Here is a 47865-nt window from a genome sequence, read left to right as displayed (position 1 = left end):
CTTACAGCGCCGATGGTACTGCAGGGGGGACCCTGTGGGAGAGTAGGACACCGCCGAACTCCTTTTAGAGCTCTGGCTCTTGGGCACGCAGCCCAAGAGCCAGAGCTTTTTTGCGTTGAGGTAAGGTCGGGAGGCATCGTAGGCACGTTTCCTCAGGAGGCCCCCGGGTGGAGGTCCAGGAGACCCGCGTTCAGACGGACCGGGTGCTCACCATCCCGAACATCCTCAGCATGGCGCGGCTCGTCGGCGTGCCGCTGTTCCTGTGGCTGATCCTCAGGCCCGAGTTCGGCGGCCCCAAGAGCGACGGCTGGGCCCTGCTGGTGCTGGCGCTGAGCGGCGTCAGCGACTACCTGGACGGCAAGCTCGCCCGGCGGTGGAACCAGATCAGCAGCCTCGGCCGGCTTCTCGACCCCGCCGCCGACCGCCTGTACGTGCTTTCCACTCTGGTGGGCCTCACCTGGCGGGAGATTCTGCCGGTGTGGCTGACGGCGCTGCTGCTGGCGCGGGAATTGATGCTCCTGCTCGCGGTGGGCGTGCTCAGGCGTCACGGCTACCCGCCACCCCAGGTGAACTTCCTCGGCAAGGCGGCCACGTTCAACCTGATGTACGCGTTCCCGCTGCTCCTGCTCAGTGACGGCAGCGGTTGGATCTCGTCACTCGCCGCTGTTTTCGGATGGGCGTTCGCCGGATGGGGTACAACGCTGTATTGGTGGGCAGGAGTCCTCTACGTGGTACAAGTCCGCCGCCTGGTCCGTGCGGACGCCATGGCCGACTGAGCTCGCCGATTCGGGCAGCCGCGGGGGCTCCGATGGCCCGCTGCCGAAAAGTGCGGGAGAATCTGGACGGGTAAGTCGGCTAGATCGTCATCTCTTGGAGGAGGACGCTTCCGACATGAAGGCCGTCGTGATGGCCGGAGGCGAGGGCACGCGCCTTCGTCCAATGACCTCGAGCATGCCCAAGCCGCTCCTGCCGGTGGCCAACCGGCCGATCATGGAGCACGTTCTGCGGCTGCTCAAAAAGCATGGGCTGAATGAGACCGTCGTCACAGTCCAGTTCCTGGCCTCGCTGGTCAAGAACTACTTCGGCGACGGCGAGGAGCTCGGAATGGAGCTCACCTATGCCAATGAGGAGAAGCCACTGGGTACCGCCGGAAGCGTCAAGAACGCCGAGGAGGCGTTGAAGGACGATGCCTTCCTTGTCATTTCCGGCGATGCCCTCACCGACTTCGACCTCACCGAGCTGATCAACTTCCACAAGGAAAAGGGCGCGTTGGTGACCGTGTGTCTCACGCGCGTGCCCAATCCGCTGGAATTCGGCATCACCATCGTCGACGAGGAAGGCAAGGTCGAGCGCTTCCTGGAGAAGCCGACCTGGGGTCAGGTCTTCTCCGACACGGTGAACACCGGCATTTACGTGATGGAGCCCGAGGTCTTCGACTACGTAGAGGCCGATGTGCCGGTCGACTGGTCCGGCGACGTCTTCCCGCAGCTGATGAAGGACGGCAAGCCGATCTACGGCTATGTCGCCGAGGGCTACTGGGAGGACGTCGGCACTCACGAAAGCTATGTGAAGGCCCAGGCGGACGTCCTCGAGGGCAAGGTCGACGTCGACATCGACGGCTTCGAGATCTCGCCGGGAGTCTGGGTCGCCGAAGGCGCCGAGGTGCACCCGGAGGCCGAGCTGCGCGGGCCTCTCTACATCGGCGACTACGCCAAGGTGGAGGCCGGCGCCGAAATCCGCGAGCACACCGTCGTGGGCTCCAACGTCGTCGTCAAGAGCGGCGCCTTCCTGCACAAGGCCGTCGTGCACGACAACGTGTACATCGGGCAGCACAGCAACCTGCGGGGCTGCGTGGTCGGCAAGAACACCGACATCATGCGCGCGGCCAGGATCGAGGACGGCGCGGTCATCGGCGACGAGTGCCTGATCGGTGAGGAATCGATCGTTCAGGGCAACGTCCGCGTCTACCCGTTCAAGACCATCGAGGCCGGCGCCTTCGTCAACACCTCGGTCATCTGGGAGTCGCGCGGCCAGGCGCACCTGTTCGGCGCTCGCGGGGTCTCGGGCATCCTGAACGTGGAGATCACCCCGGAGCTCGCCGTGCGGCTGGCCGGCGCGTACGCCACCACGCTGAAAAAGGGCTCCACGGTCACCACGGCGCGCGACCACTCCCGCGGCGCCCGTGCGCTCAAGCGGGCGGTGATCTCCGCGCTCCAGGCCAGTGCCATCGACGTCCGCGATCTGGAGAACGTGCCGCTGCCGGTGGCCCGCCAGCAGACCGCGCGGGGCAGCGCCGGCGGCATCATGATCCGGACCACCCCCGGAGTGCCGGACTCGGTCGACATCATGTTCTTCGACAGCCAGGGCGCGGATCTCTCCCAGGGCAGCCAGCGCAAGCTGGACCGCGTCTTCGCCCGCCAGGAGTACCGGCGCGCGTTCCCGGGCGAGATCGGTGACCTGTACTTCCCCTCCAGTGTCTTCGACTCGTACACCGGTTCGCTGCTGCGGAACGTGGACACGACCGGGATCGCCGAGTCGGGTCTGAAGGTCGTCGTGGACGCCTCCAACGGCAGCGCGGGGCTGGTCCTGCCCAGCCTGCTGGGCAAGCTCGGTGTCGACTCGCTGACGATCAACCCCGGTCTCGACGAGTCGCGGCCGACGGAGAGCGTCGAGATGAGGCGTTCGGGCCTGGTCCGCCTCGGTGAGATCGTGGCGTCGTCCGGTGCCGCCTTCGGTGTGCGGTTCGACCCGGTGGGCGAGCGGCTGTCGCTCGTCGACGAGAAGGGCCGGATCATCGAGGACGACCGGGCGCTGCTGGTCATGCTGGACCTGGTCGCCGCCGAGCGGCGCAGCGGCCGGGTGGCGCTTCCGGTGACCACCACGCGTATCGCCGAGCAGGTGGCCGCGTACCACGGCACGCAGGTCGAGTGGACGACGACCTCTCCCGACGACCTGACGCGGGTCGGGGGCGAGGAGGGCACGATCTTCGGTGGCGACGGCAAGGGCGGCTTCATCGTCCCGGAGTTCAGCAGTGTCTACGACGGCACGGCCGCGTTCGTACGGCTCATCGGTCTCGTGGCGCGCACCCAGCTCACGCTGAGCCAGATCGACGCCCGTATTCCGCGAGCGCACGTCCTCAAGCGGGATCTGGCCACTCCGTGGGCCGTCAAGGGCCTGGTGATGCGCCGGGTCGTGGAGGAGGCCGGCGACCGGTTCGTGGACACCACGGACGGCGTACGGGTCGTGGAGGCGGACGGGCGCTGGGTGATGGTGCTGCCCGACCCGGCCGAGGCCGTCACCCATCTGTGGGCCGAGGGCCCCGACGACGCCTCCGCGCAGGCGCTGCTGGACGAGTGGTCCGCGGTGGTGGACAGCGCCGGCCGGTAGGCACGGTTCACCCGGATTCGGCGGTGTCCGAACGTAAAACGGACAGCACGCACGCGTGCCGGACAAGTGTCCCCAAGGGGGCCTGTCCGGCACGCCGGTGGGGCCGTTCGGAGGTCTCGGCGGCGACGTGCGACGATGTGCGGCATGCCGCAGCAACCCCCCATTCGGAGCATCCCCGCGCGGCCCTCCCGTCCGGACGCGTCCATGTCGCTGATCACCAACGTCATGGACCACAGCCTCGACGACGGCTACGCCGAGGCCGCGGCGCGCAAGAGGGCCGCGGGCGAGAGCGGCATGCCCAGGACCCTCAAGGCCCGGCTGGGGCTGGCGGTCGGGCTGGTGCTGGCGGCCCTTGTGGTGACCGTGGGGGCCGCCCAGGCGCGCGTGGCGGCGCCGGTCGTCGCCAAGGAGCGGCAGGAGCTGATCGACCGCATCGACCGTGAGACGGCCGCGGCGGACACGCTCGAAGGAAATGTCGACAAACTGCGCGGCGATGTGAGTGCCCGGCAGCGTGAGGCGCTCCGGCACAGTGGCGGCAACGCACAGGCCGACCTCGTGGGGATCCTGGCGGGCGCCACTGACGTGCACGGCCCCGGGGTGAAGCTCGTCGTGGACGACGCCAAGGAAGCCACCACGGGCGGGAGCGGCAACCCGCGCGAGACCTCCGGTTTCTCCGACACCGGGCGGGTGCGCGACCGGGACATGCAGCGCGTCGTCAACGGGCTGTGGCAGTCCGGGGCCGAGGCCGTCTCCATCAACGGGCAGCGGCTGACCGCCCTGTCCGCGATCAGGGCCGCCGGTGACGCGATACTGGTCGACAACAAACCGCTGGTGCCGCCGTACACGGTGCTCGCGGTGGGGGACGGGAAACGGCTGAGCACCGGCTTCCAGAACAGCCCGGACGGGCTGTATCTGCATGCCCTCCAGGACAACTACGGCATCCGGACCGCCATCTCCGTGGAGAGCGACATCCGGCTGCCCGCCGCACCGAGTGTGATCGTACGTACAGCACAGCCGAGCACTGAGAAGGGCACATCGTGATCGCCGTACTGGGCCTCGTCGTGGGAGTCGTGGCCGGCCTGTTGGTCCGGCCCGAGGTTCCGGCGGTCGTCGAGCCATATCTGCCCATCGCCGTCGTGGCGGCGCTGGACGCCGTCTTCGGAGGCCTGCGGGCCATGCTCGACGGCATCTTCGACGACAAGGTCTTCGTGGTGTCGTTCCTGTCCAACGTGGTCGTCGCCGCGCTGATCGTGTTCCTCGGCGACAAGCTGGGCGTGGGCGCGCAGCTGTCCACCGGGGTGGTGGTCGTCCTCGGTATCCGCATCTTCTCCAACGCCGCGGCGATCCGGCGGCACGTGTTCCGGGCGTGAGTGCGATGAGCGAGCGGGACGACCAGCCCGAGAACAGGCCGAACTCCGCCACTCCGGAGCGCGGCGCCGAGGCGAGCACCCCGGAGCCTGCCCAGGGACCGCGGGCCGACGCGCCCAAGGCCCAGCCGGGAGGTGACCGGCGGGACGACTACGGGCCGGAGGGCGAGCAGCCCACGCTGCGGCGCGACGGTGAGCGCTCTGGGCCCCGGACCGACGGCGACAGCCCCGGGTCCCGGACCGACGGGGAGCGCCCCGGACGCCGAACCGACGGTGAGCGCTCCGAGTTCCGACCGGATGCTGCGCGCGCGGGGTTCCGGCAGGGCAGCAATGTTCCCGAGCCCGGGCCGCACGCTGCGACCCCGGAGCGTGCGGCCGGTGCGGGCGGCACTGAGTCCCGGCTTCGACCGGGCGCCCCGGGGTCGCGGCCGGGGGCCGACGCGCCCGAGGCGCAGGCGCGCCCGGGTGGTGGTCGGCGGCCCGGCTACAGGCCGGAGGGCGACCGGCCGGTGCCACGGCCCGACGCCGAACGTCAGACACCGCCCCGGCCGGGTGCCGGGCACCCGGACTTCCGGCAGGGCAGTGACGTACCCGGGCCGCGTCCCGGTGACGGGCGTCCGCAGTTCCGTGACAGCGGGGGCTTGTCCGAGCGCCGACCGGGTGTCGAGCATCCCCAGTTTCGGCAGGACAGGGGCGGTCCGGCGCCTCGGCCGGGGGCCGGAGCTCCCGAGTTCCGGCAGGACAGGGGCGGTTCCGAGCCCGGGCCGGGTGCCGGGCGCCCGGAGTTCCGGCGGGGTGCGGACGTGCCCGAGCCCCGGCCTGCGCGTCCGGAGTTCCGCGAGGGCGGTCGACCGGGGGTGGGGCGTCCCGAGTTCCGGCAGGGGACGGACGTGCCCGCGCCTCGGCCGAGTGGCGAGCGCCCCGAGTTCCGCCCCGAGTTCCGACCTGGGGCGGAGCAGGGCACCTTCCGTCCCCAGGGCGCGTACCGTGGCCAGGGTCCTGAGACCGGGCGGCCCGGCGTCGAGCAGGGGGAGCTCCGGGAGGGGCGGGGTGAGTACCGGCTGCGGGAGGAGTTGCCGGCGGAAGTACCCGTTCCCGTGGGGGAGTCCGGGGGCGGTCCGGAGGGCGGCGAGCCCGTGCTCACCGGGCGGCAGCGGCTCGCCGAGGGGTTGTGGCCGCCGCGGATAACCCGGGCCCAACTCATCGTCGCCGTGCTGCTGTTCGGCCTCGGGTTCGGCCTCGCGGTGCAGGTCGCCTCCAACAGCGACAACGACAGCGCGCTGCGCGGCGCCCGCCAGGAGGATCTTGTTCGCATCCTCGATGAACTCGACAACCGTACGCAGCGTCTTGAGGACGAGAAGCAGGGTCTCGAGAAGCAGCGCCAGGAGCTGGAGAACAGCTCGGACCAGGCCGAGGAGGCCCGCAAGCAGACCGTCGAGAAGGAACGGCAACTCGGCATTCTGGCGGGCACCGTGGCCGCGCAGGGACCCGGCATCACGATGACGATCGAGGACACGAAGGGGACGGTCCAGTCGGACATGCTGCTCGACGCGATACAGGAGCTGCGCGCGGCCGGTGCGGAGGCGATCCAGGTCAACGGCGTGCGTGTGGTCGCCGGCACGTATCTGACGGACTCCGGCAAGAGTGTGGAAGTCGACGGGAACAAGATCAGCGCGCCCTATCGTTTCCGGGTCATCGGCAAGCCGCAGGATCTCGAACCGGCGCTCAACATCCCGGGAGGCGTGGTGCAGACCCTCGAGAAGGAGCAGGCCACCGTGACCGTGGAGCGGTCGGACAAGATCGTTGTCGACGCCTTGCGGGCGGCGAAGCGGCCTGACTACGCTCGGTCGTCCTCCCAGTGAACCGGGGGTGCATGGCGGTAGTCCGGCAGGGGCATGAGGTTGCGGGGGGTCGGCGCACCGATTGGGTGGTGCGTGATGGAAACTGTTTGGTGGATACGGACGTTGTGAGGATGTCCGGGTCGACCGGTGTATGCAGTCAGGGTTCGTCCTGCCCCACGGGCGGGTCTGTTTCGGTCAAGGGGAATCGCCCGTGAAGTTGTTTGCGAAGTTGTTCGGCAAGAGCGCGCGAGAGGGTGGCGACAACGCGACCGCCCGCCATCGCGCACAGCCCGACGCGGAAGGTCAGCGCCCGCTGTTCCGGGACCAGGTCGCCGGTCAGGGGGGCGACCTTTCCGGTGGTCAGGGCGCGCCGTCTGTTGACCCTGCCCAGTCGGGCGGCATAGGTTTCGGCCAACCGTCAACCTCAGGTACGGGTGGAGGGTTTGCCACCGGCCCGTACGCGTCCAATGCCCCGGCGGGGCAGCCGCGGCAGGAGGATCCGTCCATGTCGGCCCTGGTGTGTACGAGGTGCGGTAACCGCAACGCGGAGAACAGCCGCTTCTGCTCCAACTGCGGTGCGCCGCTGCGCGCCGGCGCGGTGCCGGAGCGCCCCTCGGAGACGACGTCCACGATCTCCATCTCCGGACTGGAGGCCTACGACGCGGAGGCCACTGGCCAGACGCCGATGCTGTCCCCGGAGGCGCAGGCCGCCGTCGACGCGCTGCCGCTGGGCTCCGCCCTGCTGGTGGTGCGCCGCGGACCGAACTCGGGCAGCCGCTTCCTGCTGGACGGCGAGCTGACCACGGCCGGGCGCCACCCGCAGAGCGACATCTTCCTGGACGACGTGACGGTCTCCCGGCGCCATGTGGAGTTCCGCCGCAGCCCGGACGGTTCCTTCACGGTGGCCGACGTCGGCAGCCTCAACGGCACCTACGTCAACCGCGAGCGGATCGACCAGGTCGCGCTGTCCAACGGCGACGAGGTGCAGATCGGCAAGTACCGGCTGGTCTTCTACTCGAGCCGGCAGGGCATCTGACCCGTCCCGACCCCTTCCAGACTCCGTACCGGGAGACACCCAGGGAAGGTCCATGCTTCATACACCGAGCGGCGGTGCCGGGCGCGGCGCCGCCGCCGCGGACAGTGGGCTGATGAGCATCGGCACGGTGCTGAACGCGCTGCGCGACGAGTTCCCCGAGGTCACCATCTCCAAGATCCGTTTCCTGGAGTCGGAGGGGCTCGTCGAGCCGCGGCGGACGCCCTCGGGGTACCGGAAGTTCAGCCCGCAGGACGTCGAGCGCCTCGCCCGCATCCTGCGCATGCAGCGTGACCACTATCTGCCGCTGAAGGTGATCCGTGAGCACCTGGACGCGGTGGAGCGCGGTGAGACGGTGCAACTGCCGGTGCTGGGCAGGCAGCGGGACGGCGAGGCGGCGGCCGCGCCGGCCGAGGCGCCCACGGCCGCCCGGATCGGGCGGGGCGATCTGCTGGCCGCGGCCGGCATGGACGAGCGGACCCTCCAGGAGTGGGAGTCCTACGGGCTGCTCACTCCACTGGCCGACGGCGCCTACGACGCCGAGGCGATCACGGTGGCCTCGCTCGTCGCCGAGCTCGGCCGCTTCGGCATCGAGCCCCGGCATCTGCGGGTGATGAAGGCGGCCGCCGACCGCGAGGCCGGACTCGTCGACCAGGTCGTCGCCCCGCTGAGGCGGCACCGCAACCCGCAGACCAGAGCGCACGCGGAGGAACGCACGAAGGAGCTGGCGGCGCTCACGGTGCGGCTGCACGCGGCCCTGGTGCAGACGGCGCTCGGTGTGCGCCTGCCCTGAGCCGAGAGCCGACAGCTGAGAGCCGACAGCCGGCAGCAGCCGGTGGCCAGGGCCGTGGGCCGGGCCCGGTCGCTGTCGGCGCGGTGGGGGCCGGGACGGGGGCCGGATTGGGACGTCGATTCCGGCCCGACTACCCAAACGTCCCGGGCACGGCCTAGGGTTGCTGTGTGAACGAGCTCGATGTCGTAGGTGTCCGGGTCGAGATGCCCTCCAACCAACCGATCGTGCTCCTGCGTGAAGTGGGGGGCGACCGCTACCTCCCGATCTGGATCGGGCCGGGTGAGGCGACGGCGATCGCCTTCGCCCAGCAGGGCATGGCTCCCGCGCGACCGCTGACCCACGACCTGTTCAAGGACGTGCTGGAGGCGGTCGGCCAGGAGCTCACGGAAGTACGCATCACGGACCTGCGTGAGGGCGTCTTCTATGCCGAGCTGGTCTTCGCCAGCGGTGTCGAGGTCAGCGCGCGGCCCTCCGACGCCATAGCGCTGGCGCTGCGCACCGGGACGCCGATCTACGGCAGCGACACGGTGCTCGACGACGCGGGCATCGCGATCCCGGACGAGCAGGAGGACGAGGTGGAGAAGTTCCGCGAGTTCCTCGACCAGATCTCGCCGGAGGACTTCGGCAGCAGCAGCCAGTGACGCGCCGCCACGAGGGCATTCGGCTAGCCTTTCCCCGCCAAGGGGCACGGGAAACCACTCTTAGGGTGATTATCACTCGGCGTGCCGAGTGTGGCGATCGTTGACGCACCCCTGGTGACTGCCTACCGTCGAGGAGGCAGGTCAAGGACGGAGGTCGGCGTGAGAAGCAGCGGCGACGGTACGGCTGGGGGTGCCCCCGGACGCGGTATCGGGGGAGGCGGTCCGTACGTCACTCCGGGCTCCCGCCTTCGCGCGAGCGGCGGCCATCCCCACCATGGCGACGCGCCCGACCACGCTCCGCAGCGACCTACGGCCGTGCCCAGCGGTGGAGGGACGGCGCCCATGGCGTCCGAGGAGATCGGCTACCGCGGCCCCACGGCCTGCGCGGCTGCCGGCATCACCTACCGGCAGCTGGACTACTGGGCCCGTACCGGCCTCGTCGAGCCGAGCGTGCGGCCCGCCCACGGTTCCGGCACCCAGCGCCTCTACAGCTTCCGCGACGTGGTCGTCCTGAAGATCGTCAAGCGGTTCCTGGACACCGGCGTGTCGCTGCAGAACATCCGTACGGCGGTGCGGCACCTGCGGGAGCAGGGGTTCACCGACCTGGAGCGCATGACGCTGATGAGCGACGGCGCCACGGTCTACGAGTGCACCTCTCCCGACGAGGTCCACGCGCTGCTCCAGGGCGGCCAGGGCATCTTCGGCATCGCCGTCGGCGTGGTGTGGCGGGACGTCGAGAGCGCCCTGTCCCAGCTCCACGGCGAACGCCTCGACACGGGAGAGACCCTGGTGGGCCACAACCCGGGCGACGAGCTCGCCCGACGGCGCAACAGGGCGGTCTGAGCCCGCCCGGCAGGGCCGGGAGCGCTCGTCCCTAGGGCCGGCGGGACCGGTCCCCGGCGGCGGCCGGCGCCACTTCCAGCATCGGCCGGTACCGGATCCTGCTTGCGGCGGTGGCCGCGCGTCCCCGAATCCGGGAGGTCGGCCGGGCACGCCCTCCGGCGACGGCCGGGAGCCGCTCCCCGTGGCCCGGGGCGGGCCGACCCCACTCCCGGCGGTGGCCGGGACTGCTCCCGGTGGTGGCCCGGCCGGGCCGGGCTCGGGGGCAGGCGGTCTGTTACGCCCGCCCGGGGCCGGTCGGGTGTCCCGGCTCTGTAGCTGTGCCGGGTGGCCGGGCGATGGGGTGGTGGGGCCGCGAGAGCGCATTGTCAGTGGTGTGGTGCAGCATCGGAGGTGTGAGAACCGCGCCCACGATCCTGCATCTCGACATGGATGCCTTCTTCGCCTCGGCGGAGCAGGCGTCCAAGCCGAGCCTGCGCGGGAAGGCCGTCGTGGTGGGCGGGCTCGGACCGCGCGGTGTGGTGGCGACCGCGTCCTACGAGGCCAGGGTGTTCGGGGTGCACTCGGCCATGCCGATGGCCCAGGCGCGGCGGCTCGCGCCCAACGCCGCGTACCTGGTGCCGCGCTTCGCCTTCTACCGGTCCATCAGCGAGCAGGTGATGGAGCTGCTGCGGACGCTGTCGCCGCTGGTGGAGCCGCTCAGCCTCGACGAGGCGTTCGTGGACCTGGAGGCCCGTGGAGCGGCCTGGGACGCCGATTCCGCCCGGCGGACGGGAATCCAGCTGCGCGCGGACATCAGGGCCGTCACGGGGCTCACGGGGTCGGTGGGGCTGGCCGCCTCCAAGATGCTCGCCAAGATCGCCTCCGAGCAGGCCAAGCCGGACGGGCTCGTGCTCATCGAGCCCGGCACGGAGCGGGCCCTGCTCGGCCCGCTGTCGGTGCGGACCCTGCCGGGGGTCGGCCCGGCGACGGGCGACCACCTGCGCAGGGCCGGGATCCACACCGTGGCCGAGCTCGCCGAGGCCGGCGAGGACGAGCTCGTACGGCTCCTGGGCAAGGCGCACGGGCACGCGCTGTACGCGATGGCGCTGGCGCACGACGAGCGGCCGGTGGTCGCGGAGCGGGAGGCCAAGTCGGTGTCCGTCGAGGACACCTACGACGTGGACATCCACGACCGCCTGCGGGTTGGCCTGGAGGTGCGGCGGCTCGCCGACCGGTGCGTGCGGCGGCTGCGCGCCTCCGGTCTGTCGGGGCGGACGATCGTGCTGAAGGTGCGCAGGTACGACTTTTCCACGCTCACCCGGTCCGAGACGCTGCGCGGCCCCACCGACGACCCGGCGGTCGTAAGGGAAGCCGCGGCCAGGCTCCTGGACTCGGTGGACACGACGGGCGGCGTACGGCTGCTCGGGGTCGGGGTGACCGGGCTCGCGGACTACACCCAGGAGGACCTGTTCGCACAGGCGGCGGGCGGGAGGGAGGACGGCGCCGCCGAGGAGCCGTCGGACGAGCCGGCCGAGGAGCGGCCCGACCCGGCCGCCGAAAGGCGCTGGCCGGCCGGACACGACGTACGGCACGCGGAATACGGGCACGGGTGGGTGCAGGGCAGCGGCCTGGGCCGGGTCACCGTCCGCTTCGAGACCCCCGACTCGGGCCCGGGCCGTATCCGGACCTTCCGCACCGAGGACCCCGCCCTCGAGCCGGCGGATCCGCTCCCGCTCGTCCCCCGAAGACCCGGGCGGCCCGGCGAGCCCCCGGCCGCCCGGGCCGCCGGTGCTGTGCCCGGGTGGGCCGGGTGACCGGGGTGAGGGGCGGACGGATGGAGACGGGGAGGGGTAGGCCGGGGGGAGGGCGTCAGGGTTCGTCCGGGCCCGAGCCGGAGCCGGCGAGTTTGCCGAAGTCGTGGTCGGGGAGCGCGGGAGGAGGAGCGAGGTCCAAGCCGTAGTGATGGTAGAGCTGGAGCTCCTGTTCGGGGGAGAGGTGGCGGCCGACGCCGAAGTCGGGGGCCTCCTTGATCAGGCTCCGGTCGAAGGGGACGCGCAGCGCGCCCTCGACCAGCTCGCTGGGCTCCAGGGGCACGAACGCGTCCCGGGAGAACAGTCCCGTGCGTATGGCCGCCCACTCGGGCACACCGGTCGCGTCGTCGAGGTACACCTCGTCCACCGTGCCGATCCTGTGGCCACTGCGGTCGAACGCCTTGCGGCCGATCAGGTTGCGCGGATCGATGTCGGTCTGCACGGTCCCTCCACTTGGTCGCAACGCATCCGTAAGCACTACGAAAGAGCACAATCGGCAAGGCGGCCACTCGAGCCGTGCTCCGGCGCCCGCTGGTACGCTGGCAAACGGCTGCTGACCCCGTGCGGGAGAGTCCTCCGGAAATCACCGGAGGCGCCGAAGGAGCAAATCCTCCCCGGAATCTCTCAGGCTCACGTACCGCACGGACGAGGTCACTCTGGAAAGCAGAGCGGGTGTCGACGGCTTCCGCTCTCACCGACGGTGAAAACCGGGAGCCCTCGGGCAGCCCGGTGAAGCTCTCAGGTTGAGATGACAGAGGGGGAGGCCGTCGGGGCACCCGCGCCGTGGTGTCCCTCGAAGGTCGCGTCAGACCAGGAGGCCTCCGCAATGACCGCCCAGCGCATTCCGCTCTCCGAGCTCGAACAGGGCATCCCCTTCGAGCAGCGCCACATCGGCCCCGACCACGAGGCGCGCGCCAAGATGCTCGCCCAGGTCGGTTACGGTTCGCTCGACGAACTCACCGCCGCCGCCGTGCCGGATGTGATCAAGAACGCCGACGCCCTCGACCTGCCCGGCGCCCGCACCGAGGCCGAGGTGCTGGCCGAGCTGCGCTCGCTCGCCGACCGCAACCAGGTCCTCGGCTCGATGATCGGCCTCGGCTACTACGGCACGTTCACCCCGCCGGTCATCCTGCGCAACGTCATGGAGAACCCTGCCTGGTACACGGCCTACACCCCGTACCAGCCGGAGATCTCCCAGGGCCGCCTCGAGGCGCTGCTGAACTTCCAGACCGTGGTCGCCGACCTCACCGGCCTGCCCACCTCGGGCGCCTCCCTGCTGGACGAGGGCACCGCCGCCGCCGAGGCCATGGCGCTGTCCCGCCGCATGGGCAAGAACAAGAAGGGCCTGTTCCTGGTCGACGCGGACGCGATGCCGCAGACCATCGCCGTCATCGAGACCCGCGCCGAGCCGAGCGGCGTCGAGGTCGTCGTCGCCGACCTGAGCGAGGGCATCCCGGCCCAGATCGCCGAGCGGGAGATCAACGGCGTACTCCTGCAGTACCCGGGCGCGTCCGGAGCCGTGCGCGATCTGAAGCCCGTCATCGAGCAGGCGCACGAGCTGGGCGCCCTGGTCACCGTCGCCGCCGACCTGCTCGCCCTCACCCTGCTGAAGTCCCCCGGCGAGCTCGGCGCGGACATCGCGGTCGGCACCACCCAGCGCTTCGGCGTCCCCATGGGCTTCGGCGGACCGCACGCCGGCTACATGGCGGTGCACGAGAAGTTCGCCCGCAGCCTGCCCGGCCGGCTCGTCGGCGTCTCCGTCGACGCGGACGGCAACAAGGCCTACCGGCTCGCCCTGCAGACCCGCGAGCAGCACATCCGCCGCGAGAAGGCCACCAGCAACATCTGCACCGCACAGGTGCTGCTGGCCGTCATGGCCGGCATGTACGCCGTCTACCACGGCCCCGAGGGCCTCAAGGCCATCGCCCGGCGCACCCACCGCTATGCCACGGTCCTCGCCGAGGGCCTGAAGGCCGGCGGTGTCGAGGTCGTCCACGGCGCCTACTTCGACACGCTCACCGCCCGGGCCGAGGGCCGGGCCGCGCAGATCGTCGCCGCCGCCCGGGACAACGGCGTCAACCTGCACCTCGCCGACGCCGACCACGTCTCCATCGCCTGCGACGAGACCACCACCCGCGCCCAGCTGCGCGCCGTCTGGTCCGCGTTCGGCGTGGCCGGTGACATCGACGCCCTGGACGCCGCCGCCGCGGAGGCGCTGCCCGAGACCCTGCTGCGCACCGACGCCTACCTGACCCACCCAGTCTTCCACCAGCACCGCTCCGAGACCGCGATGCTGCGCTACCTGCGCAAGCTGGCCGACCGCGACTACGCGCTCGACCGCGGCATGATCCCGCTGGGCTCCTGCACCATGAAGCTCAACGCCACCACGGAGATGGAGCCGGTCACCTGGCCCGAGTTCGGGCAGCTGCACCCCTTCGCGCCCGCCGAGCAGGCCCAGGGCTACCTCACCCTCATCCGTGAGCTGGAGGAGCGCCTCGCCGAGGTCACCGGCTACGACAAGGTCTCCCTTCAGCCCAACGCCGGTTCGCAGGGCGAGCTGGCCGGTCTGCTGGCCGTGCGCGGCTACCACCGCGCCAACGGCGACGAGCAGCGCACCGTCTGCCTCATCCCGTCCTCCGCGCACGGCACCAACGCCGCCAGCGCGGTCATGGCCGGCATGAAGGTCGTGGTCGTGAAGACCGCCGAGGACGGCGAGATCGACGTGGCCGACCTGCGCGCCAAGATCGAGCAGCACCGCGACCAGCTGGCCGTGCTCATGATCACCTATCCGTCCACGCACGGTGTGTTCGAGGAGCACGTCGCCGACATCTGCGCCCAGGTCCACGAGGCCGGCGGTCAGGTGTACGTCGACGGCGCCAACCTCAACGCCCTGGTGGGCCTCGCCAAGCCGGGCCACTTCGGCGGCGACGTCTCCCACCTGAACCTGCACAAGACGTTCTGCATCCCGCACGGCGGCGGCGGTCCTGGTGTCGGCCCGGTGGCGGTGCGCTCGCACCTGGCGCCGTACCTGCCCAACCACCCGATGCAGCCCGAGGCCGGTCCGAAGACCGGGGTCGGCCCGGTGTCGGCCGCGCCCTGGGGCTCGGCCGGCATCCTGCCGATCTCCTGGGCCTACGTCCGGCTCATGGGCGGTGAGGGCCTCAAGCGCGCCACGCAGGTGGCCGTGCTCTCCGCCAACTACGTCGCCAAGCGCCTCGAGCCGCACTACCCGGTGCTCTACACCGGCCCCGGCGGCCTCGTCGCGCACGAGTGCATCATCGACCTGCGCCCGCTCACCAAGGCGACCGGCGTCACCGTGGACGACGTGGCCAAGCGGCTGATCGACTACGGCTTCCACGCGCCGACGATGTCCTTCCCGGTGGCCGGCACGCTGATGATCGAGCCCACCGAGTCCGAGGACCTGGCCGAGCTCGACCGGTTCTGCGAGGCGATGATCGCCATCCGCGCAGAGATCGAGAAGGTCGGCTCGGGCCAGTGGCCGGCGGAGGACAACCCGCTGCGCGGCGCCCCGCACACCGCGGCCGCGCTCGGCGGTGAGTGGGACCACGCCTACAGCCGTGAGGAGGCCGTCTTCCCGGCCGGCGTCGCCGCCGAGGAGAAGTACTGGCCGCCGGTGCGCCGCATCGACCAGGCCTTCGGCGACCGCAACCTGGTCTGCTCCTGCCCGCCGCTGGACGCCTACGAGGACTGAGCCCAGCCGCAATCAGTGAGGTGACGCGCGGCCCCCTGGCCGTGGCGTCACCCGCAAGGCCCCATGCCCCCGGAGGTCTCAAGCCGGGTACGCGTGCGTCTGGGCCGCCTTCACGGCCGCCCAGACCTCCACACCCGGGTGCAGGCCGAGTTCGGCCGCCGCGACCGTGGTGAGGTCGGCGGTGAGGGCGAGCTCGCCGGTGAGGTCGGCGCGGATCTGGTCGCCGTGCGTCTCCAGTCCGGCCACCTCGCACCGCCACAGGTTGCGCGCACTGGAGGCGGTGGGCCGGTCCCGGTGGAGGGTGACCGCGCCCGGCGGGAACGCCACGAAGGCGGGCCCGGACAGATCCTCGGTGGTGGCGACGACGGGCCCGCTCTCCAGCCGTACCGTGTGTCCCTCGGCTCGCCCCCGGTACAGGTTCAGGCCGACCAGCTGCGCGACGTAGTCCGTGCGCGGGTGGCGGGCGATGTCGGAGGGCGCTCCCTCCTGGACCACGCGGCCGTGCTCGACGACGACCAGCCGGTCGGCCAGCACCATGGCGTCCAGCGGATCGTGGGTGACCAGCACGGCGACGGCCTCGAACCCGGCGAGGTGCCGCCTGAGCTGGGCGCGCACCTCCAGACGGGTACGGGCGTCCAGCGCGGCGAGCGGCTCGTCCAGGAGCAGCAGCCGGGGCCGGGTGGCCAGCGCGCGGGCCAGCGCCACGCGCTGGGCCTGGCCGCCGGAGAGCCGGCGGGGCTTGGCGCCGGCGTGCTCCGCCAGACCCATGCGGTCCAGCCACGCGGCCGCCTGCGCACGGGCCTCGGCCTTGCCCGCGCCCTGGCAGCGCGGCCCGAAGGCCACGTTGTCCAGCGCGGACAGGTGCGGGAAGAGCAGGTAGTCCTGGAAGACGACGCCGACCGGGCGGGCCTCCGGCGGTGTGCGCTCCAGGGAGGCGCCGTCCAGCCGCAGATGGCCACCGGTGAGCGGGACCAGTCCCGCGAGCGCGCGCAGGGCCGTGGTCTTGCCGGCGCCGTTCGGGCCGAGCAGCGCGACGACGTCGCCGGGGGCGGCGGTGAGCGTCACGTCGAGCCGGAAGGAGCCCCGGTCGACGACGAGACGGGCGTCCAGTCCGTCGCCGCGGGTGCCGTCGGCGCGTACGCCGGCCGGGGTCTCGTCGATGTCGGTCATGAGGCGATGGTCCAGGATGCGGTGCGGTCGCGGGTCACGCGGTACGGGTTCGGGGTCATGAGGAGGCCGTCATCCAACGGTCCCGCAGACCCGCCAGTACGGCGATCGAGACGGCCAGCAGCACCAGGCTCAGCGCGGTGGCGGCCGCCGGGTCGTTCTGGAGGGCGAGGTAGACGGCGAGCGGCATGGTCTGCGTACGGCCGGGGAAGTTGCCCGCGAACGTGATGGTCGCGCCGAACTCGCCGAGCGCCCGCGCCCAGGCCAGCACGGCCCCGGCCGCGACACCGGGCGCGATCAGCGGCAGGGTCACGCGGCGGAACGCGGTGAAGCGGGACGCGCCCAGCGTGGTGGCCGCCTCCTCGTAGCGCGGGTCGGCGGCCCGCAGCGTGCCCTCGACGCTGATGACCAGGAACGGCATGGCGACGAACGCCTCCGCGACGACCACCCCGGCGGTGGTGAACGGCAGGGTGATCCCGAACCAGGAGTCCAGCCACTGCCCCACCACGCCGTTGCGCCCGAGCGCCAGCAGCAGGGCCACACCGCCGACCACGGGCGGCAGCACCAGCGGCAGGGTCACCAGGGCCCGCACCAGGCCCCGCCCCGGGAACCGCGTGCGGGCCAGCAGCCAGGCCAGCGGGACGCCGAGCACCAGGCTCAGCGCGGTCGCGCAGGTGGCGCTGATCAGGGACAGCTGGAGCGCCTGCCACACCTCGGGGCTGGTCAGCTGGTCCGGCAGGCTGCGCCAGGGGGCGCGGACCAGCAGGGCCAGCAGCGGCAGCAGCAGGAACGCCAGACCCACCAGCGCGGGCACCAGCAGGGGCAGCGGCACGCCCCGCAGGGCACGCCCGCGCCGTGCCCCGCTCTCCAGGGTCACGGCGCGGGCGTCGCGGCCGGCCTCGCTCACGGCTTGAGGAACCCGTCCGCGGTCAGCACCTTCTGGCCCTCGGAGGACCGCACCAGCTCGATGAACGCCTTGGCCGCCGTCGCGTTCGGCGCGTTGTTGAGCAGGGCGATCGGATAGTCGTTGACGGCCTTGGCCGACTCGGGGAACTCCACGCCGGCCACCTTGTCACCCGCGGCCTTCACATCGGTCCTGTAGACGACCGCCGCGTCCGCCTCCTTCAGCTCCACCTTGGTCAGAGCGCCCTTGACGTCCTGCTCGTAGGAGACCGGGGTCAGCTTCAGGGCGCTCGCGGCCAGGGCCTTCTGCGCCGCGGCGCCACAAGGCACGGTCCCGGCGCACAGGACGACCTTCAGGCCGGAGGCGGTGAGGTCCTTCAGGGAGGACACCTTGTGCGGGTTGCCCGGCAGCGTGGCGATCTCCAGCTGGTTGCGGACGAAGGTGACCGGGGCGCCGGCCGTGTCCCCCTTGTCCGTCACGATCTTCATCGTCTTGCCGCTGGCGGCGGCGAACACGTCGGCGGGAGCGCCCCCGGTGATGCTCGCGGCGAGCGTGTCGCTGCCGCCGAAGTCGAAGGTGACCTTGGTGCCCGGGTACCGCTGCTCGAACTTCTTGCCGAGCGCGGTGAAGCTCTCCTTGAGCGAGGCGGCGGCGAACACGGTCACCGTGCCGGACGGCTTCGCGGACGAGGACGCGGTGGCGCCGGATCCGGACGACGAGGAGTCCTTGGACGAGCCGGAGGACGAGCAGGCGCTCAGCGACAGCAGCGCGGCGGCGCCCACGCCGGCGGCTCGGAGCGCACGGGTGCGGCGTGTGGAACGGGTCATCACGGATGTACTCCTCGGGTCCAAAGCACGGAAGACTGTCGCGCCCTGCCACGGCCGAACGACCGCCACGCCGAGATGATACTGCCGCAGTTGCGAGCCCGGATCACCCTGTCGGTTCGCATGAGCTGGCGATCACGGGAAACACGCTCGCATGTGCGACGCGTCCCGAGCCCCGAGCCCCGGTGGGCGCTCCTACGCCCTGTCGATGTGTACGTTCGTCGACTTCACGCGGGCGGTGGCCTCCATGCCGACCTCCAGGCCCAGTTCCTCCACGGCTTCGCGGGTGAGCAGGGAGACGAGCCGGTGCGGGCCGGCTTGGATCTCCACCTGGGCGGCGATGTCGCCGAGCTTGATGGCGGTCACGATGCCGGGGAAGGCGTTGCGGACCGAGGTGTACGAGGCTTCCTCCTCGCCGCTGCCGGTGCGGGCGAGCTCGACCGAGAACGCGGCCAGGTCCCGCCCGTCGATGAGCCGCCGCCCGCTCTCGTCGCGGTGGGTGGCCATCCGGCCGGCGTCCGCCCAGCGGCGGGCGGTGTCCGGGCTGACGCCGAGCAGCCGCGCCGCCTGGCCGATCGTGTAGGACTGCATGCGGTCACGATAGGGCCAGGGGCGCGGCAGCCGTGTCCGCGGGTGCGCGCGGTGGGGCGGCCGTTCAGCCGGTGTGCACCCGGGGCCGTTCAGCCGGTGTGCACCCGGGGCCGCTTGGCCGGGTCGGGCTCGGCCTCCCGGAGCACCTCTCGGGTGACCGGCGCGACCTCGCCCTGCCCGAAGAGGAAGAAGCGCAGGAAGTTGGCGAACGGGCTGCCCTCGGTCCACTCGAAGTAGATGTGCGGGATGTGGCCCGTCATCTCCCGGACGTGCAGCAGCAGGGCGGCCAGGCCGTTGGGGACGGAGGAGGACTCCAGCGCCAGGACGCGGTAGCGGTCGTGCAGGACCTCGCCGCGGACGTTGAGACCGCCCTCGAACTCCGAGGGGTCGGTGACGGTGACCTCGACGAAGATGAAGTCCTCGGACTCCGGTACGTCGTTGTCCTTGCGGATCTGCTCGATCTTGTCGCGGTACTTGGCCTTGTCCCGGCGGTCGGGCTCGTTGGCGATGAACCGGATCTTGCGGCTGGCGATGTCCCGGACGAAACGTTCCGCCATGTCGTCGAGCGTCACGCTGGTCACGCGGAGCTCGAAGGCGCGGGCCAGCCGGGAGAGCAGGGAGACCAGGATGATGCCGGCGATGAAGCAGGCGCCGATCTTCACACCGTCCGGGCGCTCGATGACGTTCACGACGGTCGTGTAGAGGAACACCGCCGAGATCACCGCGAACGCCACGGTCCACTTGCGCTGGCCGGCCTTGCGGGAGGCGATGGTCACGGCGATCGCCGCGGAACTGATCAGCACCAGCACACCGGTCGCGTACGCGCCGCCCTGCTTGTCGACGTTGGCGTCGAAGATCCAGGTGACCAGGAAGCCGATCAGGGTGAAGACGATGACCATCGGGCGGACCGCGCGCGCCCAGTGCGGCGCCATGCCGTAGCGGGGCAGGTAGCGCGGCATCAGATTGAGCAGTCCGGCCATCGCCGAGGCGCCCGCGAACCACAGGATCGCGATGGTGGAGATGTCGTACACCGTGCCGAAGGCGTTGCCGATGTAGTGGTGCGCGAGATACGCCAGCGCCCGGCCGTTGGCCTTGCCGCCCGGCTGGAACTCCGGCGCCGGGATCAGCAGCGTGGTGATGAAGCTGGTGGCGATCAGGAAGCCGCTCATGATCAGCGCGGCCGTGGTGAGCAGCTTCTTGGTGTCCCGGATCCGGCCGGTGGGCCGTTCCTCGGTGTCGTCCGGGTTGCCCTTCACATGCGGCATCACGGCGACGCCGGTCTCGAAGCCGGACAGGCCGAGGGCGAGTTTGGGGAAGACCAGCAGGGCCACGCCGATCATGGCGAAGACGCTGCCGTGCTGGGCGGTGAGGGCGGCCGACCAGTCGGTCACGAGGTGCTGGGCGGTGATCACGTGCCAGAGGCCGACGGCCACGACGATCACGTTGAGCCCGAGGTAGATGCCGACCAGGGCGACCGCGACGCCGATCGCCTCCAGGAAGCCCTTGAGGAACACCGCGCCGAGCAGCGCCACCAGGAAGAGCGTGATCAGCATCTGGTGGCTGTGCAGGGCGGCCGTCAGGTGCGGGTTCTCCACCAGGTGGGTGGAGGCGTCGGCCGCCGACAGGGTGATGGTGATCAGGAAGTCGGTGGCGGCGAAGCCGAGCAGGGTCAGGACGAAGAGCTTGCCCTGCCAGAAGGACAGCAGCCGTTCCAGCATGGCGATCGAGCCCTCGCCGTGCGGACTCTCCTCGGCCACCCTGCGGTAGACGGGCAGGGCTCCGGCGAGGGTGACGAGGACCAGGACGAGGGTGGCGACCGGCGACAGCAGGCCGGCGGCCAGGGCGGCGATGCCGGGCTGGTAGCCGAGGGTGGAGAAGTAGTCGACACCGGTCAGGCACATCACCCGCCACCAGCGCTGGCCCTCGTGGGGCGGCTCGGGCTGGGCGTGCGGCGCCTGCTGCATGCCCTTGCCCATGTCGGACAGGCCTTCCAGCATCCACGAACGCAGACGACTGGAAGGGTGTTCGGTGGTGACCATCGGCCCTGCTCCTGAGGTGCGGCTCGGCGTGTGGAACGGGCCATCACGCGGACGGGGCACCAGCGTATGCGGAGAGTGACGCAGGGGCCCACGACTACCGGGGCGGTGGGCGTCAATCTTCCGTTAAGAATACGACCGGTGGCCCGAAGTGCGCGCGCGAGCAGGAGGTCTGGACAGGTCCGGCCGGGTTCATCCGTTGATGTCCCGGTCGACGCGAGTCCGCTCGGACCGTGACGCCGGACACACAGCGTCATGGCTCCAGGCCCGAGGCGCGGAACACCGCCAGCGCGGTCTCGCGGTCCACGCGCTCCGAGACCTCGCGCAGCTCCTGGGTGCCGTACCGCAGCAGGCCGCCCGCGGCCGACCTGCGCGCGTCCTCGTCCAGCCGGTGCCAGAGCTCGGGGTTGTCCACCAGGACCGCCGGGTCGATCTCCACCCGGCCCCCGAGCGCGTCCCGCAGCACCAGCCGCCGGGACACGCCGTCCGGAACGCGCACCGACACCAGCAGATCCGTACGCACCCGCCGGCGGCACAGCAGCGAACGCGTGTCGAACCAGCCCTCGCCGGCGCTCACGCGGGGCGGGCACAGCACCACGAACAGCAGTGCCGCGAGGGTGAGCCAGAGGGCGCCGCGCCACCACGTCAGCTCGCCCGTGCCCCAGTCGATCCCCAGCAGCAGGACCAGCAGGGCTCCCGAGCAGCGGACCGAGGTGTGCAGGTGCCGCGCCCAGCCCCGGTCGCGGACCACTCGGCCGGGCTCCCGCGCGGATGCGCCGGTGTCCGGCCGCACATAGTCGCGGTGTGCCATACCTACGACGGTAGGAGCCCCGGGACCAGCGGCAACCCCCCTTGACGCGCTCCTGACGGCGGGCCGCCGCGCCTTGACGCAACGGCAACGGCAACGGCGATGGTGGCGCGGTGAGTCGCGGGCCGACACGGAGCGTAGCCGGGGCCGGATACGCGTCGGGGCCGGTGCGCACGTGGTGCGTGCGGCCGGCCCCTCGTGATCCGCGGGCGGTCGGTGGGACCGCCCGGCGTGCTCAGGCGGCGGTCATCACCCGGTCGGCGCCCAGCGGGCGGTGCGGGGCGATGATCTGGCCGTCCGGCAGAAGCTCACCGGTGTCCTCGAAGAGCAGGACCCCGTTGCACAGCAGGCTCCATCCCTGCTCCGGGTGGTGCGCCACGAGGCGGGCGGATTCCCGGTCGGCGGAGTCGGCGGTCGGGCACGGTGGCTGGTGCTGGCACATGGGTGGGATCTCTCGCTGTGTCGTGTGGTCCGTATGGGCTGTGGTGTGTGTCCCGCGGCTAGAGGCATTCTCCATGGCCGCCCCCCGTTTGATAAGTCTCGGTCGGAAACCAGTGTTGCCCTACGGGCGTCATTCCGCAGGGATTTCGCGGCACCGCTTCTCACAGGTTGGAGACGCGTCACCCGCGTGAGCGGTTCACCTCAACCGCACTGTCCCTTCGGGTGGTTCGGGGTGGCCGGATGGGGCTAGTCAGGTCGGGTCATGGCCGGGGCATTCGCCCTTTCAGCTCATGCGAGCGGTTTATGGCTCCGACGAGCGAATTGTGTCGCCGAACGCGTCGTACCCCGCCTCCGGGAAATCCGGTGACGGGGTACGAATTGCGGCTCGGGCGCCTGCGGCGTGCCTGTTGTCGGGAATGCGGCTGGTCAGGCGGGTGAGCCCAGCAGCCGTACCGGCGTCACGCGGTGGGTGAGGACCGGGAGCAGGTCGGCGACCCGGTGCGGGCGGTGGGCCGCGATCCCGGGCGGGGCCGGTGCGAGGGGCACCAGCAGGTCGGCGGCGGCGGGGTGGCCGGCGGCGCCGTCGTCGGAGATGTCGCCGTGCAACCAGAGGGTGAGCATGTACAGGCTGGGCATCGACAGCAGCCTCGCCTGGTAGGGCTGGGTGACGCTCTCGGCCTGGCGCAGCGCGCGCTCGGTGGAGGTGACGTAGGGGCCCTCGAAGAAGTGCGAGAAGGCCCAGCCGTCGGGGGTCAGCATGGTCTCGGCGGCGGCCACCGCGTGGTCGCCGCTGCGGATCAGGAAGCGCCACCCGGCCAGCCGGGTCGCGGACACGCCTTCGGGGCTGATCCGGTCCAGGACGTGCACGGGCAGCGGCAGCTCGGGGGTGACGGGGCCCTGGGCGGCACGCAGGGCGGGAGTCCGGGCCTCGCGGACCGCGGTGGGGGAACCGAGTGCCGTGAGGACGGAGCGCAGTGCGGGCGCGGGAGCCGGGGGGACAAGCAGCGGCATGATGGGACGCCTCTCATTCGACAGGCACGGTGGCGCGAGGGCGGGGTGCGGGGGCGGACGGCGCTGTCAGCTCTCGGGGCAGGAAAGGTGGGGCCGGGGCGCGCGCGGTGCGGGGCTGCGCGGAGGGAACTGCGATGTGCGAGGGGTGTGCGAGGAGGTGCGGTCTGCCGTACATGACCTTGACGGCAGACTCAGGGGCCGCGGGTGCCAACCTTCCGCCTAGGGGCAGAGTTTATACGAAAAATGTTCAGGCGGTGTTTCGCCTAGCTGTCTCCGACGCGGACAGCAAGGGTCTATTCGGTCGGAGATTCGCGGGAATCATCCCGGTTCCGAACGGGCCGCGCCGCGATGACCTGGGGTTCGGCGCACAGAGCGGACGGCTCGTTCTCGTCGGCGTTTTTCACGAGTTATCTGGGGTACCCGAATCTGCTGGGTGCTTCATGCCCCGTGAATGTGCCTCTGGTCACAGTAACCAGAGTAGCCCTTACAAGGCCCCCGTGGGACGTTATCGATCGCGTTCGCGGGGCATCATCCCACCTGACCGGGACCCCGGCGGCCGGAAACTCGGCCCGCCCGTGCGAGGAGGGACGCTGCGATGGGGGAGAAGGTCGTGGCAGGCCAGTTCGACCTGTCCGATCGCAACCGCTACCGCGACAAGCTCCGGCGGTGCCTGAAGGGGCTGGAGCGGCTGCTGGACGACAAGCGGTTCGACCGGCCGAAGAACCTGATGGGGCTCGAGATCGAATTGAATCTCGTCGGCTCCGACGGCATGCCCAGAATGCTGAATGCGCAAGTACTGGAACGCATCGCCAGCCGGGACTTCCAGACAGAGCTCGCCATGTTCAACTTGGAAGTCAACATCGCCCCACACCGATTGGGCGGCCGCGTTTTCGACCGGCTCTCGGAGGAACTGAGGACATCACTGGCATATGCCGACCGAAAAGCGGCCGAGGTCGACGCGTCCATTGCGATGATCGGCATTCTGCCCACCCTGGGGCGGGACGACCTGGTCTCCTCCAACCTCTCCGACGTCGACCGCTACACCCTGCTCAACGATCAGATCGTCGCGGCCCGCGGTGAGGACTTTCGCCTCGACATCGACGGAGTGGAGCGCCTGACCTGCGCGTCGAAGTCCATCGCGCCGGAGGCCGCCTGCACCTCGGTGCAACTGCACCTCCAGGTCACACCGGGCCGCTTCGCCGACGTCTGGAACGCGGCCCAGGCGGCCTGCGCCGCGCAGATCGTGGTGGGCGCCAACTCGCCCTTCCTCTTCGGCCGCGAGCTGTGGCGGGAGTCGCGGCCACCGCTGTTCCAGCAGTCCACCGACACCCGCCCGCCCGAACTCCAGGCCCAGGGCGTCAGGCCGCGCACCTGGTTCGGCGAGCGGTGGATCTCGTCGGCGTACGACCTCTTCGACGAGAACCTGCGCTACTTCCCGGCCCTGCTGCCGATCTGCGACGAGGAGGACCCGCTCGACGTGCTCGCCGCGGGCGGCGTGCCGAAGCTCGCCGAACTCGTGCTGCACAACGGCACCGTGTACCGCTGGAACCGCCCGGTGTACGACATCGCGGACGGCGTCCCGCACCTGCGGGTGGAGAACAGGGTCCTGCCCGCCGGACCCACCGTCATCGACGTGCTCGCCAACGCCGCCTTCTACTACGGGCTCGTGCGCGCCCTCGCCGAGGAGCCGCGGCCGGTGTGGACCCGGCTGCCCTTCGAGGCCGCCGCCGCCAACTTCGACGCCGCGTGCCGCTACGGCATCGACGCGCGGCTCACCTGGCCGCGGCGCGGCCGCCACTCCGGCACGGCGGAGGTGGACGGGGTCGCCCTCGTCCGGGACGAGCTGCTGCCGCTCGCCGAGGCCGGGCTGACCGCGTGGGGGGTGGAGCCGGCGGACCGGGACCTGTACCTCGGGGTGATCGAGGAGCGGTGCCGGCGGCGCACCAACGGCGCGGAGTGGCAGGCTGCGACGTTCCACCGGGCGCTGGAGAAGGGGATGAGCCGTGAGGCCGCCCTCGCCGCCACCACCCGACGCTACCGCGAGCTGACCCTCCTCAACGAGCCGGTGCACACCTGGCCCGTAGGCCTGCCCGAGCCCGTGCCGCTGGGCTGACGGGAACCGGCCCGGCGGCCCGAGCGGTGACCGCCGTCCGCTCGGCAGCGGTGCCGTCGGCGGGGGCGTGTGCGCCGGTGCGAGGGCGATGGGGCAAGCTGTGACCTTCCGGGACGGTGGCACGGGAGGCGCTTGTGCAGGCGGAAGCGGCAGTGGGGGACGACGAGTCCTTTCCGCGGGAGCGGTTGTCGCGGCGGGTCTTCCGGGACGAGACGCTGCTCGTGCTCGGGCTCTCGCTCGGGGCCAGCGGGGTCTCCGCGCTCATCAGCTTCGTCGGGTCGGTCACCAAGCCCGGCGGTCTGAAGGACCAGGCCGCCACCCTCAACGCCTCCGCCGCACCCGGCCGCCCCTGGCTCGACCTCGCCTGGCAGCTGTTCGGCATCGCCACGGCCCTGATCCCCGTGGCCCTCGTCGCCCACTTCCTGCTGCGCGAGGGCCAGAGCCTGCGCACCCTCGGCTTCGACCGCACCCGCCCCTGGCCGGACCTCGGCCGGGGCGCCGCGATCGCCGCGGTGATCGGCAGCACCGGAATCGCCTTCTACCTCGCCGCCCGCGGCCTCGGCTTCAACCTCACCGTGGTGCCCGAGGCGCTGCCCGCCGTGTGGTGGAAGTACCCGGTGCTCGTCCTCTCCGCGCTGCAGAACGCGATCCTCGAAGAGGTCATCGTCGTCGGCTATCTGCTGCGCCGGCTCGGCCGGCTCGGCTGGACCCCGGGCACCGCGCTGGTCGCCAGCTCGGTGCTGCGCGGCTCGTACCACCTCTACCAGGGCATCGGCGGATTCGTCGGCAACATGGTCATGGGCGTGGTCTTCGTGTGGCTCTACCGGCGGTGGGGCCGGGTCGGCCCTCTGGTGGTCGCGCACTCGCTGCTCGACATCGGGGCGTTCGTCGGCTACGCCCTGCTGGCCGGCAAGGTGGGCTGGCTGCCCACGGCGTGAGCGCCGCGCCCGGCCCGGCGCCCACCGCCGCTCCTCACGGCCGGGCCAGCAGCTCCCCGTCGATCACCGTGACCGCGTGCCCGGTGAGCAGGGTGCGCTCGCCGCGCAGTCCGGTGCGCACCAGCCCCGAGCGCGGCGAGGCCTGGAGACCGGTGAGGTCGGGGCGGCCGAGGCGCTCGGACCAGTAGGGGGCGAGCGCGGTGTGCGCGCTTCCGGTGACCGGGTCCTCGTCGATGCCCACGTTGGGGAAGAAGCAGCGGGAGACGAAGTCGTAGCCGCGCGCGGGATCCTCGGCGCGGGCGGTGGCGATGATGCCGCGCGCCGAGTGGGCGGACAGGGCCTTGTGGTCGGGGGCGAGGCCGCGGACGGTCTCCTCGTCGGCGAGTTCCACCAGCAGGTCGCCGACGTTCGCACCGGTGTCGTAGGCCGTGCGCGGCTCGGCGCCGAGGGCCTCGGCGACCGAGCCGGCGACCTCGACGGCGGTGAGCGGGGCGGTGGGGAAGTCGAGGGTGAGGGCGCCGTCACCGGCGGGGGCCGCGACGAGGACGCCGCTGCGGGTGGCGAAGCGCACCGGTTCCCGGTCCCCGAGCGCGCCCGTGGTGCGCAGTACGTGGGCGGTGGCCAGGGTGGCGTGCCCGCACATCGCGACCTCGGTGACCGGGGTGAACCAGCGCAGCGCCCAGTCGGCCTCGCCGCCCGCGGGCAGCGGGTGCGCGAACGCCGTCTCCGCGTGGTTCACCTCCAGGGCCACCTTCTGGAGCCAGGCGTCCTCGGGGAAGGCGTCCGTGTCGAGGAGCAGGACCCCGGCGGGATTGCCGGCGAAGGGACGGTCGGTGAAGGCGTCGACGATTCGGATCCGCATGCGCACACGCTAGGCGCCCGCGGGCTGCCCCTGCCAAGGCCAATTCGCTTCTCCTGGCCGTACGCGGTAGCGGAGGAGCACGAACTTGGAGCTGAAGGTGCGGGTCTCGACGAGCTCCAGGTCCACCCGCCGCTCGTCCCGGGGGAAGAACGGACTGCCGCCGCCGACCAGCACGGGGTAGACCATGACCCGGTACTCGTCGATCAGGCCCAGCGCGGCCGCCTCGGCGGCGAGGGAGGCGCCGCCGATCGCGATGTCGCCCTCACCCGGCTCGGCCCGCAACCGCTCGATCTCCCGCGCGAGTCCGCCCGAGGCCAGGCGGGCGTTGCCCTGGACCGCCGACAGCGTCCTGGAGAACACCACCCTGGGGAGCGCCTTCCACAGCGCTGCGAACTCCAACTCCGGGGCGCCGAGCGAGGGGTCCTGGTCGGCGGTCTCCCAGTACAGCATCGACTCGTACAGCCGTCGTCCCAGCAGATGGGCGCCGAGTTCCCGTACGTCGTCGGTCCAGTAGCGGAAGACCTCCTCGTCGGGCGCCGTCCAGTCGAAGCTGCCGTCCGGCCCGACGATGTAGCCGTCGAGCGAGACGTTCATCGAATAGGTCACGCTGCGCATCAGCAGCCCCTCCTCGGCAACGGATTTCCGACACTACGACCGCCGGACGCCGCGGAACTCATCGCGCCGCGCGGGATTCCCTCCGCCGATCCGGAACGGTCGGCGGTCGGCGGTCGGCCGGCGGGTCCGGTTCGAGCGCCAGGTCAGGGGGAGCTCGATCGCCGGTTACCGAACGTCATATGCGGTGCGGTACGGCTCCGTCCTGCCGGCGGTAGAGGTCGCGCAGCAGGGAGATCTCGGCGCCGTGATGGATCAGCTCCCTGTTGACGTGCAGGACCCTGTTCTCCATGGGGAACCGCTCGGGACCCACCGCGGGCGGATCGTCCAGGTCGGCGTCCGAGAGCCTGCGGACCCCCGCGTTCCATCTCCCGTACATCTCATCGAGCTGTTTCAGCGCCTCGTCAGCGGTCCCCGCGTAGGGGAATGTCCGGGAGTCGACGTCCTGGCCGCCGAAGTACCACCCCACTCGGTAGCCCAGGCACGAGACGATGATGTGCGCCAGCCGCCAGGCGATCGTGGTCACCGGCGCGGGTGTCGGCACCAGGTCAGGGGACGCGTGGTCCAGCGTCCATTCCCCCGAACCTTCCGCCGTCGGTGCGGCCGACGTGCCACGTGGGCGGATGCTCCAGCAGTCACGCACCGGCTCCCAGAAGTACTCCTCGTCGGTGAGACCGTCCAGCCGTGGCCGCAGGTTCTTGCGCCAGTACCAGTCCAACTGCTCCGCGAGCCGCTCGCTTCTTGTCATTGCCGCAAACTACAGACCCGTCGAGCGGAGTGGTTGGGGGAGGTCTTGTCAGGCGATCGGTTCCGATATATCGTTGAAGCATCGCGACTGATCAACGATGGAATGGAGTGATGGCGATGCGCGGCCACGGATTCGAGCGTGGACACTGGCGGGGCGGCCCCCGGCGCGGCCTGACGGACTCCGAGCGGGGGCGGGCGGCCTTCGGGCCGTTCGGACCGGGTGGCCCCGGCTTCGGCCCCGGCGGCCCGGGTTTCGGGCCGGGCTTCGGACCCGGTCCCTGGGGTGGACGAGGGCGCGGGGGACCGCGGGGAAGGGCGCGGCGCGGGGACGTGCGGGCATCGATCCTGGCCCTGCTCAAGGACCGCCCCATGCACGGTTACGAGATGATCCAGGAGATCGCCGAGCGCAGCGGCGGTGCCTGGAAGCCGAGCCCCGGCTCGGTCTACCCCACCCTCCAACTGCTGGAGGACGAGGGGCTGATCGTCAGCGAGAGCGAGGGCGGCAAGAAGCTCTTCTCGCTCACCGACCCGGGCCGCACCGCGGCCGACGAGGGGCCGGACGCTCCCTGGGAGGAGGCCTCGCGCGGGGTCGACTGGGAGGCACTCGGTGAGATCCGCCAGGCCGGATTCGGCCTGATGGAGGCCTTCGGGCAGGTCTGGAAGACCGGCAGCAAGGAGCAGCGCGACAAGGCGCTCGCCGTGATCAACGAGGCTCGCAAGAAGCTGTACCTGATCCTCGCCGACGAGGACTGAGGGGCGCCCACGCCGAACCGGGCGCCCCGCGGACCGATCGTGGTCCGAGGGGCGCCCGTCGCCGTCAGGACTTCTTGGTGTCGGGACCACATCGTCGTCAGGACTTCTTGGTGTGGGGACCGCCGTCGTCGTCGGAGGGCGCTTCCTCAGGACTTGCGGTTGTCAGGACGTGCGGTCGGCCAGTTTGCGCAGTGACTCGTTGAGCGCCGCCGTCGCCGAGTCCCTGAGCCTGCCCGCCATCAGGGACACCGCCGCACCCGTGAACTCGCCGTCGATGCGCACCGTCGTCGCCTCCCCGTCCGGGGTGAGGGTGTAGCGCGTGGCCAGTTCCACGGCCATCGGGCCCTTGCCCCGGATCGCCAGCAGCCGGGCCGGCTCGACCTGCTCGACGGTCCACTCGACCTCCGCCGGGAAGCCCATCAGCTTCATGTTCTCCCGGAAGGTCCCGCCGGGCTCGAGTGCCGCGGGGCCGCCCTCGGGAAAGCTCGTGTGGGTCGCGTTCCACTCCCCGTACGCGGACCAGTCGGTCAGCCGCGCCCAGATCTTCTCCGCGGGCGCCGCGATGCGGGCCTCCGCGCTGACTTCGGCCATGCGACCACCCCTTCTCGTCGGGTGCTGCGCCGGGCGCAGCGAGGCTGGCGCGGAACGTAGCCGCAGGGGCCGGAACATTCAAGACTGATGAACAGTCAGAAAGTGCGACAGCTGTGCGGATCCGGGGCCGCGCCTGTGCGTCCCGGCCTGATCTCATCCCCAAGGAGGAGATTCCGGCCGGCGAAGTCCACTGTCCGTGGGACGCGCAAATGCTTCCCTCCGGGGATGACCGCGGAGGAAGAGGCTGATGGGCTGGGAGATGTGCAAGACCGCATCCCCCGGCAGTCGGCCGACGAGCCGGACAATCGCCGACCGGAAGACGACGCACGGCTCAGCGCTGAGCTGGCGGCGGTGGTCTCCGCCGCGCGCAGGAGGGCGGTGCGGGACGGGGACCGTCAGATCGACACGGCCCATCTGCTGCACACGCTCCTGGAGTCCGACCCCGAGGTGCGCGCCGCCTGCGGGGACGGTGCGCAGATCGCCCGGCTGCTCGGCTACCTCGTGCAGCGCAGCATCGGGTACGGCCTGCGCTGGCAGGGCGCGGTGGAGGACTCCGGCGCGCTTCCCGTGGTGACACGGGCCGACGGCTTCTCGCCCGCGGCCTCGGCCGCCCTCGAGTACGCCTGCGAGCGCGCCGCCCGGCGCGGCGGGGAACCGGCGCGCGGAGTCGACCTGCTCGCCGCGGTCGTGGCCCACCCGGGCTCGCGTGCCGTCGAGGTGCTCGGCCGCGCCGGGGTCGACGCCCTCGCGCTGGCCGCGCGGGACCTGACTCCGGGCTCCGACAACGATGCCGAGGAGGGCCGCGAGGAGTACGCGGGGGAGGGTCGGGCCGCTCGCTGAGCGCCCGCACCGGGGAGTGCGCGGCCGGGCGGCCCTCCGTGCTGTCCCCGTCCAGACGGTGAGACAGGTGCCATGGGGGATGACGCTCCTGTCGTCGCCTGTCATCATGTGCCGGTGCGTACGTCTCGAATCAGTCAGGGCCGTTCAGGCAAGGGCCTCGGGCTCGGTCTCGCGCTCGTCTCCGCGCTCGCCTTCGGCGGGTCGGGGGTGGCGGCCAAGCCGCTGATCGAGGCGGGCCTCGCCCCCCTGCACGTGGTGTGGCTGCGGGTCACCGGAGCCGCCCTCGTCATGCTGCCGCTCGCCGTGCGGCACCGCGCGCTGCCGCGCCACCGCCCCGCGCTGCTCGCCGGGTTCGGGCTGCTCGCCGTGGCCGGTGTGCAGGCCTGCTACTTCGCGGCGATCTCCCGCATACCCGTCGGCGTCGCGCTGCTCGTGGAGTACCTGGCGCCGGCCCTCGTGCTCGGCTGGGTCCGGTTCGTGCAGCGGCAGCCGGTCACCCGCGCCGCCGCGCTGGGCGTGGTCCTCGCGGCCGGGGGCCTCGCCTGTGTCGTCGAGGTGTGGTCCGGGCTCAGTTTCGACGCCCTCGGGCTGCTGCTGGCCCTCGGCGCGGCCTGCTGCCAGGTCGGCTACTTCGTCCTCTCCGACCAGGGCGGAGACGCCGGCGACGCGGCACCGGACCCGCTCGGGGTCATCGCGTACGGGCTTCTCGTCGGCTCGCTCGTGCTGACCGTCGTCGCCCGGCCCTGGAACATGCGCTGGACGGTCCTGGCGCACACCGCGCACATGAACGGGACCCCGGTCCCGGCCTTCGCGCTGCTGATGTGGATCGTGCTGGTCGCCACGGTGCTCGCGTACGTCACCGGGGTGGTCTCGGTGCGGCGGCTCTCGCCCGCGGTGGCGGGCGTGGTGGCCTGCCTGGAGGCGGTCATCGCGACCGTGCTGGCCTGGGTGCTGCTCGGGGAGCACCTGTCCGTGCCGCAGATCGCCGGCGGCGCGGTCGTGCTGCTGGGCGCGTTCATCGCGCAGTCGTCCGCACCCTCCAAGGGGTCGACGGGGCCGGTGGCGGGCGGCGGCGGTGCGGAAAGGGAGTTGTCGGCGCGGGGAACGGCGGCCTAAGGTGCCGCGCATGCACGAACACGCACTGGTTCTCCCGCCCCCGGCCGCCTGAGGCGGGCCGTGCGGTGACCGGGTCCGGCGCTGACGCCGGGCCGGGCGGTGCTGCCCGCGGAAGAAGTCGTCCGGCCCCGCCGACACCGGCGGGGTCTCCGAAGAACTTCTGCACCTTCGCGGAGAGAACTCGTGTCGCAAGCTTCCCTCGGCCTGCCCGTCGGGCGTGGCCTCCTGTACCTGATCGTCGCCGGTGCCGCATGGGGCACCGCGGGCGCGGCCGCGTCCCTCGTCTACCGCACCAGTGACATGGGAGCGGTCACGCTGTCCTTCTGGCGCTGCGCGGCCGGTTCCGTACTGCTGCTCGCCGCGCGTCTGCTGCGCCCGCGCGCCCGGCCGGCGTCGGCCGTCCCCGTGCCGCTGGGCCGCAGGCTGCTGCGGGCCGGTGCCACGGGTGCGGGCCTCGCCGTGTTCCAGACCGCCTACTTCGCCGCCGTCGCGGCCACCGGCCTCGCGGTGGCCACCGTGGTCACGCTCGGCGCCGGGCCGGTGCTCATCGCGCTCGGCGCGCGCCTCGCCCTCGGGGAGCGGCTCGGCCGGACCGGGCTCGCGGCCGTCGCCGGGGCGCTCGCCGGACTGGGGGTGCTGGTGCTGGGCGGCGGCGGGGCGACGGTACGGCCGTGGGGCGTGCTCCTGGCGTTGGTGTCGGCGGCCGGCTACTCGGCGATGACGCTGCTCACCCGCCACTGGGGCCGCGAGGGCGGGGCCGCCGACCAGTCCGGGACGACGCTCGGGGCGTTCGTCGTGACCACCCTGTGCCTGCTGCCGTTCGCGCTCGCCTCGGGACTGCTGCCGCACACCGCGGACCCGGTCCGTCTGGTGTGGCTCCTGGCCTACATCGCCGGCGTACCCACCGCCCTCGCCTACGCGTTGTACTTCGCGGGCGCGGCCGTCGTCCGCTCGGCAACCGTGTCCGTGATCATGCTGCTGGAGCCGGTCAGCGCGGCGGTGCTGGCCGTAGCCCTGCTCGGCGAACACCTGACCGCCGCCACCTGCACCGGCACGGCCCTGATGCTCATCTCGGTCGCGGGCCTTGCGGTGGCGGAAGCCCGCGGGGCGAGGACTCCGGCGGACGGAGCGCTGCCGGCGTAGGCGAGGGCCGCTCCCCGGGGCGTGCGGATCCAGGCTCCATGCGGCGGTACATCGCCGACTGGAAGCCGCCGCTCCCCGGGGCGTGCGGATCCAGGACGAGGGCCGCTCCCCGGGGCGCGTGGAGCCAGGACGGGGGCCGGCCGCCGGCCCGGCGGCCGGGGCCGGCTCCCCGCACCTGGGGCGCATGGCCGGCGGGCCTCCGACCTCGGCCCGCCTCCCACAGTGCGGGACACATGACGGGCCGGACCTCGGTTGGCGGGTGCTTGTCAGCGGTCCCAGGCGAAGCGCGGCGGCTGGACGAGCGGCGGCTCGTTCGGCGGGACGTCCGGCGGGAGGTTCACCGCGAGCCGGGCCGAGTCGTGGGCGGCGGGCCGGCGTTGCCGCTCGGCGTCCTCGCGTGGTGCGGACCAGGGGTGGACCGGCGTCACAGGGCGGCGAGGTAGCCGGGCAGGGCGGTGTGCGGCGCGAGGTCGGCGTCGGCCACCGGGGTGCCGTACTCGCGGCGGACCGGGACCACGCCGGCCCAGTGGGGGAGGGCCAGGTCTTCGGGTTCGTCGTTGACGCCGCCGGTGCGGAGCTTGGCGGAGACTTCGGCGAGGTCCAGGCGGAGTACGGCGGTCGCGGCCAGTTCCTTGGTGTTGGCGGGGCGGGAGTCGGCCGCGCGGCCCGGGACCACGTGGTCGACCAGCGCGTCCAGCGCCGCCCGCTTCTCCTCGGGGTCGGTGACCTGGTGGGCGGTGCCGTGGACGACCACCGAGCGGTAGTTGACGGAGTGGTGGAAGGCCGAGCGGGCCAGGACCAGGCCGTCGACATGGGTGACCGTCACGCACACCGGGAGCCCGGGGCCGGTCTTGCCGGCCGTGCGCAGCGGGCGGGAGCCCGTCGAGCCGTGCACGTAGAGCCGCTCGCCCACCCTGCCGTACAGCGTGGGCAGCACCACGGGCGCGCCGTCCCGCACGAAGCCGAGGTGGCAGACGTAGCCCTCGTCGAGTATCGCGTGCACCAGTTCCCTGTCGTACGACGCGCGGTCCGCGGAGCGGGTGGGCACGGTGCGGTCGGTGGGGGCGTAGGCGGACGGGTCTACGGAAGCCTCGGCGGGCTGCGCGGTCGGCGGCTGGGTCCCCTGCATTGCGGTCTCCATTGCACTAGTGCATAATCTGCTTTGTGCTAGGAGAATATCGGATCGAGGGCCGGCGTGCGACGGAGATCGCGGCGAGCATCGAGCGCGCGGTCGGCACGGGCGACCTGGAACCCGGCCAACTCCTCCCTCCCATGAGGGAGTTGGCCGTGGATCTCGGGGTGAATCCCAACACGGTCGCGGCCGCGTACCGGGTGCTGCGCGAGCGCGGGGTCATCGAGACCGCCGGGCGCCGGGGCAGCCGTGTGCGGCCCGCGCCCGCCACCACCGGGCGGGAGAACATCCGGGTGGACGTGCCCGAGGGTGTGCGGGACGTGTCCAGCGGCAACCCGGACCCCGCCCTGCTGCCGCCCCTCGCCCCGGCGTTCGCGGCGGCCGCCGAGCGCGGCGACCGCGAGCCCGTGCTGTACGGGCACGCCCCCGTGGATCCCGAACTGGCCCGCCGCGCGCGGGCGGCGCTTGACACGGACGGCGTGCCGGACGGCCCGGTCGCCGTCGTGTCCGGCGCGCTCGACGGCCTCGAACGCGTGCTGGCCGCCCACCTCAAGCCGGGTGACACGGTCGCCGTCGAGGACCCCGGCTGGGGCAGCGTCCTCGACCTGATCCCCGCGCTCGGGCTGCGCACCGCCGCGGTCGGCGTCGACGACGAGGGTCCCGTCCCCGGCGACGTCCGCCGCGCCCTGGAGGCCGGCGCCCGTGCGCTGATCGTCACCGACCGGGCGCAGAACCCGACCGGCGCCGCGCTGAGCGCCCCGCGCGCGCGTGCCCTGCGTTCCGTCCTGCGCGCGCACCCCGGGACGCTGCTGATCGAGGACGACCACGGCCATGGCATCGTCGACCTGCCCCTGCACCCGCTCGCCGGGGTCACCCGGCACTGGGCCTTCGTCCGCTCGGCCGCCAAGGCGTACGGGCCCGACCTGCGGGTCGCGGTCCTCACCGGTGACCCGGTCACCGTCGACCGCGTGCGCGGCCGCCAGCGGCTGGGTCCCGGCTGGGTGAGCCTGCTGCTCCAGCGCGCGGTGGTCCACCTCTGGGCGGCCGGTACGCCGGATGCACGGGAGGTGGCGTCGGCGTACCGCAGGCGGCGCGAGGCGCTGATCGGCGCCCTGGCCGAGCGGGGCGTCGCCGCCCACGGGCCGAGCGGGATGAATGTGTGGGTGCCCGTGCCGGACGAGACCGGCGCCGTCGCCCGGCTGCTGCACGCCGGCTGGGCCGTGGCCCCCGGCGCCCGCTTCCGTGTGACCGCGCCGCCGGGCATCCGGATCACCGTCTCGACGCTCGGCGAGGAGGAGACGGAGCGGCTGGCGAACGCGGTGGCGTCGGCCTTGGGACCGGTGCCTGTGCGCAGTTACGCCTAGGGAGCCCCGGACCGGCCGAGCCCCGAGTCTGCCTTGCCCCGCCCGGCGGGGGCGGGCGGGCGACGGGCGTCTACGCCCCGGCGACCTGGCTGGTCCGGGGCGCGGGGCCCGTGGTCTCCGGAACCTCCAGCGCATCCGTGGCTACCTGGACCGCCTGCGCCTCTGCGGCTACCGGGACTGCCGGTGCCTCAGTGGCTACCGGGACCGCCGGCGCCTCCGTGGCTTCCGGGGCCGCCGGCTCCGGCACCGTCCGGTGCGCCGGTCGCCTCGCCTGGGTGAGGGCCGCCCCGGCCAGCACCACCACCGCGCCGACCGGTGTCGACCATGTGAGGCGCTCGCCCAGCACGGCGACGCCCGCCGCGGTGGCGATGATGGGGACGAAGTAGGTGACCATCTGGGCGGTCGTCGGGCCGACCTCGGCGACCAGGCCGTACTGCACGAGCATGGCGACGCCCGTGCCCAGGGCTCCCAGCGCCGCGACGGCGAGCAGGGGCAGCACGGACAAGTGGCCGGGCGGGCTGGTGAACAGCGGTGTCACCACGGCCAGTTGGACCGTGGCCAGCAGCAACTGACCGCCGGTGAGCGAGAGGTGGGACTCGCCGGAGCCGGCCAGGGTACGGCGGACGTAGATCCAGCCGACCGGGTAGCTCAGCGAGGCCAGCAGGGCCATCGCGGTGCCCGAGGCGTCCAGCCCGTGGAAGCCCTGCCAGGCGCCGAGCACGGTCAGCACTCCGAGGAAGCCCAGCCCGAGACCGGCGACCCGCACCCTGGTCGGCCGGTCCTCGGACAGCGCGACCAGGGACAGCGCCATGCCCCACAGCGGCGAGGTCGCGTTGCAGATGCCCGCGAGCGTGGACGGGATCGTCAGCTCCGAGTAGGCGAAGAGCGAGAAGGGCAGTGCGTTCAGGAAGAAGCCGGCCACCGCCAGGTGGCCCCAGGTCCGCGCGCCGTGCGGCAGCCGCTCCCGCTTCACCGCCATCGCCACCGCGAGCACCGCCGTGCCGAACAGCAGCCGCCCGAACGTCACCTGGAACGGAGCGAAGCCCTCATTGCCGACCTTCATGAACAGGAAGCTGAAGCCCCAGATCAGCGAGAGGAACGCGAAACGGACCCGCCAGGGCAGGGGGCGGCCGAGCCGTGTGGAGGGGGCCGAAGGGTTCGGCGGGACCGGCGAGGCCGGCGAGGAGGCGGTAGCGGTGCTCATGGTCCGTACGATGCACGACAAGCTCCTCGTAGCACAATCGAGAATCCGCGCGCGATATCTCGTAGTATCGCTTACATGTTGAACCTGGAGCGCCTGCGCACCCTCGACGCCCTCGCCCGCCACGGCTCGGTCAGCGGCGCGGCCGACGGGCTGCACGTGACGACCTCGGCGGTCTCGCAGCAGATGGCCAAGCTGGAGCGGGAGGTCGGCCAGCAGCTCCTCGCCAAGAACGGCCGGGGCGTGCGGCTGACGGACGCGGGCCGGCTGCTGGCGGAGCACGCGGCACGCATCCTCTCCCAGGTCGCCCTCGCCCAGTCCGACCTGGAGGCCCAGCGCGGGGAGGTGGTCGGCGAACTGCGCCTCGGCGCGTTCCCCACCGCCGCGCGCGGGTTGTTCCCGGCGGCCCTGTCCCGGCTGCGCTCCCGGCACCCCGGCCTGCGGGTCACCACCGCCGAGCTGGAACCGGCGCCCGCCCTGCGGGCCGTACTGCGCGGGGACGTCGATGTCGCGGTGGTCCTGGACTGGTACAACAAGCGGCTGCCCGTGCCCGGGGGACTCAGCCGCGCCGCGCTCCTCGACGACCCCGCCGATGTCGCGCTGCCTGCCGGGCACCCGCTCGCGGAGCGCGACGAGGTGGACCTGGAGGAGTTCGCGGACGACGACTGGATCACGTGGGGCGACGCCGAGTTCTGCCACGAGTGGCTGCTCGACACGCTGCGCTCCAAGGGCGTCGAGCCGCGCATCGCGCACCGCGCCGAGGAGCACGCCACCCAGCTCGCCCTGGTCGCCGCCGGCCTCGGCGTGTGCGTGGCCCCCCGGCTCGGGCGGGGGCCGCTGCCCGACGGGGTGCGGACCGTGCCGGTCCGCCAGGCCGTGCGACGGCACGTCTACGCCGTGTGGCGCGCCGACGCCGACCGCCGCCCCTCGATCCGCGCGGCGGCGGACGCCCTGCGGGCGACGGGGGAGGACCTCGGGTAGCCGGGGCGCCCCGCCAGGCGGCCCTCGGCGGGGCGGGTGTCCGCGGGGCGGACTTCGGCGGGGCGGGTGTCCTTGGGGCGGCTCTCGGCCGGGCGGGTGTCCTCGGGGCGGCTCTCGGCCGGAGAGCGCCCGCGAGGCGGATTCCGGCCAGGCGGCTTCGGGCGAGGCGGCGCCCCGCCGGGCGGATTCCGGCCAGATGGCGCCCCGCCAGGCGGCTGCGGGCCAGGCGGGTTCCCGGGACGGCGGGGTGGATCTTGGCTAGGCCGAGCCCAGCCGGGCGGCCCTCGGCGGAGCGGGTGTCCTTGGGGCGGCTCTCGGCCGGGCGGGTGTCCTCGGGGCGGCTCTCGGCCGGAGAGCGCCCGCGAGGCGGATTCCGGCCAGGCGGCTTCGGGCGAGGCGGCGCCCCGCCAGGCGGCTGCGGGCCAGGCGGGTTCCCGGGACGGCGGGGCGGATCTCGGCTAGGCCGAGCCCAGTTTGCGGAAGTCCCAGGAGACGATCTTCTCCGGGGTCAGCCGCACCCACGCGTGCCGGCCGTCGTGCGGCATCTCCTCCAGGCCGAAGTTCTTGCGGGCGAACAGCGTCTCGGGCACGTCGAGTTCGGCGCACAGGTCGCCGACGCGAGGTGCCTCGCCCACGAACTCCACGGTGCCGGACAGCTCGACGCCCCGCAGCTGGTCGTACTCCTCACCCGTGTCCACGACGATCGCCACCCGGGGGTCGCGGCGCAGGTCCGCCCACCGCTTGCTGCGCACCACCGAGTACAGCCACAGCGAGGTGCCGTCCCAGGCGAACCACAGCGCGCTCACGTGCGGAGCGCCGCCGGCCGACACCGTGGCGACCCGGCAGGTGCGCTGGCTGGTCAGGAACTCGTCCAGCTCGCCCGGCGTCATCATGATCTTCCGGCCCCGGCGCTGTGTGACGGTCATGCAGCCCCCTCTTCTCTTCTCCCACGTCGTGCCAGAGGACCGCGCGCCGCTTCCCGGCCCGCCCAGATCTTCTGACATCACGTCAGAGAAGGATGAGGCGTCTTCCCTCGTCACGCAATGGTGGTTACGCTCGCCCGCCCGGGCCGCCGACGACAGGGGACGGACGCCATGCCTTCGTACGAAACGCTGAGCGAACTCCTCGACCCCGCCACCACCGTGCTGCTCACCACCGAGTGCCAGCGGGGCGTCGTCGGACCTCACTCCGCGCTGCCCGAACTCGCCCACGAGGCCCGCTCCTCTGGCGCCCTCGGCAACGTGGCCCGGCTGGTCGCCGCCGCGCACGACTGCGGTGTGCAGGTGATCCACGCGATCGCCGAACGCCGCCCCGACGGCCGGGGCGCCGGCCGCAACGCCCGGCTGTTCCGCGCCGCCGAGCGCCTGCCCGTGCGGCAGCTCACCGGCACCGACGCCGTGCGCGTCGCGGACCCGGTGGAGGTCGCCGAACAGGACATCGTCGTACGGCGGTTGCACGGCCTCTCGCCGGTCCAGGGCACCGAGGTGGACGCGCTGCTGCGCAATCTCGGCTGCCGCACGCTGGTCGTCACCGGGGTCTCCGCCAACGTGGCGATCCCCAACGCCGTGTTCGACGCGGTCAACCTGGGCTACGACGTGCTCGTGCCCACCGACGCCATCGCCGGGGTGCCCTCCGACTACACCCCCGCGATGATCCGCCACACCCTCGCCCTCGTGGCGACCCTGGCCACCACCGGCGAGGTGCTGAACTGCCTGGAGCGGCACCGGCGCGCGGGCCTCAGGCGAGCTTGATCTCGTCCCCCGAGACGGAGATGCTCTTGGCCGGCAGCGGCTGGGTCGCCGGGCCCTTCTTGACGCTGCCGTCGGCGGCCGAGAACTCGCTGTGGTGGCAAGGACATTTGATCACGCCGCCCGCGATCTCGTTCACCGCGCAGCCCTGGTGCGTGCACTTGGACGAGAACGCCTTGAACTCGCCCTTCGTGGGCTGGGTGACCACCACGCCCTGACTGCCGAAGACCTTCCCGCCGCCCTCGGGGATGTCTGCCGTCTTCGCCAGCACGGTCCCGCCGGAGCCCGCGGCCGCGCCGTCTCCCCCGCCGCTGCTCGCGTTGCTGCCGTTCTGCGTGGTCGAGGACCCGGACGACGACTTGTCGTCCGACCCGCACGCGGTCAGCGCGACGGCGAGCCCCGCCGCGCCCACCGCCGCCACCACCGTGCGCCGGGCCGGTGCCTCCTGGGGCTGAAGCGATTCGCTGGTCATGCTGACGTTCCTTCCGCGCGGACTTCGTGGCTTGCTTCGTGACTTGCTTCGTGAAGTGCCTCGTGACTGGCTTCGTGGATCTGCACAGGGGTACGGGCACCGGGCAGCCAGCGTTCAGTGCGGGCGTTCCGTAACCTGGGGCGATGCTCAAGGAAGTCATCGCCACTCGCTACATCACGCCGCTGCGTGAGGGCGGGTCACTGCCGGGGCTCGTCGAGGCCGACGACTTCGGTACGTACGTGCTGAAGTTCACCGGGGCCGGGCAGGGCCGCAAGACGCTCGTCGCCGAGGTGGTCTGCGGGGAACTCGCCCGCCGGCTCGGCTTCCGGGTGCCCCGCCTGGTGACCGTCGACGTCGACCCGGTGCTGGGCCTCGGCGAGCCCGAGCAGCAGGTGCAGGAACTGCTCAGGTCCAGCGGCGGCACCAACCTCGGCATGGACTTCCTCTCCGGCGCCCTCGGCTTCGACCCGCTCGCCTTCCCGGTGGATTCCGCCGAGGCCGGGCGGATCGTCTGGTTCGACGCGCTGGTCAACAACGTCGACCGCTCCTGGCGCAACCCCAACCTGCTGCGCTGGCGCGGCGACCTGTGGCTCGTCGACCACGGCGCCACCATGATCTGGCACCACAACTGGCCCGGCGCCGAAACCTCCGCCGGCCGCCCCTACGACGCCCGCGACCACGCCCTCCTCCGTTTCCGGCCGGACGTGACAGCGGCCGCCGCCGAACTCGCCCCGCTGGTGACCGAGGACCTCCTGGCCGAGGTCACGGCCGAGATCCCCGACGCCTGGCTGACCGGCGAGCCCGGCTTCGACACGCCCGACGACCTCCGGCGCGCCTACGCGCGGCCGCTCCTCGCCCGGGCCGCCGTCGTCCACGAACGCATCACCGGCATCGAGGGGGAGCAGTGAGCGAGCACCACATCCACATGGCCGGGCATGTGGCCGAGCGCCACATCACCCGGGCGGGGCAGGGCGGCGACCGGGACGTCTTCGAGTACGCCCTGCTCAGGGTCGTCCCGCGCATCGAGCGCGGGGAGTGCGTCAACGCCGGCGTCCTCGTCTACTGCCGCGCCCGCGCCTACGTCGGCGCCCGCACCCACCTCGACGAGGCGCGGCTGCTGGCCCTCGACCCGGACGCGGACGTCGAGGGCGTGCGGGCGGCGCTGGCCGCGGTGGAGGGCGTGTGCACCGGCGGGGAGGCGGCCGGGCAGGCGGCAGGCGACGACGCGGGGCGGCGCTTCCGCTGGCTGGTCGCGCCCCGATCCACCATCGTGCAGCCCGGCCCCGTGCACACCGGGCTGACCGCCGATCCGGCCGCCGAGACGGAGCGATTGCTCGGCCTCCTGGTGAGGTAATGGATCACACGCGGCCGGTGTGCCGTTGACACCGGGTGCCAGGGCTTCTAGCGTCACCCCCATCGAAGGTACTAAGCGGTCGCTCACCGCAGATCAGGTTCTCTCTAGGGCGAGGAGAAGCAGCAATGTCCACCACTGAGCAGCGGGTAGCGGTCGTCACCGGCGCCGCGCGCGGGATCGGCGCCGCCACCGCCGTACGACTGGCCGCCGAGGGCCGCGCGGTCGCCGTCATCGACCTCGACGAGGCCGCCTGCAAGGACACCGTGGAGAAGATCACCGCGGCGGGCGGCCGGGCCATCGCGGTCGGCGCAGACGTCTCCGACGAGGCCCAGGTGGAGGCGGCCGTCGCCCGCATCGCCGAGGAGCTCGGCGCGCCCACCATCCTCGTCAACAACGCGGGCGTGCTGCGCGACAACCTGCTGTTCAAGATGAGCGTCTCCGACTGGGACACCGTCATGAACGTGCACCTGCGCGGCTCCTTCCTGATGACCCGGGCCTGCCAGAAGCACATGGTCGACGCGGGCTTCGGCCGGGTCGTCAACCTCTCCTCGTCCTCCGCCCTCGGCAACCGCGGCCAGGTCAACTACTCGGCCGCGAAGGCGGGTCTGCAGGGCTTCACCAAGACCCTGGCCAAGGAGCTCGGCAAGTTCGGCATCACCGCCAACTCCGTCGCGCCCGGCTTCATCGCCACCGAGATGACCAAGGCCACCGCCGACCGCGTCGGCATGGACTTCGAGGACTTCAAGGCGGCCGCCGCCACCCAGATCCCGGTGCAGCGCGTCGGCGAGCCGGAGGACATCGCCAACGCCGTCGCCTTCTTCACCGGCGACGCGGCCGGCTTCGTCTCCGGCCAGGTGCTGTACGTCGCCGGCGGACCGCTCAACTAAGGGATCACGCACATGACTTCCGTGGAACACTCCGAACTCTCGGGCAGGGTCGCCCTCGTCACCGGCGCGAGCCGGGGCATCGGCTACGGCGTCGCCGAGGCGCTGGTCGCCCGCGGCGACCGGGTGTGCATCACCGGCCGCAACGAGGACGCGCTCAAGGAGGCCGTCGACAGGCTCGGCCCCGACCGGGTCATCGGCATCGCGGGCAAGGCCCACGACGAGGCCCACCAGGCCGAGGCCGTCGAGCGCGTGATGGCCGCCTTCGGCCGCGTCGACTTCCTGGTCAACAACGCCGGTACGAACCCGGTGTTCGGCCCGATGGCCGACCTCGACCTGAACGTGGCGCGCAAGGTCTTCGAGACCAACGTCATCTCCGCGCTCGGCTTCGCCCAGCGCACCTGGCACGCCTGGCAGAAGGACAACGGCGGCGCGATCGTCAACATCGCCTCCATCGCGGGACTCGCGCCCTCGCCGTTCATCGGCGCGTACGGCGTCAGCAAGGCCGCGATGATCAACCTCACCCAGCAGCTCGCGCACGAGTTCGCGCCCCGGGTGCGGGTCAACGCGATCGCGCCCGCGGTGGTGAAGACCAAGTTCGCCCAGGCGCTCTACGAGGGCCGAGAGGAGGAGGCCGCCTCCTCCTACCCGCTCGGCCGGCTCGGCGTTCCGTCGGACATCGGCGGCGCGGCGGCGTTCCTCACCTCCGAGCAGTCCGACTGGGTCACCGGTCAGACGCTCGTCGTCGACGGCGGCATCTTCCTGAACGCGGGGGTGGGCTGACGAATCCGGAGCACGGGACGACCGGATGACCGGGGGCTGTTTCCGTTCGCGCACGATTTCCCGCGCGCTCTTGACGGAAACGGCCCCCGCGTCGACCCGGATCCCTTGCCGGGAGCCGATGACAACGTAGTCAATCACGCGCTGATCAAGACCCTGTTCGGAGCGGGTTCACCTGGCGGAGTGCTGCGGTATGGTCTGCCGACCCTTGGTACGGCGGATCGAGGAGCGTGCGCGTGTTCAACCGGAAACGGTGCCTGCGGCCAGTGGTGGCCGTGGCGTCCATATCCCTGGTCGCCGGGTGCAGCGTCCTTTCCGACGGCAACTCGGCGGACAAGGGGCCGATCATCGTGGGCACGACCAGCGCCCCGAGCACACTGGATCCGGCGGCCTCCTGGGACCAGTCCTGGGAACTTTTCCGCAACATTTACCAGACGCTGCTCAACTACCCCGTGGGTGCCACGGCTCCGCAGCCCGACGCGGCCAAGAGCTGCCGCTTCACGGACAGCTCGAACACCGTCTACAGCTGCGAGCTGCGCGCGGGCCTGACCTTCTCCAACGGGCACAAGCTGGACGCGCGGGCGGTCAAGTACTCGATCGACCGGATCAGGAAGATCGACGTCAACGGCGGCCCGGCCGGACTGCTCGACAGCCTCGACAGCGTCCAGGCGGTGGGCGACCGGCAGGTCGTCTTCCACCTCAACAAGCCGGACGCCACCTTCCCGTTCGTCCTCGCCACACCCGGCATGTCGATCGTGGACCCCGAGGAGTACTCCGACAAGGCCGTGCGCAAGGGCGACACCATCGCCGGGTCCGGGCCGTACGACCTGCAGAACTACCAGCCCGGCAAGCAGGCCGTGCTGGTGGCGAACAAGCGCTACAAGGGCTTCGCCGACCGCAGAAACGATGCGGTGACCATCCGGTACTTCCAGGACTCGCAGGCGCTCGCCGCCGACCTGCGGGACAAGAAGCTGGACCTCACCTTCCGCGGCCTCGCCGCCGACGACGTCATCTCCTTCCAGCGCAACGACTCCAAGGACATGGACGTCACCGAGGGCGCGAGCAACGAGATCGAGTACCTCGTCTTCAACCCGAAGGATCCCTGGGCCGGCAAGCTCGCCGTGCGCAAGGCCGTCGCCCAGCTCATCAACCGCAGCGCGATCGCCCACGACGTCTACAAGGACACCGTCGAACCGCTGTACTCCATGGTCCCGGCCGGACTGACCGGGCACAACACCGCCTACTTCGACGACTTCGGCGACCCCAGCGCCGCCAAGGCCCGCAGGTTCCTCACCGACGCCGGCATCACCCAGAAGGTGCCGCTCGCCCTGTGGTACACCACCGACCGCTACGGCTCGGCGACGGCCAAGGAGTTCCAGGAGATCAAGCGGCAGCTGGAGGCCTCCGGCCTGTTCACCATCACGCTGCACGGCCGCCCCTGGAACACCTACGTCGAGGGCTACGAGAAGGGCGAGTACCCGGTGTTCGGGCGCGGCTGGTCCCCCGACTTCCCCGACCCCGACAACTTCGTCGCGCCCTTCGTCGGCAAGCAGAACGCCCTGGGCACGCCCTACCCGGCGCCCGAGATCACGGACAAGCTGCTGCCCCAGTCCCGGCGCGAGAGCGACCGCGCCAACGTGGTGAAGGAGTTCGGGCAGGCGCAGCGGATACTGGCCGACGACGCGCGGCTGGTGCCGCTGTGGCAGAGCAAGCAGTACCTGGCATCGCGTGACGACATCTCCGGCGCGGAGCAGTCGCTGGACCCCTCGTCGATCATGATGATGTGGGAGCTGTACCGCAAGACCAGCTGGTAGGCGGTGCGTTCACGGCCGCGGGGACGCGTTGTCAGTGGTCGCCTGTAGGTTCTGGGCCTGGAAGTGACCGCACATCGTGAGGACGTTGACGTGACCGACATCGCCATGCTGCCCGAGTCCTGGCGCGGGGTTCTGGGTGACGAGCTTCAGCAGCCCTACTTCAAGGAGCTGACGGAGTTCGTCGAGAGCGAGCGGGCGAACGGCCCGGTGTACCCGCCGCGCGAGGAGGTCTTCGCGGCGCTGGATGCCACGCCGTACGACAAGGTCAAGGTCCTCATCCTGGGCCAGGACCCCTACCACGGCGAGGGCCAGGGCCACGGCCTGTGCTTCTCGGTCCGCCCCGGGGTGCGGATCCCGCCGTCGCTGCGCAACATCTACAAGGAGATGCACGCGGAGCTGGGCACGCCCGTCCCGGACAACGGCTATCTGATGCCGTGGGCCGAGCAGGGCGTGCTGCTGCTGAACGCGGTGCTGACCGTCCGCGGCGGCGAGGCCAACTCCCACAAGGGGCGCGGCTGGGAGAGGTTCACCGACGCGGTGATCCGTGCCGTGGCCGGCCGCCCGGACCCGGCGGTCTTCGTGCTGTGGGGCAACTACGCCCAGAAGAAGCTGCCCCTGATCGACGAGAGCCGTCACGTGGTGGTCAAGGGCGCGCACCCCTCCCCGCTGTCGGCGAAGAAGTTCTTCGGCTCCCGCCCGTTCACCCAGATCAACGAGGCCGTGGCCCGGCAGGGCCACGAGCCGATCGACTGGCGGATTCCCGACCTCGGCTGAGGACCCGCCTGCCGGTGATCGCCGCCCGCTGCGGTTAGCGTCGAAGGCGCCGGCCGGGACCGGCGGGCACAGGGCTCTGGAGGTGCGCTGGTGGAGCGGCAGGAGCAGGCGGCGTCGGACGCCGTGATGACACGGATCGGGCAGAGCGTGATGCTGCATCACGCCGGGGACCGGGAGGAGGCCCGGGGGCGCCTGCTCGACCTGTGGGCCGAGATCGGCGAGGACGGCGATCCGCTGCACCGCTGCACGCTCGCCCACTACATGGCCGACACCCAGGACGACCCCGCGGACGAACTGGCCTGGGACCTGCGGGCGCTGTCGGCCGCCGAGGAACTCACCGCGGGCCGGCCCGTCGGCGACGAGGACGCGCCGGCGGCCCGGGCCCTTTACCCGTCGCTCCACCTGAACCTCGCCGCCGACTACGCGAAACTCGGTCAGCGGGAAGCGGCGCGCGCCCACCTGGGACGCGCCCGCACCGCGGCCGCCGCCCTCGACAGCGACACCTACGGCGAGGGCGTCCGCGCGGCGATCCACCGTCTGGAGACCCGCCTGCGGGAGAGCGACCCGGGCGACCCGCGGGGCGGCCCGCCACGCCAGCGCTCGTGATCGGCCCGCGGCCGGCGGCGCCCTGTCGTCGGCCGCGGGCCGCGGGGGCCCGGCCGGGGCCGACAGCTCGGCCGGGCTGCCGGGTGAGGCGCCGCGCTGCCGGGTGAGGCGCCGCGCGGCCGGCGGGGTGGGCCGCTGGGGGAGCGCGCGTGGCCGTCGCCCGCCGAACGCGCGCGTTCACCGGCGCCGGCACACGTGCGTGGCGTGCGTTGGGGCCGGCGGCGGCTCTCGCGATGACGTGCCGGGCGGGGCACGGGAGCGCCGACACCGGTCCACGCGCGTGGCGTGCGGGCGGTGCGTTCCCGCTCGCGTCGCCCGGAGGCCCCGTTCACCGCGGTCCTGGGCGGCCGGGCGGCGGATGGTGCGCGCCCGGCGCGCCGGCCGTGCCGTGGCTGCCGGGGTTCGCGCGGGTCAGTGGCCGTACGCCTTGTCGCAGATATCGGACTCCGGGCTGTTGGGCTGCCAGCCGCCGTATGTTCTGCCCAGGGCGCAGATGTCGGGGTTGCCCGGCATGGTGCGGGCGGGGCCGGGGACCTCGGCGTGCGGGGCCGGGAGGCGGCGGTGGTGCCCCGGCAGAGGGTGCGGTACGCGGCGGGGATCCTCGGGTGCGGCCGAGGAGGGCGGCGGCGCGGACCGCGTGGTGGGCCTCGGGGTGCGGGAGGGGCCGCTCAGTTCCAGGGCCTCGCGGGCGGGGGCCTGGACGACGTGCGGCGCGACACTGCCGTCCGGGCGCGGGCCCGGGGGGCGGGCGGGTGCCGCCGGGGCCGGGGCGGGCGGGCGGTGGACCGTGACACAGCCGGTGAGGGCCGCGACGGCCACGGTGATCAGGAGCGTTGCGGTGGTCGTCGTTCGATGCACCCGGGCAACTCTGCTGGTTCCGCCGGGGCGCCGTACCCGCGTGAGGGCGCGCAATGCTCCGCACGGGTGATCTTGTTGCCCGTAGGGAGTGCCCGCGCCGTCCCCGGGTGACGCCCGCCCCGGCGGCCGCCTCAGTCGCCGGTCGCGCCGTCGATCCGCTCCCGCAGCAGGTCGGCGTGGCCGTTGTGGCGGGCGTACTCCTCGATCATGTGGGTGTAGATCCACCGCAGGTTGAACGGAGCCTCGGAGAACCTGCTCCTGCCCTTGGACAGGTCGTCGAGGCCGAAGTCCGCGGCGTTGCGGCGCGCGACGGCGATCTCGGCCTGCCAGGTGGCGTAGGCCTCGGCCCAGGTGTCCGCCTCGGTGGTGTGGAAGTCGCTGTCCTCGTCGTGCTCGCTGTCGTAGATGTGCCCGGGGTCGTCGCCGACCAGGACCTTGCGGAACCAGTTGCGCTCCACCTCGGCCATGTGCCGTACGAGCCCCAGCAGGGACAGCTCGGACGGCTCCGCGGCCGTGGCCCGGAGCTGCTCGTCGGTCAGGCCCTCGCACTTCCAGGCCAGCGTCTGCCGGTGGTAGTCGAGCCAGCCCTCCAGCATGGTGCGTTCGTCGGCGTTCTGCGCGGGTTCTCTGCGTTCGGTCGTCATTCCCCGATCCTGTCCCACCCCCGAGGCGTCACGCCACGCCTTTTCCGTCGCCCAGCATCCCCGACAGCAACTCGCCCAGCCCGGACCGCACTTGGTCGAGGTCGGGAACCTGCGCGTGGTACGTGCCCGCCACGCAGGAGTACATCAGCCCGTCCGCCCACGCCACCAGGGACAGCACGTGCCGGTCGGGGTCGGTGGAGCCCAACGCCGAGACCAGCACGGAGAGTTGCTCACGGAAGCGGGCGCCCGCCGCGTCGAAGTGGGCCCGCAGCTCCGGCCGCCGGGTCGCCTCCAGAGCCAACTCGTAGCGCGCCAGGGTGAGTTCACGGTTGCGGGTCAGCGCGCGGTG

General features: G+C 72.2%; 47 protein-coding genes, 1 pseudogene and 1 riboswitch (1 of these 49 cut by a window edge). Of the genes and pseudogenes, 27 read left to right on the top strand and 21 right to left on the bottom strand.

The genetic code is table 11. The features are described from left to right. The first annotated feature begins 167 nt into the window (after positions 1-167). From clsA to IE217_RS07890, 10 genes and pseudogenes are all read left to right on the top strand, one after another. A complete protein-coding gene (gene clsA / locus IE217_RS07935; RefSeq protein ID WP_190177000.1) occupies positions 168-776 on the top strand; it encodes a cardiolipin synthase ClsA in 609 nt (202 codons plus the stop codon). 115 nt (positions 777-891) lie between these two features. Further along, positions 892-3387: a mannose-1-phosphate guanyltransferase gene (locus IE217_RS07930; RefSeq protein WP_190176999.1), complete on the top strand. Its 2496-nt coding sequence runs from the start codon at positions 892-894 to the stop codon at positions 3385-3387. Positions 3388-3531: 144 nt separating this feature from the next. After that, positions 3532-4428, top strand: coding sequence for a DUF881 domain-containing protein (locus IE217_RS07925; RefSeq protein ID WP_229865084.1), 897 nt, complete (start codon positions 3532-3534; stop codon positions 4426-4428). Beyond that, the gene (locus IE217_RS07920) at positions 4425-4757 is read left to right on the top strand and encodes a small basic family protein (protein WP_003988855.1); all 333 of its coding nucleotides are present in this window, start codon (positions 4425-4427) and stop codon (positions 4755-4757) included. Before IE217_RS07925 ends, IE217_RS07920 begins: the two co-directional genes overlap by 4 nt. Positions 4758-5815: 1058 nt before the next feature. Then, positions 5816-6616 carry a DUF881 domain-containing protein gene (locus IE217_RS07915; RefSeq protein ID WP_190177039.1) on the top strand — a complete coding sequence of 267 codons (801 nt, stop codon included), beginning with the start codon at positions 5816-5818 and terminating at the stop codon, positions 6614-6616. 130 nt (positions 6617-6746) lie between these two features. Next, a complete protein-coding gene (locus IE217_RS07910; RefSeq protein ID WP_190176997.1) occupies positions 6747-7631 on the top strand; it encodes an FHA domain-containing protein in 885 nt (294 codons plus the stop codon). 52 nt (positions 7632-7683) lie between these two features. Beyond that, complete coding sequence (gene ftsR / locus IE217_RS07905) at positions 7684-8421, top strand: transcriptional regulator FtsR (protein WP_190176996.1); 738 nt, start codon at positions 7684-7686, stop codon at positions 8419-8421. Between the two features lie 167 nt (positions 8422-8588). Continuing rightward, positions 8589-9062, top strand: coding sequence for a bifunctional nuclease family protein (locus IE217_RS07900; RefSeq protein WP_003988851.1), 474 nt, complete (start codon positions 8589-8591; stop codon positions 9060-9062). Between the two features lie 159 nt (positions 9063-9221). Continuing rightward, the gene (locus IE217_RS07895; protein ID WP_190176995.1) at positions 9222-9905 is read left to right on the top strand and encodes a MerR family transcriptional regulator; all 684 of its coding nucleotides are present in this window, start codon (positions 9222-9224) and stop codon (positions 9903-9905) included. Between the two features lie 392 nt (positions 9906-10297). Beyond that, positions 10298-11844 (top strand): annotated as a pseudogene (locus IE217_RS07890) (DNA polymerase IV). Here the strand turns inward: IE217_RS07890 and IE217_RS07885 are convergent. Further along, entirely contained in the window at positions 11754-12137 is a 384-nt protein-coding gene (locus tag IE217_RS07885; protein WP_190176993.1) for a PRC-barrel domain-containing protein, read from the bottom strand. The pseudogene IE217_RS07890 and the gene IE217_RS07885 sit on opposite strands and share 91 nt — an antisense overlap. 112 nt (positions 12138-12249) lie before the next feature. Then, positions 12250-12345: riboswitch (glycine riboswitch) on the top strand. A 176-nt stretch (positions 12346-12521) separates the two neighbouring features. On the opposite strand from IE217_RS07885, the gene gcvP reads away from it, so the two are divergent. Next, positions 12522-15407, top strand: a complete 2886-nt coding sequence (gcvP, locus tag IE217_RS07880) for an aminomethyl-transferring glycine dehydrogenase (protein WP_190176992.1) — start codon at positions 12522-12524, stop codon at positions 15405-15407. A gap of 78 nt (positions 15408-15485) precedes the next feature. On the opposite strand, the gene IE217_RS07875 is transcribed toward gcvP, so the two are convergent. The 8 genes from IE217_RS07875 to IE217_RS07840 all read right to left on the bottom strand — a co-directional run bounded on the left by IE217_RS07875 (position 15486) and on the right by IE217_RS07840 (position 23189). Beyond that, entirely contained in the window at positions 15486-16577 is a 1092-nt protein-coding gene (locus IE217_RS07875; protein WP_190176991.1) for an ABC transporter ATP-binding protein, read from the bottom strand. Positions 16578-16632: 55 nt separating this feature from the next. Then, entirely contained in the window at positions 16633-17481 is an 849-nt protein-coding gene (gene modB / locus IE217_RS07870; RefSeq protein ID WP_190176990.1) for a molybdate ABC transporter permease subunit, read from the bottom strand. Further along, a complete protein-coding gene (gene modA / locus IE217_RS07865) occupies positions 17478-18305 on the bottom strand; it encodes a molybdate ABC transporter substrate-binding protein (protein WP_190176989.1) in 828 nt (275 codons plus the stop codon). The genes modB and modA overlap by 4 nt, the downstream gene beginning before the upstream one ends. Positions 18306-18497: 192 nt before the next feature. Next, positions 18498-18893, bottom strand: a complete 396-nt coding sequence (locus IE217_RS07860; RefSeq protein WP_190176988.1) for a TOBE domain-containing protein — start codon at positions 18891-18893, stop codon at positions 18498-18500. A gap of 89 nt (positions 18894-18982) precedes the next feature. Then, a complete protein-coding gene (locus IE217_RS07855) occupies positions 18983-20932 on the bottom strand; it encodes an APC family permease (RefSeq protein WP_190176987.1) in 1950 nt (649 codons plus the stop codon). Positions 20933-21182: 250 nt separating this feature from the next. After that, entirely contained in the window at positions 21183-21740 is a 558-nt protein-coding gene (locus tag IE217_RS07850; protein ID WP_190176986.1) for a hypothetical protein, read from the bottom strand. 232 nt (positions 21741-21972) lie between these two features. After that, on the bottom strand, positions 21973-22179 hold the full coding sequence (locus IE217_RS07845; RefSeq protein WP_189704155.1) for a DUF5999 family protein: 207 nt from the start codon (positions 22177-22179) through the stop codon (positions 21973-21975). Between the two features lie 425 nt (positions 22180-22604). Beyond that, complete coding sequence (locus IE217_RS07840; RefSeq protein WP_190176985.1) at positions 22605-23189, bottom strand: hypothetical protein; 585 nt, start codon at positions 23187-23189, stop codon at positions 22605-22607. A 595-nt stretch (positions 23190-23784) separates the two neighbouring features. Between IE217_RS07840 and IE217_RS07835 the strand changes: the two genes are divergently transcribed. Both IE217_RS07835 and IE217_RS07830 read left to right on the top strand, forming a co-directional pair. Then, positions 23785-25302: a glutamate-cysteine ligase family protein gene (locus tag IE217_RS07835; RefSeq protein ID WP_190176984.1), complete on the top strand. Its 1518-nt coding sequence runs from the start codon at positions 23785-23787 to the stop codon at positions 25300-25302. Between the two features lie 134 nt (positions 25303-25436). Then, entirely contained in the window at positions 25437-26240 is an 804-nt protein-coding gene (locus tag IE217_RS07830) for a CPBP family intramembrane glutamic endopeptidase (RefSeq protein ID WP_190176983.1), read from the top strand. Positions 26241-26274: 34 nt separating this feature from the next. On the opposite strand, the gene IE217_RS07825 is transcribed toward IE217_RS07830, so the two are convergent. The 3 genes from IE217_RS07825 to IE217_RS07815 all read right to left on the bottom strand — a co-directional run bounded on the left by IE217_RS07825 (position 26275) and on the right by IE217_RS07815 (position 28462). Continuing rightward, positions 26275-27102 carry a PhzF family phenazine biosynthesis protein gene (locus tag IE217_RS07825; RefSeq protein WP_190176982.1) on the bottom strand — a complete coding sequence of 276 codons (828 nt, stop codon included), beginning with the start codon at positions 27100-27102 and terminating at the stop codon, positions 26275-26277. A gap of 9 nt (positions 27103-27111) precedes the next feature. Continuing rightward, complete coding sequence (locus IE217_RS07820; protein ID WP_190176981.1) at positions 27112-27717, bottom strand: dihydrofolate reductase family protein; 606 nt, start codon at positions 27715-27717, stop codon at positions 27112-27114. Between the two features lie 175 nt (positions 27718-27892). After that, a complete protein-coding gene (locus IE217_RS07815) occupies positions 27893-28462 on the bottom strand; it encodes a DinB family protein (RefSeq protein ID WP_190176980.1) in 570 nt (189 codons plus the stop codon). Between the two features lie 116 nt (positions 28463-28578). Here IE217_RS07815 and IE217_RS07810 point away from each other — a divergent pair, with 116 nt between their 5' ends. Beyond that, positions 28579-29214: a PadR family transcriptional regulator gene (locus IE217_RS07810; RefSeq protein ID WP_190176979.1), complete on the top strand. Its 636-nt coding sequence runs from the start codon at positions 28579-28581 to the stop codon at positions 29212-29214. A 162-nt stretch (positions 29215-29376) separates the two neighbouring features. Here IE217_RS07810 and IE217_RS07805 read toward each other — a convergent pair whose 3' ends face one another. Next, positions 29377-29805, bottom strand: a complete 429-nt coding sequence (locus tag IE217_RS07805) for a type II toxin-antitoxin system Rv0910 family toxin (RefSeq protein ID WP_190176978.1) — start codon at positions 29803-29805, stop codon at positions 29377-29379. 261 nt (positions 29806-30066) lie between these two features. On the opposite strand from IE217_RS07805, the gene IE217_RS07800 reads away from it, so the two are divergent. The 3 genes from IE217_RS07800 to IE217_RS07790 all read left to right on the top strand — a co-directional run bounded on the left by IE217_RS07800 (position 30067) and on the right by IE217_RS07790 (position 32904). Continuing rightward, on the top strand, positions 30067-30645 hold the full coding sequence (locus tag IE217_RS07800; RefSeq protein WP_229865083.1) for a Clp protease N-terminal domain-containing protein: 579 nt from the start codon (positions 30067-30069) through the stop codon (positions 30643-30645). 108 nt (positions 30646-30753) lie between these two features. Next, entirely contained in the window at positions 30754-31761 is a 1008-nt protein-coding gene (locus IE217_RS07795; RefSeq protein WP_190177037.1) for an EamA family transporter, read from the top strand. Between the two features lie 183 nt (positions 31762-31944). Next, positions 31945-32904 (top strand): DMT family transporter, encoded by a 960-nt coding sequence (locus IE217_RS07790; protein WP_190176977.1) that lies wholly within the window; start codon positions 31945-31947, stop codon positions 32902-32904. Positions 32905-33170: 266 nt separating this feature from the next. Here IE217_RS07790 and IE217_RS07785 read toward each other — a convergent pair whose 3' ends face one another. Both IE217_RS07785 and IE217_RS07780 read right to left on the bottom strand, forming a co-directional pair. Further along, the gene (locus IE217_RS07785) at positions 33171-33332 is read right to left on the bottom strand and encodes a hypothetical protein (protein WP_190176976.1); all 162 of its coding nucleotides are present in this window, start codon (positions 33330-33332) and stop codon (positions 33171-33173) included. After that, positions 33329-34033: a pyridoxamine 5'-phosphate oxidase family protein gene (locus IE217_RS07780; protein ID WP_190177036.1), complete on the bottom strand. Its 705-nt coding sequence runs from the start codon at positions 34031-34033 to the stop codon at positions 33329-33331. Before IE217_RS07780 ends, IE217_RS07785 begins: the two co-directional genes overlap by 4 nt. A gap of 35 nt (positions 34034-34068) precedes the next feature. On the opposite strand from IE217_RS07780, the gene IE217_RS07775 reads away from it, so the two are divergent. Continuing rightward, on the top strand, positions 34069-35400 hold the full coding sequence (locus IE217_RS07775; RefSeq protein ID WP_190176975.1) for an aminotransferase class I/II-fold pyridoxal phosphate-dependent enzyme: 1332 nt from the start codon (positions 34069-34071) through the stop codon (positions 35398-35400). 70 nt (positions 35401-35470) lie between these two features. On the opposite strand, the gene IE217_RS07770 is transcribed toward IE217_RS07775, so the two are convergent. After that, a complete protein-coding gene (locus tag IE217_RS07770; RefSeq protein ID WP_190176974.1) occupies positions 35471-36604 on the bottom strand; it encodes a DMT family transporter in 1134 nt (377 codons plus the stop codon). A gap of 75 nt (positions 36605-36679) precedes the next feature. Between IE217_RS07770 and IE217_RS07765 the strand changes: the two genes are divergently transcribed. Then, entirely contained in the window at positions 36680-37582 is a 903-nt protein-coding gene (locus tag IE217_RS07765) for a LysR family transcriptional regulator (protein WP_190176973.1), read from the top strand. A gap of 458 nt (positions 37583-38040) precedes the next feature. On the opposite strand, the gene IE217_RS07760 is transcribed toward IE217_RS07765, so the two are convergent. Further along, positions 38041-38508, bottom strand: a complete 468-nt coding sequence (locus tag IE217_RS07760; protein ID WP_190176972.1) for a pyridoxamine 5'-phosphate oxidase family protein — start codon at positions 38506-38508, stop codon at positions 38041-38043. Between the two features lie 168 nt (positions 38509-38676). Here IE217_RS07760 and IE217_RS07755 point away from each other — a divergent pair, with 168 nt between their 5' ends. After that, entirely contained in the window at positions 38677-39333 is a 657-nt protein-coding gene (locus IE217_RS07755; RefSeq protein WP_190176971.1) for a cysteine hydrolase family protein, read from the top strand. On the opposite strand, the gene IE217_RS07750 is transcribed toward IE217_RS07755, so the two are convergent. Further along, positions 39320-39802: a Rieske (2Fe-2S) protein gene (locus IE217_RS07750; protein ID WP_190176970.1), complete on the bottom strand. Its 483-nt coding sequence runs from the start codon at positions 39800-39802 to the stop codon at positions 39320-39322. The two genes, IE217_RS07755 and IE217_RS07750, sit on opposite strands and share 14 nt — an antisense overlap. Before the next feature lie 143 nt (positions 39803-39945). Here IE217_RS07750 and IE217_RS07745 point away from each other — a divergent pair, with 143 nt between their 5' ends. From IE217_RS07745 to IE217_RS07715, 7 genes are all read left to right on the top strand, one after another. Continuing rightward, positions 39946-40710: a HipA family kinase gene (locus tag IE217_RS07745; RefSeq protein WP_190176969.1), complete on the top strand. Its 765-nt coding sequence runs from the start codon at positions 39946-39948 to the stop codon at positions 40708-40710. Positions 40711-40727: 17 nt separating this feature from the next. Then, the gene (locus IE217_RS07740) at positions 40728-41156 is read left to right on the top strand and encodes a DUF3037 domain-containing protein (protein ID WP_190177035.1); all 429 of its coding nucleotides are present in this window, start codon (positions 40728-40730) and stop codon (positions 41154-41156) included. A gap of 125 nt (positions 41157-41281) precedes the next feature. After that, on the top strand, positions 41282-42043 hold the full coding sequence (gene fabG, locus IE217_RS07735; protein ID WP_190176968.1) for a 3-oxoacyl-ACP reductase FabG: 762 nt from the start codon (positions 41282-41284) through the stop codon (positions 42041-42043). 12 nt (positions 42044-42055) lie between these two features. Further along, on the top strand, positions 42056-42823 hold the full coding sequence (locus IE217_RS07730) for an SDR family oxidoreductase (protein WP_190176967.1): 768 nt from the start codon (positions 42056-42058) through the stop codon (positions 42821-42823). A gap of 233 nt (positions 42824-43056) precedes the next feature. Next, positions 43057-44634 carry an ABC transporter substrate-binding protein gene (locus IE217_RS07725; protein WP_190176966.1) on the top strand — a complete coding sequence of 526 codons (1578 nt, stop codon included), beginning with the start codon at positions 43057-43059 and terminating at the stop codon, positions 44632-44634. A 90-nt stretch (positions 44635-44724) separates the two neighbouring features. Further along, entirely contained in the window at positions 44725-45408 is a 684-nt protein-coding gene (gene ung, locus IE217_RS07720; RefSeq protein WP_190176965.1) for a uracil-DNA glycosylase, read from the top strand. A gap of 87 nt (positions 45409-45495) precedes the next feature. Further along, positions 45496-46014, top strand: a complete 519-nt coding sequence (locus IE217_RS07715; protein ID WP_190177034.1) for a hypothetical protein — start codon at positions 45496-45498, stop codon at positions 46012-46014. A 411-nt stretch (positions 46015-46425) separates the two neighbouring features. Here IE217_RS07715 and IE217_RS07710 read toward each other — a convergent pair whose 3' ends face one another. From IE217_RS07710 to IE217_RS07700, 3 genes are all read right to left on the bottom strand, one after another. Continuing rightward, positions 46426-46872 carry a hypothetical protein gene (locus IE217_RS07710; protein WP_190176964.1) on the bottom strand — a complete coding sequence of 149 codons (447 nt, stop codon included), beginning with the start codon at positions 46870-46872 and terminating at the stop codon, positions 46426-46428. Between the two features lie 131 nt (positions 46873-47003). Continuing rightward, entirely contained in the window at positions 47004-47516 is a 513-nt protein-coding gene (locus IE217_RS07705) for a DinB family protein (protein WP_190176963.1), read from the bottom strand. A 28-nt stretch (positions 47517-47544) separates the two neighbouring features. Beyond that, positions 47545-47865: the 3' portion of a TetR/AcrR family transcriptional regulator gene (locus tag IE217_RS07700; RefSeq protein ID WP_190176962.1), read on the bottom strand. Its footprint extends 288 nt past the window's final position; the window shows 321 of its 609 coding nt (coding positions 289-609); the start codon falls outside the window, past its right edge — the gene reads right to left on this strand; the stop codon is at positions 47545-47547.

The organism is Streptomyces naganishii JCM 4654 (genome assembly GCF_014650575.1).
Classification (GTDB): domain Bacteria; phylum Actinomycetota; class Actinomycetes; order Streptomycetales; family Streptomycetaceae; genus Streptomyces; species Streptomyces naganishii.
This window is presented reverse-complemented; position numbering and strand designations above follow the sequence as displayed.

Bases quoted from the DNA above. Each gene is read 5' to 3' on its own strand.
- IE217_RS07930 (WP_190176999.1), top strand. From the start codon at position 892: ATGAAGGCCGTCGTGATGGCCGGAGGCGAGGGCACGCGCCTTCGTCCA.
- IE217_RS07925 (WP_229865084.1), top strand. From the start codon at position 3,532: ATGCCGCAGCAACCCCCCATTCGGAGCATCCCCGCGCGGCCCTCCCGT.
- IE217_RS07910 (WP_190176997.1), top strand. From the start codon at position 6,747: ATGCAGTCAGGGTTCGTCCTGCCCCACGGGCGGGTCTGTTTCGGTCAA.
- ftsR (WP_190176996.1), top strand. From the start codon at position 7,684: ATGCTTCATACACCGAGCGGCGGTGCCGGGCGCGGCGCCGCCGCCGCG.
- gcvP (WP_190176992.1), top strand. From the start codon at position 12,522: ATGACCGCCCAGCGCATTCCGCTCTCCGAGCTCGAACAGGGCATCCCC.
- IE217_RS07875 (WP_190176991.1), bottom strand. From the start codon at position 16,577: ATGACCGACATCGACGAGACCCCGGCCGGCGTACGCGCCGACGGCACC.
- modA (WP_190176989.1), bottom strand. From the start codon at position 18,305: ATGACCCGTTCCACACGCCGCACCCGTGCGCTCCGAGCCGCCGGCGTG.
- IE217_RS07860 (WP_190176988.1), bottom strand. From the start codon at position 18,893: ATGCAGTCCTACACGATCGGCCAGGCGGCGCGGCTGCTCGGCGTCAGC.
- IE217_RS07855 (WP_190176987.1), bottom strand. From the start codon at position 20,932: ATGGTCACCACCGAACACCCTTCCAGTCGTCTGCGTTCGTGGATGCTG.
- IE217_RS07850 (WP_190176986.1), bottom strand. From the start codon at position 21,740: ATGGCACACCGCGACTATGTGCGGCCGGACACCGGCGCATCCGCGCGG.
- IE217_RS07845 (WP_189704155.1), bottom strand. From the start codon at position 22,179: ATGTGCCAGCACCAGCCACCGTGCCCGACCGCCGACTCCGCCGACCGG.
- IE217_RS07840 (WP_190176985.1), bottom strand. From the start codon at position 23,189: ATGCCGCTGCTTGTCCCCCCGGCTCCCGCGCCCGCACTGCGCTCCGTC.
- IE217_RS07835 (WP_190176984.1), top strand. From the start codon at position 23,785: ATGGGGGAGAAGGTCGTGGCAGGCCAGTTCGACCTGTCCGATCGCAAC.
- IE217_RS07825 (WP_190176982.1), bottom strand. From the start codon at position 27,102: ATGCGGATCCGAATCGTCGACGCCTTCACCGACCGTCCCTTCGCCGGC.
- IE217_RS07820 (WP_190176981.1), bottom strand. From the start codon at position 27,717: ATGCGCAGCGTGACCTATTCGATGAACGTCTCGCTCGACGGCTACATC.
- IE217_RS07815 (WP_190176980.1), bottom strand. From the start codon at position 28,462: ATGACAAGAAGCGAGCGGCTCGCGGAGCAGTTGGACTGGTACTGGCGC.
- IE217_RS07810 (WP_190176979.1), top strand. From the start codon at position 28,579: ATGCGCGGCCACGGATTCGAGCGTGGACACTGGCGGGGCGGCCCCCGG.
- IE217_RS07805 (WP_190176978.1), bottom strand. From the start codon at position 29,805: ATGGCCGAAGTCAGCGCGGAGGCCCGCATCGCGGCGCCCGCGGAGAAG.
- IE217_RS07780 (WP_190177036.1), bottom strand. From the start codon at position 34,033: ATGCAGGGGACCCAGCCGCCGACCGCGCAGCCCGCCGAGGCTTCCGTA.
- IE217_RS07770 (WP_190176974.1), bottom strand. From the start codon at position 36,604: ATGAGCACCGCTACCGCCTCCTCGCCGGCCTCGCCGGTCCCGCCGAAC.
- IE217_RS07765 (WP_190176973.1), top strand. From the start codon at position 36,680: ATGTTGAACCTGGAGCGCCTGCGCACCCTCGACGCCCTCGCCCGCCAC.
- IE217_RS07760 (WP_190176972.1), bottom strand. From the start codon at position 38,508: ATGACCGTCACACAGCGCCGGGGCCGGAAGATCATGATGACGCCGGGC.
- IE217_RS07755 (WP_190176971.1), top strand. From the start codon at position 38,677: ATGCCTTCGTACGAAACGCTGAGCGAACTCCTCGACCCCGCCACCACC.
- IE217_RS07750 (WP_190176970.1), bottom strand. From the start codon at position 39,802: ATGACCAGCGAATCGCTTCAGCCCCAGGAGGCACCGGCCCGGCGCACG.
- IE217_RS07745 (WP_190176969.1), top strand. From the start codon at position 39,946: ATGCTCAAGGAAGTCATCGCCACTCGCTACATCACGCCGCTGCGTGAG.
- IE217_RS07740 (WP_190177035.1), top strand. From the start codon at position 40,728: ATGGCCGGGCATGTGGCCGAGCGCCACATCACCCGGGCGGGGCAGGGC.
- fabG (WP_190176968.1), top strand. From the start codon at position 41,282: ATGTCCACCACTGAGCAGCGGGTAGCGGTCGTCACCGGCGCCGCGCGC.
- IE217_RS07730 (WP_190176967.1), top strand. From the start codon at position 42,056: ATGACTTCCGTGGAACACTCCGAACTCTCGGGCAGGGTCGCCCTCGTC.
- IE217_RS07705 (WP_190176963.1), bottom strand. From the start codon at position 47,516: ATGACGACCGAACGCAGAGAACCCGCGCAGAACGCCGACGAACGCACC.